This is a genomic window from Deinococcus soli (ex Cha et al. 2016), from assembly GCF_001007995.1.
GTDB lineage: Bacteria > Deinococcota > Deinococci > Deinococcales > Deinococcaceae > Deinococcus > Deinococcus soli.
Genome location: NZ_CP011389.1, coordinates 396048 through 449120 on the forward strand (window position 1 = coordinate 396048; position 53073 = coordinate 449120).

Here is a 53073-nt window from a genome sequence, read left to right on the forward strand (position 1 = left end):
GCAGCGACCTGCCGGAGGGCGCGGTGCTGGCCCTGGCCCGCGCGCCGGAAGGCGACATCCGCCTGCACGTGGCGAGCGCGGAGGGGATTCCCGCGTCGGTGCTGGACGCCCTGCTGAGCGACCCGGACGCGAGTGTGCGGACGGTGCTGGCGGTGCGCCCGGACCTGGCCGAGGCGCAGCTGGAGGTGCTGGCGGGCGACCCGAACCCGGAAGTGCGCCGCGCTGTGGCGTACGCGACCGCCACCCCGGGCGGGACGCTGGCGGGGCTGGCCCGCGACCCGAATGCCGGGGTGCGCCGCGCGGCGGCCCTGCACCCGAACCTCGACCCGGCGGAACTGGCCGTCCTGGCCGGGGACACGGACGAGGGCGTGCGGCTGGCTGTCGCCGGGCGCGCCGACCTCTCCCCCACGGTGCGGGACGCACTGCGGGCCGATCCGGAGGCGAGCGTGCGCGAGGAGGCCGCGCGGGCCGGCGCGTGACGGACATCCGACTGCCGCTGGGAGGCGTGAAGTTCAGCGTGCGGGCCGTGATCCTCTGCACGCGCGGGGACACGCTCCTGACGAACTGCGGGCCCGGCGAGCACGGCAGCGGCTTTCATTTCCTGCCGGGCGGGGCGCTCAGGGCGGACGAGGATGCCGCGCAGGCCGCCGCGCGCGAGTGGCACGAGGAGACCGGCCTGACCGTATCAGGATTGCGGCTGGTGGGGGTCGTCGAGAGCTTCTTCGGCCAGCCGGGACGGCGCGAGCACGAGATCGGCTTCTACTACCACCTGCCCGCCCCACCTGACCTGCCGGACGGGACGTTCACCGTGCAGGACAACCCGGACGTGCAGTGCCAGTGGGTACCCTTCGACCGGATTGAGGCGACCCCGGTGTACCCACTGGTCGTCCGGGACCTGCTGCGCGTCCCGCCGGGCGAGGTGCGGCATATCCTGAATCGGGAGGCGTGACCCGCCGCACCCTCATTTCGCCATGCAGAACACCTGCCCCAGAATTGTGCGGATGCACCCATCGCCCGCTTTCGGGCTGGGCGGCGGCTCATCACTGGCCAGGGCAGGAGCACTGAGCAGCAGGACGGTGGCGGCGGCGGTGATCAGACGTTTCAGGTTCGACATGTGGCCTCCTTGACTCCCGCCTGAGCGGGGTACGTACAGTCCACCGCAAGCGGCGTGCGGATGCACCTCTTGCTTCCGTCAATCAGATATGCCGTGCCCCCGCCAGGAGATCCGGCGGGGGCACGGGGGGGCTGTCGTCACAGAAACTGGATCCAGACGTGAGGGGCGTCCTGCTGGCCCCCCCAGTACAGCTGTCAGATGGCGAGGCCCTGGGCGTGGGCGCTGACGTCCTTGCTCTCGTACTGGCCGGGCGGCAGGCCGATCGAAGGGGTGTTCGCCTCGAACTCGTCGCTCCAGCCGACTTCCTCCAGGGCTTTCTTCCACGCGCCGATGCTCTCGTTTCGGTAGATCTGGTAGGCGGCCATGCCGACCTCGGGGCCGCCGCGCGCGATGACCGATTCCACCCAGGCCCACTTGGCGGACACGTTGCGGAGCTCGGCGGTGGTGCGCAGTTCCTTCTGGATGCGTTTCATGCGCTTCTCGATGGTCTGCACGCCCGCGAAAGGGTCCGCGAAGTGCGGCGTGTGGCGTTTGGGCACGAAGGGGCTGATGCCCAGCGCGATGCGGTTGATCTTCGCGAGGTCCTTCGTGAACTCGATCAGTTCGGTGATGTCGTCGTCGTTTTCGGGCCCGAGGCCGATCATCATGTACACCTTGACGCCCTTGAAGCCCAGGTCGCGGCTGATGTGCGCGGTCTTGGTCAGGTCCTCGGTGGTGATGCCCTTCTTCAGCCAGCGGCGCAGGCGTTCGCTGGGCGCGTCGCTGGCGACGGTGAAGGTGCGCAGGCCACCCGCCTTGAGGATCTCGGCCAGTTCGGCGTCGACGGTGTCGGCGCGGATGGAGCTGACGCCCAGTTTGATGCCGCGGTCGGTCAGGGTGCGGCCCACGAACTTGGTGTGCGGGAAGTCGCTGAGGGCCGCGCCGACCAAGCCGACCTTCTCGACCCAGTCGGGGATGGTGTCCAGCAGTTCCTGCGCCTGGTTGTTGCGGTTCGGGCCGTACATGGTCCGCGCCAGGCAGAAGGTGCAGGGGCGGGGGCAGCCGCGCTGGGCTTCCACGAGGAACATGTTGCTCAGTTCGCTGTGCGGCGTGACGATCTGGCTGTACGCGGGGAGCAGTTCCTTGGGCGCGGTGGCCCACTTGGGTTCGTGGGCGTGCCGCGCGGGCAGGAAGATGCCGGGCATCCCGTCGATCAGGTCGTAGAAGTCCTCGCGGCTCGTCGCTTCGCGCAGCGCCTCGCTGATGACGGGTACGATCTGCTCGCCGTCGCCGATTACGATGATGTCCGCGAAGGGCGTCAGAGGGTAGGGGTTGCTGCTCGTGAACGGCCCGCCGATCATGACCAGCGCGTCGCTGTCGCCCCGTTCCTCACGCAGGGGACGCAGGCCCGCCACGTCCAGCGTGCGGATGATGTTCGTCAGGTCCAGTTCGAACGACACGCTCAGGGCGAAGAGGTTGCAGTCCCCGGCGTCACGCCCGGTCTCCACGGTGGGCAGCGCCTGACCGGTGCGTTCGAACGCGTCCACGTCGTCGGGCAGGAAGGCGCGTTCGCAGGCGACGCCCTCCTCCTGGTTGAACATGCGGTAGATGACCTGATAGCCCAGCGAGGCCATGCCCACCGAGTAGCGGTTCGGGAAGGCCAGGGTCACGCGGACGGGGGCCTGCTTGTGGATGGTGCCGGTCTCGTCGTCCAGCAGGGGTTTGATGGTCGTGCGCCAGTAGCTCAAGGGTCCTCCGGGGGCGCGCGGCTGGAGGGGGTGTTCCTCCGGGCTCCTCACCGGGTCCGCCAGAGGGGCGGCGCGCGTCACAATCGGCGATTCTAGCGGACGCACGCAGGTGCAAGTGGGGGGCGCGTCACGTGCCGCCGCGCGCACGTGCCCACGGTGGGGGCATGAGAGGCGCCCCGTGCGTGCGGGGTGCATGGCGTAGAATGCCGCGCATGAAGAGTGATCCCGTGGATCTGACCCTGTTCCTGGCGCAGAGCGTGGTGGACCAGCCGTCGCTGGTGCGCGTCACCCGGCGCGGCCCGACCGTCATGGTGCGCGTCGGCCCCGGCGAGGAGGGCCGCCTGATCGGCCGTCAGGGCCGCGTGATCCAGGCGATCCGCACGCTCGTGCGCGCCGCCTCCGACCCGCGCGAACGGCTGAACGTCGATCTGGACGCGCCCCGCAAAGCGTGACTGGCGGGGTGACGGGCGGGCAGGACCGGACGCGGCTCGGGTACTTCCTCGGGCCGCATGGCGTGAAGGGCGGCGTGAAGGTGTTCGTGCTGGGTGACCAGGAGCAGTTCCGCGCGCTGAAACGGGTGTTCGTGGAGGGGCGCGGCTGGCTGCGCGTCGCGCGGCTGGAGATGCTCGCACCGGGCGTGGCGCTGCACCTGGCGGGCGTGGGGTCGCGTGAAGCGGCGGAGGAACTGCGCGGCCTGAACGTGTTCGCGGCGGACGACGAACTGCCCGAGCCGGAGGAGGGCGTGTACTACTACCACGAGCTGCGCGGCCTGATCCTGCACGGCGCCGGCGGCGAGGTGCTGGGCGAGGTCGTGGACGTGGAGGACGCCGGGCATCAGGACCTGCTGGTCGTGCGGCACGAGGGTGGAGAGTCGTTCGTGCCGCTTCAGGCGCCGTACGTACTGGTGAACCTGAACGACCGCAGGCGCCCGGCGTCGCTGGCGCTCTCGGCGGACGCCCCGGCGGGACTGCTTGAGGCGGATGCCCCTGAGGTCGGCGGCGATGACGCCTGAGCCCACCCCGGACGGTCCGCTGACCTTCTCGTTCCTGACGCTGTTCCCCGAGCTGCTGGTGCCCTTCGCGTCCGAGGCGATCCTCGGGAAGGCGCGCGAGCGGCGGCTGGTGGACGTGAACCTCGTGAACATGCGGGACTTCTCGCAGAACAAACACCTGAAGGTGGACGACACGCCCTACGGGGGCGGGGCGGGCATGGTGATCCGCGTGGACGTCGCCGAGCGGGCGCTGGCGAGCCTGCCGCCCGCCGACGAGGTGATCCTGTTCAGTCCGGCCGGGCAGCCGTTCACGCAGGCGGTCGCGGAGGAACTGGCCGGGAAGGCGCACCTCGTGTTCCTGTGCGGCCGCTACGAGGGCTTCGACGCCCGCGTGGAGGGGCTGGTCACGCGCGAACTGAGCGTCGGCGATTTCGTGATGATGGGCGGTGAGGCCGCCGCCGCGTGCGTGCTGGAGGCCGTGGCCCGTCTGCGGCCCGGCGTGCTGGGCGACGCGGACTCGCACCGGGCGGACTCGTTCAGTTCGGGCCTGCTGGATTACCCCGAGTACACGCGGCCCCTGGAGTGGCAGGCGCAGGAGGTGCCGGAGGTGCTGCGCGGCGGGAACCACGCCGCCATCGGCGCGTGGCGGCGCGAGCAGGCGCTGAAGCGCACGCTGGCCCGCCGCCCGGACCTCCTCGCGTCCGCCCCGCTGACCCCACAGGACAGCGCCACGCTGCTGACCCTGGGCGCCACCCCGGACGACCTGAAGGGCTGGGGCGCGCCCCCTCCCCCACCACCGAAAAAACCGAAACGGAAGAAGACACCGGACGCCACGCCATCCGGGACGTGAGAATCCAGGCAAAACTTCTTTTCTTCTGTGGGATGCGCTCAAGTCGCGCGGGGCGGAACGCGCCAGCATGACAGCCTATGCGCGTTCCGCTGTTTCCCCTGCCGAATCTGGTGCTGTTCCCGGGCGTGGTCCTGCCACTCTACGTGTTCGAGCCCCGGTACCGCACGCTGCTGGCCGACGTGCAGGCCAGCGGGCAGCCGTTCGGAATCGTGCGGATCCTCCAGACGTCCAAGGAGTCGGACCTGCCGTTCCAGGACCGGGTGTCGCGCGTGGGGACCCTGGCGCACCTGCGGCACGCCGATCCGCACGAGGACGGCACGAGCACGATCATCATCGCGGGCGGCGACCGTTTCCAGGTGCAGGACTTCCACACGGACCACCCGTACCTGAGTGCCGACGTGACCCTGTGGCCGCTGGAGGCCGAAGGCGACCTGAGCCCCGCCGAGGCCGAGGGGGCGGCGCAGGCCACCGCGCGTGAACTGCTGTCAGCCCTGCTGCGCCTGAACCCGGAGAACACCGAGGCCCTGCGCGCCGCCGCCCCGGAGGACCCCCTGTTGATCGCCAGTTTCGCCGCGAGTGTCCTGCCGCTGAGCCCCGAGGCCCGCGAGGATGCCCTGCGCGCCCGGACGCTGCTGGACCGGCTGGATCACCTGCTGGGACAGGTGCCTACGACGGCAAAAACGCTGAACTGACGGGCAAGGTCCGAGGGTCCAAGGGTCTGAGGCTGTTCCCCTTATTGATAACGATGTAAATACGAGCTGGTATGCTGGAGGTGTGGCCGAATGGCATCCATCCAAATACTCCCGGGCGCAGCTGGAGGAACGTCGACTGGCGGCGACCCCCTGGCTTCAAGGGGGCCAGCATTCACAGCAGGCGATTGCCGATCACTTCGGCGTGTCCGTACACACCGTCAGTAACTGGAAGAAACGTCTGAAGCGCACCGGCAGTCTCCAGGCAACGGTGACGACAGGACGCCCCTCGCGACTCACCGCCGCCCAGCTTGAACAGGTCCGCACCCTCCTGCGGGAGGGTGCGCTGCACCATGGCTTCCCTGACCCGACCTGGAGCACCAGACGAGTCGCAGACCTGATCGGGCGGCACTTCGACGTGTGGTACCACCCCGATCACGTCCGGAGAATGCTTCGGCAGCTGGGGTTTACGCCCCAGATGCCGGATGGACGGGCAGCAGAACGCAATGAACTCCGGATCGCGTCCTGGAAAGAACAGGTGGCTCCGGAGTTGGGAAAAAAAGGTCGCGCAGGGCGCCACCCTGGTGTACCTGGATGAGGTTGGCTTCTCGCTGAAAGGCGTGCGAAGACGAACGTGGTCGACCAGGGGCGTGACGCCCCTGGTCATACTCCCGGCCAACTGGGAAAAACTCTCGACGATCGGGGCGATCACTTCGGACGGTCGATTCTTCCAGCACACGAAGCCTGGGGCGATCCGGAGTGGGGACGTCACCCGGTTCTTCCAGCATCTGTTGCGCCATGTGCAGGGGAAGATCGTGGTGGTGCTGGACAACGCGGGCATTCACCGAGCGAAGGCAACCCAGGCGTTCGTGGAGCGCCACGAACGCCTGTCGCTGGTGTTTTTGCCGCCGTACGCTCCGGAATTGAATCCGATCGAGCTGGTGTGGGCGTACGTGAAGCGGAATGTGCTGGGGAACTTCTGTGCCCGCTCAGTGGGCATGCTGAAAGCGAAGCTGACGACGGCTTGGCAACGGGTTCGGTACATCGACCTGCCTCAGCATTTGATGGACTCAAACTTATGCCGTTATCAATAGACCCTCGGACCTTCAACTCTTTGGCAGACCACGATTCTGCCCCGCACATAATCCAGTCCACTCTGGTAGGCTGTCTGTCCGATGGCGACGGTGGCGGAATTACGGGAGAAACTGCGGCGACCCCTGGCGGCGGAGCTGGCGTCCGGCTGCCAGAACCGTGTGGTGGCGGGCGGCGTGGAGAAACTGCTGGCCTCACCGCTGGGGAACCCCTTCCCGAAGGTGCGTGAGGCCCTGGCCGGGTACGCGGCCCTGGACGCACAGGGGCGCGAGGTGGCCCTGCGCGCGGCCCTGGACCTGCTGACCGAACCCGATAGCCAGAAGGCCGCGACCCGTGCCGCACCGGTCGCCAAACGGGTCGCCGTGCCCACCGCCGCACCCGGCGAGCGTCTGCCACCGGACGCGCCGGTCGAGCGGCTCGACAGCGGCCCCGGCGGCGCACGCAAGCTGCACACGCTGGGCCTTCACCTGCTGCGCGACGTGCTGCACGCCTACCCCCACCGGCACGAGGACCGCCGCGCCCTGCCCGACCTGTCCGAGGTCGAGGAAGGGCAGAAGGTCACCGTGGAGGGCCGCGTGGTCGCCAAATCCCGCCGCAGCCCCAAGCCCGGCATGCAGATCCTGGACGTGACGCTGGAGACGCCGTCCGGCGGGCGCGTGAAGGCCACGTGGTTCAACCAGCCCTGGGTGGAGAAGCAGCTGCGCGAGGGGGCCCGGCTGGTCCTCACGGGCCGCGTGAAACGCTTCGGGCGCAGCGTGCAGCTGGGTGTGGAGCACCTGGAAACCGTGGACGGCGCGCAGGATTCCCTTTCGACCGGGCGGATCGTGGGCGTGTACGACGCGAAGGACGGCATCTCGCAGGAGTTCCTGCGCCGCGCCGCGTTCCGCACGTTGCAGGCCGTACCACTGGACGATTACCTGCCCGCGCACTGGCGGCGGCAGTACGGCGTGACCGACCTGGGCGACGCGCTGTGGGGCATCCACTTCCCGGCGGACGAGGCGCACCTGAGCCGCGCGAACCACCGCCTGCGCTTCGACGAGTACCTGTTCCTGGAACTGCGCATGCTCCTCCAGGGTGAGGACGCCGTGCTACAGGGCAAACGCTTCAACGCGAAGGGCGACGATATCCACACCTTCGAGGGCGCCCTGCCGTTCCGCTTCACGAACGCGCAGCGGCGCGTCCTGCTGGAAATCACGGACGACATGCGCAGCGACCGCCAGATGGCCCGCCTCGTGCAGGGGGACGTGGGCAGCGGCAAGACCGCCGTGGCCGCCTGCGCGCTGTACCTCGCCGTACGGGACGGCTACCAGGGTGCGCTGATGGCCCCCACCGAGATCCTCGCGCGGCAGCACTACGCGAACCTCGTCGGGTACCTCGGGCAGCTCGACATCCGCGTGGGCCTCCTGATCGGCGCGATGACCCCGAAATCGAAACTGGAAATGCAGACCCGCATCGCGGAGGGGGAGGTGGACGTCGTCGTGGGCACCCAGGCGCTCATTCAGGAGAACGTCCGCTTCGACAACCTCGGGCTGGCCGTCGTGGACGAGGAACACCGCTTCGGCGTGCAGCAGCGCCGCAAACTCCTCGCGGGCCGCCCCGATGTACTCGTCATGAGCGCCACGCCCATCCCCCGTTCGCTGGCGCTCACCGCGTACGGCGACCTGGAACTCAGCATCATCGACGAACTCCCCCCAGGCCGCACGCCCATCGAAACCAAACTCATTCAGGACACCGCTCGGCAGCAGGCCTACGGGTTCGTCATGCGCCAGATCCGCGAAGGACGGCAGGCGTTCGTCGTCACGGCCCTCATCGAGGAAAGCGACACCCTCGAACTCCTCGCCGCCACGCAACTCGCCGACGACCTGAAAACCATCCTCCCCGAAGCGCGCATCGACCTGCTGCACGGCAAGATGAGCGCCGCCGAGAAAGACCACGTGATGGACCGCTTCCGCGCGCACGACTTCGACATCCTCGTGTCCACCACCGTCATCGAGGTCGGCGTGGACGTCCCCAACGCCACCGTCATGGTCATCGAGAACGCCGAACGCTTCGGCCTCGCCCAGCTGCACCAGCTGCGCGGCCGCGTCGGCCGAGGCAGCGCCCAGAGCTACTGCGTCCTGATCGCCGGGGAACACAGCAAGAAGACCCGCCAGCGCCTCAAGATCATCGAGGGCAGCACCGACGGGTTCGTCATCGCCGAGGCCGACCTGAAACTCCGCGGCCCCGGCGAGATCCGCGGCACCCGCCAGAGCGGCATCCCCGACCTGCGCCTCGCGGACCTCGCCAACGACACGCAGATCATCGAACAGGCCCGCGAACTCGCCAAGCACATCCTCGCGCACGACCCAAAACTGGAACACCCCCGCCTCCAGTACCTGCGCAGCGAACTTCAGAACCGCAGCCAGAGCGTCGCCTACCGAGAAGTGATCTGACATGAGTACCACAAGGCATGTGCCCCCGATTCAGAGCGCAGAGGAATTCTTCCGGCTCCGTACGAGTGACTTTCCTGATGAGCAGCTCAGGGCGACGCATGGTGGCGCGCCAGTCGAAGTCTGGTTCGAGGTGATTGCCGAGCATCCTGACATGCGCTTCTGGGTGGCTCACAACAGGACGGTTCCCGATGAGGTGCTGGTGCTCCTCGCCCGCGATCCTGACCCCCGCGTGAGATGGCGGGTGGCTGATCGCCGCTCGTGCCCACCGTCGGTCATGGAGGAGCTCTGCACGGACCCGGACGAAGGCGTGAGGGAACGCCTCTCCTTCAATGCCAGGACGCCTCGCTCCATTCTGGAACGCCTTGAACGGGACCGGGTGGCCCGGATTGCCAAACAGGCCAGGAAGCGCCTCCGCGCTCTAGACACCTCGTGACCCCTCCTCCGCTTGTGGTGTACGTGGATGTGGATGAGACGCTGGTGCGGAACGTGGGGCGGTCACGGGTGCCGATTCCCGGCGCGATCGCGCATGTGCGGGAGCTGGCGGACCAGGGCGCAGAGCTGTACTGCTGGAGTTCCGGTGGGGCCGAGTACGCGCGGAGTAGTGCGCGCGAGGTGGGGCTGGAGGGCGTGTTTACGGCGTTCCTGCCCAAACCGCAGGTCCTGCTGGACGACCAGCGGGTCGAGTCGTGGCGGCGGCTGGTGCAGGTGCATCCGCTGTCCTGTCCGGGTGAGTCGGTGGCGTCGTACCAGTCGGCGCTGGACAACACCCGCCGGTCGGAGCGGTGAGGCCCTGACCGGCGGGTGGGAACGGTTCTGTTGAACCGCTAGGGCTTACTTGATGTTGCCGTTCAGGCCGTTGGGGTAGAAGCCGCCCTTCCTGGCGCCGGGGGCGAGGTAGACGATGTTCAGCACTTCGCGGGTGCTGCGGGGGAACGCGACGCCGTTCGCGTCGGCCGGGGCGATGACGGCGCGGCCGGCGTTGTCGGTGAGGCCCTGATCTTTCATGCCGCCGACCTTGCCACGCAGGTTGCTGATGGCCTGCACGACCTGCCCGACGTACAGTCCGGCGGCGGCGCTGACCTGACGCTGCTGGAAGAGCATGCTGCGGATGGCGCCGCCGTGGTACGCCTCGACGGCGAGGATGCCGGCGGCCGCCTGCAGATACGCGGGGTTGGTGATGAGGGTCGCGGCGCCGTTGTAGGCGGTGACGCCCACGTCCTCGAAGATGAACGCGCCGTGCAGGAAGAACAGGTCGTTGGCGAAGGGGTTGAAGCCGTCGATCTTCCCGCCGCTCGCGGCCTGCCCGGCGGCGCGGAAGGCGCCGTTCAGGTCGATGACGGGGCGGGGTGCGGCGGCCTTGCCGAGCGCGCCGTGCAGGAACTTGACGTGCGCGAGTTCGTCCTCGGCGATGTCACGGGCGAGGGCCTGGACGTTGCCGTCCTTGAACTGCATGCCGCGGTCCTGGTCGAGGCTGGCGGGGAGGATGATGTCGGCGCCGCCGCCGATCTTGCGCAGTTCGTTCACGCGGCCCACGGCGGCGAGGTAGAAGGCCGCTTCGAGGTATTCGAGGTTCAGGGCGAAGTTCAGGACGTCGCCGTCAATGTTCTTGGCGGGGGCGGCGCTGGCGGTGCTGCCCGCGGCGAGGCCCATGGCGGCGGCGCCCAGGCCGAGCTTGCCCAGGAAGCCCATGGCGGCGCGGCGATTCATGGCGGTTTCGTTGGTGGCGTCGGTGATGATCTGCTGTTCGGTGTCGTGGCTCATGGTGGTGCTCCTGGGTGTGGTCGCCCCTGGACGCCGCCTGTCGGGGGGTCCGGTGTGGGGGTGGAGAGGTTGGGGGGTGATGAACCGTCGCCGGGTGGCGGGGTTCGTTCTTGACATCCAGCCATATGCGGGGCGGGGCGGGGTTGGATCACTGCCCGGGTGAACGTGAACGCCACATGAAGGCGAGTGGGGTCGCTAGAGTGGGCGGCATGAGCGATCAGCCCACCCTGTTCGAGCGGATCATCGCGCGGGAGATTCCCAGTGACATCGTGTTCGAGGACGAAAACTACATCGCGATCCGGGATATCGCACCGAAGGCTCCCATTCACCTGCTGGTGATTCCCAAGCGGATGACGCCCCGCGTGGACGCCATCAAGGACGCGGCCGAGATGGGCGACCTGTGGCTGACGGCCGTGAAGGTGGCGCGGCAGCACGCCGAGGACTACCGGCTGGTCGTGAACTGCGGGACCGGGGGCGGCCAGGTCATCTTCCACACGCACGTTCACGTCCTGGCGGGCTGGGAGCACGGCCCGGACAGCGACACCTGATGCCACCGTTCGAGGGGGTGCTGTTCGATCTGGACGGCGTGCTGGTGGACAGCGAGCACCTGGCGGAGGGCGTGTGGGTGCGGACGCTGGCCGAGCACGGCCTGCCCATCGCCGCGAACGAGTTCTCGCATCTGGCGGTCGGGCAGACCTTCCCGAACGTGCTGCTGCGCCTTCAGGAGCTGCACGGCTGGACGGCCACCGACGCGTTCCTGCCGGTGCTGGAGGAAAGGTTCAATCAGGCATTCCATGACCTCCCGGCCATTCAGGGCGCCCAGGACACGCTGCTGGCCCTGCGTGCGGCGGGCATTCCGTTCGCGGTGGCCAGCAACAGTGAACGGGGTCGCCTCCACCTGAAGCTCCGCGCGTCGGGACTGGCGGAACTGGTCGGGACGCACGCCTACGATCCGTCGTGGGTGGGTGGGCGGGGCAAGCCGCACCCCGAGCTGTACGTGTTCGCGGCTGCTCAGCTGGGCGTGGACGTCACGCGCTGCGTGGTCGTCGAGGATTCCGTGCCGGGCGGCACCGCCGGGGTGGCAGCGGGCGCGACCCTGTTCGCGCTGCTCGCCGCCGGGCACATCCACCCGGACAGTTCCGCGCAGATGCAGGCCATCGGGGCCGCGCGGGTACTGCGCTCACACCGGGAGTTGCAGGAGGCGCTGGGCGTCACCACCTCCGCCTGAGCACACGCGGTGATCTCATGGGGGGTGAGGGGGCGTTCATGTGCGCTTCTGACGGCGTTCACACGGTGCTGACGGCTGCATTCTACGCTCCGGCGGGATGGAAGGCTCCGGGCATGACTCAACAGACGTCCACCCAGCCAACCTCCGAGAACATCAAGAAACTGGCCGATCTGATCAAGGGCGTGAAGTTCGCCATGCTGACCGTCCAGACGGCCGAAGGGCACCTGCACGCGCACCCTATGACCACCCAGGAAGTGGAGTTTGACGGGGACATCTGGTTCATTGGCGGGAAGGACACCGAACAGGTCGCCGCGATGCGCGCCCACCCGCAGGTGAACGTCAGCTACGCCCGCCCCGACAAGGGCGTGTACGTCAGCGTGAACGGTAAAGCGAACCTGATCGAGGACCGCGCCAAGCTGGACGAACTCTGGAGCGACATGTACAAGGCGTACTTCCCGCAGGGGAAGGAAGACCCGAACATCCAGCTGATCCACATCGCCGCGAACGGCGCGGAATACTGGGAGAGCGACGGGAAGGTCCGCAACCTCATCCAGATCGCTAAGGGGCTCGTGACCGGCGAGCACGCCCACCAGGGCGAGAACGAGACCGTCAAGCTCTGATCCTGCGGGCACGCACAGTCGAAGAGGGGGAGCCGGTGACCGGTCTCCCCCTCTTCTGCTGCTCACTGATGTGCGTGTCCGGTTACTTGACTTCCTTCAGCACGGCCTGCGTGAGGTCCACGGCGGTGTTCGCGTGGACGATCAGGTTCGTGGCGTTGGCGACGTTCGCGTCCAGCACGATGCTGTACCCGTTGGTCTTCGCGACCTTGGCGACCGCCGTGTTGACCTTGGTGGCCAGCGGTTTGAAGGCCGCCTCGATCTGCTTGACGTACCCGTCGCGGACCTTGGCGTAGTCCTGCTGGGCCTTGGTGAGCGCGGCCTTGTCGGCGGCGCTACCACGGGCGGCCTTGGTGGCCAGGGTCTGCAGGGTGGCCTGACGGGCCTTGAGGTCGGCGCTGGACTTGGTGTTCAGGTCCAGGTACGTCTTGCTGCCACTCATGTTCTTGATGACGTTCTGGACGTTCACGACACCCACGCGGTTCCTGCTCTGCTGCGCGTGGGGGACGGTGGCGAGGAGCGCCAGGGGCGCGAGGATCAGGAAGCGGTTCATGCGAACCTCCTTGCAAGGCGCAGCGCCGGTCGGGCCTGCGGGCAGGCGGCGACCGGCGCTGGGTGGGTTACTTGATGTTCTTGGCGACGGCGGCGGTCAGGTCGGTGTTGTCGTCGGCGTAGATTACGAGGCCGCTCTTGGCGGCGACGGACTTGTCCATGACGATGCTGTAGCCGTTGCTCTTGGCGACGGTGTTCACGGCCTTGTCGACCGCCTGCTCGATCTCGGTGATCTTGGGATCGATCTGCTTGTCGTAGTCCGCGGCCTTGGCCTGGATGGTCTTCACGAGCTGCTCGCGGGTCTGCTTCTCGGCGGCGGTGGCGCTGGCGCCCTTGGCGTCGATGGCCTTGATCTGCTTGTCGATCGCGCCGAGTTCCGCTTCGGCCTTCGCCTGGATGTCCTTGATGCTCTTGTCGTTGGGGTGGGCGGCCAGGAGCTTGCTGACGTCCACGAACGCGACCTTCTGGGGCGTGGTCTGCGCGTGGGGGGCGACCATGCCGAGGCCGAATGCGGCGGCGAGGGCCACGGGGGCCACGAGTTTCGCGCTGATCTTCATGCCTGGAAACGTAGCACGCGGCATTCTGAGCCGAATGAAGGGCACCTGACGCGCGTCACATGCGCTTCCCATCCGTCAGGGCGGGACGTTCTGGCCGCCCCCGCGCGCCCGGGCTGGGTACACTGCGGGCATGCTCGTTCGCGACTGGATGACCCGCAACCCGGTGACCGTCACCCCCGACACACCCGTGATGGACGCCCTGAAAATCCTCAAGGAGGGCGGATTCCGCCGCCTGCCGGTCCTGGACGGGCACGGGCGGCTGGTGGGCATCACGACCCGCAAGGACCTGAAGGACGCCATGCCCAGCAAGGCCACGACCCTCAGCGTGTGGGAACTGAACTACCTGCTGAGCAAGCTGACGGTGGACGAGATGATGGCCCGCCCGGTCATCACCGCCGCCGAGGGCGAGTACATGGAGGACGCCGCGCTGCGGATGCAGGAGCATCACGTGGGCGGCCTGCCGGTCCTGAACGACGCGGGGCAGCTGAGCGGCATCATCACGACCATGGACATCCTGCGGGCGTTCACGGGCATCCTGGGCATGCGCGAGGGCGGGCAGCGCCTGACGCTGGACATGCCGGACGTGCCGGGCAGCCTGGAAAAGGCCACGCACGCGATCCTGCCGAGCAACATCATCAGCGTCGCGACATTCGGCGGGGAGAACGGCCGCCGCCGCTTCGTGATGCGCGTCAGTGGCGAGGGCGTGCGGGACGTCCGCGACCGCGTGCGCGCGGCGGGCATCGACGTGCTGGACTGAACACAGGACAGAGGGAGGCCCGGTGTGTAACGCACCGGGCCTCCTCTGCTTGCCGCCTACAGCAGGCTGAACGCGTACTCGCCCATCAGGCGCGGAATGTTCACGCCGGTCGTGGCGACCGAGTTCTTGAACTCCATGGTGTGGTTGATCTCGATGATCTTCAGGCCGCCCCACTCGTTCTGCGCGCCGGGGTCCTCGACGAGGTCGATGGCGACGATCTGCCCCTGCACAGCGGCGGCGGCCTTCTGGGCGAGGTCGGCGATCTCGGGCGTGACGGGGCAGTTGCTGGCCTTCGCGCCGCGCGCGGTGTTCGTGATCCAGTGTTCGCTGGTGCGGTAGATCGCGCCGATGCACGTTCCGCCCACCACGAACGCACGGATGTCCCGGCCGGGCTTGTTGATGAGTTCCTGCACGTAGAAGATCCCGTGCTGCGGCCCACCCAGGACTTCCTTGTGCTCAATGACGGCCTCGGCGGCGGCGCGGTCGTTCAGGCGGCTGACCATGCGGCCCCAGGAGCCCACGGTGGGTTTCAGGACGACCGGGTAGCCCATGTCCTCAATGAGTTGCAGGGCGGTGTCGCCATCGAAGGCCACGCCGGTGCGGGGCGTGGGCAGGCCGTGGGCGTGCAGGGCAGCGTTCGTGGCGAGCTTGTCGCCGCACAGTTCGATGACGTGCGCGGGGTTGATGACCTTCACCCCGAAGCCCTCCAGCGCGCGGGTCACGCCGTGGCCGCGGCTCTGGCTGACGCAGCGTTCGATGGCGACCTTCCAGGGCACGCCCGCGCGGCCCTGCTCGTCGAAGGTGACCTTCAATTGCGGGGTGTAGACCTTGTCGTAGGGAACGCCGAGGTCGTCGAGGGCCTCGAAGAGCATCTTCTCGTCGGGGCGGATGCGGTCGTACAGGACGGCGAGGTCGGCCATGCTGGTCTCCTGGGGGAAAGCGGGCGGGCGGTCAGGCGTCGCGGCACCGGGGTGCCTGGGCCTGACCGCCCGCTGTGTCCGCTTTACTCGCCCCAGTCCTCCGCTTCCTGAGGGGCGGCTTCGAGGCGGGGCGGGTCGATGGAGACGACCTCGTATTCCACGCCGGTCTCGTCGTCGATGACGAGTTCGCCCAGTTCGGGGTTGGTCAGTTCGATGGTCGCGCCGGTATCGGGGTTTTCAAATTGAATGGTAGCCATAATCACTCCTTGCGTTTGATAGGCTAAACGATATCTCTCTTATCGTTTGTTATTGTCTAGGGGACTCAACTTTCCTCGTCCGCCAGTTCCAGCTCGAACTTTGCACGGCAGTGCGGACAGGTCATGAGTGCGACCTCCACGCCGTCCTGCGCGCGGGTCATCGGGGCCGCCTGAAGCATCTCGGCCGTCACCTCGAACTCCTCGTCGCAGTTCGGGCAGGTCGTCATGGCGCCCAGCAGTTCCAGTTCGAAGTCCTCGCCACCGTCGTTGCGGGTCACCTCCATTTCCGAATGACAGGAGGAACACACGATCACGTCCCCCACCTGAAGCTCCGCGCGGTCCTGGTCGGTCAGTTCCAGCACCTCGGCACAGATGGGGCAGTCAATCTCAAGAGTCGCCATGCGCCCAGTGTAGGGCCCCCGCTTCAGGCAGGCTCGCCCGGGAAGCGCCCGTGCTTCTTGAAGAACGCCAGGATGCTCCCCTCGGCCAGCGCCTCACGCAGGAACTCCGGCGGGGGCGGCAGCTGCACCGTCCCGCCCGCGTACGTCAGGACGCCCGTGGGCACGTCCAGGGACACCTCGTCCCCGTCCTCCAGCAGCCCGGTCAGGTCGTACTCGAACGCCGGGATGCCAAGGTTCAGGAGGTTGCGGTAATGGATACGCGCGAAACTCGGCGCGACGATCCCGCCCACCTGCAACTTCTTCAGCGCCTGCGGGGCGTACTCGCGGCTGCTGCCCAGCCCCCAGTTGCGGCCCCCGATCAGCACGTCACCGGGCTGCACCTGCGCCGCGAACTCCGGGCGGATGTAATGGAACGCGAACGTCTGGAACACGTCCTCGCCCGCCATGAACGGCGCGAATTTGCCCGGCAGGATGTCGTCGGTATTCACGCTGTCGCCAAATTTCCAGATTCTCGGCATGCTGGGTTACTCCTGGCCCGAACGGCCTGAATGGTCAAGGGGGATAGAGGTCGGGCGGGGCAACACCACGCAGCCGAACGAGTCCGGCCAGGACAGGAACGCCTGCACCGCCTGCATCTGCTCGGGCGTGCAGCCGAGCAGCAGTTTGAGTTCCGTGTCGCGTTTGCGGACGTCCACGGTGGCGACCACGCCCGTCACAGTGCGCGCACCGGAGTGACCTAGGAACACGTCGATCTCCGCGCCGTCGCCGGAGGTCGTGCCGCGCAGCGACCCGTAGTCGAGCGGGTAGCGAGTGTCCGAGAAGCGTGGGTGGGCCGACCCGGCGGGACGCTCCACGACTACCTCGGCACCCACCATGAGAGTGTCGAGCACTGCCCAGAAGTTCGGGTCGGTCACGCACTCACCTTGGTGTTCAGGACGTCCTCGGGCAGCGCGACGCGGCCCATGACGGCGGTCGCGGCGGCCACGGCGGGCGACGCGAGGTAGATGCGGGCGTCCTTGTCGCCCATCCGCCCGATGAAGTTGCGGTTACTGGTGCTGACGCAGACCTCGCCGGGCGCCAGGACGCCCTGGTGGCGGCCCATGCACGGCCCGCAGCCGGGGGTGCCCAGGACTGCCCCGGCGCGTTGCAGGGTCAGGAGGGTCCCGTCGGCCATGGCGTCCTCCATGACCTGACTGCTGGCCGGGATGACCAGCAGGCGGGTGCCGGGGGCGACGCGCCGTCCGCGCAACACGTCGGCGGCGGCGTGCAGGTCCTCGATGCGCCCGTTCGTGCAGGTGCCGATGAACACCTGATCCACGTGCACGTCGCGGAGGTCCTCACGCAGCTGGGCGACGTCGAACACGTTGTCCACCTCGCTGGGGGCACTCATGCGGGGGTTCAGGGTGCCCAGGTCGATCTCGATGCTCTGCACGTACGTGGCGCCCTCGTCCGGGTAGACCCATTCGGGGATGTCGTAGCCGTACGCGGTGAGGATCTCGCCGCCGGGGACGACCAGTCCGGCCTTCGCGCCGGCCTCCACGCAGAGGTTCGCTAGGGTCATGCGTTCGCCGCGCGTGAAGCGGTCCCCGGCGTGCATCTCGATGCTCTGGTACGTGGCGCCGTCCGCGCCGAGGCGGCGGATCATCTCCAGCGCGACGTCCTTGGCGGTCACGCCGGGCCGCAGGTCGCCCGTGAAGGTGACCTTGACGCTGTCAGGGACTTTCAGCCACGTCTTGCCGCTCGCGGCGGCCAGGGCGATGTCGGTGGCGCCCATGCCGCTGCCGAACGCGGCGACCGCCCCGTATGTCGTGGAGTGGCTGTCGCTGCCCAGCACGATCCAGCCGGGGCGGGCGAGGCCTTCCTCCATCAGGACCTGGTGGCAGATGCCGCGGCCCACGTCGAAGAGGCGCACGCCTGTCTGGGCGGCGTACTCGCGCGCTTCCTTCTGCGCCTGCGCAACGCTGACGGTGCTGGCGGGGGCGACGTGATCGATCACGATGCTGACCCGCTCGGGGTATTTAGGTGTGGCGCCGAGGTCCTGCTGCATGCGCTGGATGAAGCTCTGGGCGATGGAGTCCACGACCATGACCTGATCGACCTCGACGACCGCGAGGTCACCGGCGTACACGGTGTGCGTGCCGCGCCGGGAGAGGATCTTTTCCGCCATGGTCTGCGGGCGGGGGGTAGGGTTCGTCATGCGTCCCATGATGCCGTATTCCGCAGCGGGCGGCGTGAGATTGACTGGATTTTCGGGATAAAACTTTTCAATCGCCAATCCTTCCGGGCAGCTGGATTCGGCGACCGTATGGGGCGGAACGCCACGCCGCGCGTCCCACACTGCCCGAATCCATTCTTCTGAACCCGGGTCAAGACAGCGGGTCAGCCGGGTGTCACCATGCTCGCGTACCCACAATTCACCCGGCGCCCGGCCCCCACACGCCGCCCCCGACCCGGGCGGAGCGTGGCCGCCTGGGTCGCCACCCAGGAGACCGTATGACCGCACCCCGACTTCCCCTCACACTGCTCCTTGCCGTCACCAGCCTCCTGTCCGCGTGCCGCAGCGACCCCGCCGCGCCCACCCCGGCCCAGGCGGGCACCCGCCTGAGCGTCGCCGCGACCCCCACCCCGACCGAGGCGACCGCCACGCCGAAACTCACTGACCTGACCGCCACGTACCCCGGCGGCACGCAATCGCGCACGCTGGCGCTGGACAAGAGCGTCCCGCTGATCCTCGTGCACGGGCTGGGCGGCTGGGGCCGCGACGAGGGCCTGGGCCTGCGCTACTGGGGCGGACTGCTGGACGTGCAGGCGGACCTGCGCGCCCAGGGGTACACCGTGTACACCGCCAGCCTGGGGCCGGTCAGCAGCAACTGGGACCGCGCGGCGGAACTGTACGCGCAGATCAGGGGCGGCTGCGTGGACTACGGCGCGGCGCACGCCCAGACGCAGGGGCACGCCCGCACCGACCCGAAGAAATGCTACGCCGGGTTCTACCCCGGCTGGGACGCCACGCGCCCCGTGAACCTACTGGGGCACTCCATGGGCGGGCAGACCGCGCGGCTGCTCGTGAAACTGCTGGACGACGGGGACGCCGCGAACCGCGCCAGTGGCGGCCTGTTCACCGGGGGCCGCGCCGGGTGGGTGCGCAATGTCATGACGGTCAGCTCCCCGAACAGCGGCTCTCCGGCGGCCGACACGTTGCAGGACTCGATTCCCATGTTCAAGAACCTGATCCTGGCCTTCGCGTCCAGCGTGGGTGGCCTGGACCCCGAAAATTTCGTGTACGACTTCGACCTGGGCCACTGGGGACTGAGCCGCGCGGCCGGTGAGACCTTTACCTCGTACAACACGCGCGTGTTCAACTCCGGCATCTGGACGTCCCGCGATCAGGCCGCGTACGACCTGAGCGTGGACGGCTCGGCGGCGCTGAACACGTACGTGGGCCGCAGCCGCACCACGAAGTACTTCTCCTGGGAAACGAACGCCACCAGCAGAGGCCTCGTCTCGGGCTGGCACTACCCGAACCTGACCATGAACGCCGTCCTCTCCCCCATCGCGTACCCGTACGCGTGGCCGCTCAAGCCGGGCCTGGGCAACATCAGCGGCCGCAGCCCGGGCGGGATCGGGTACGACAGCTCGTGGTGGGCGAACGACGGGATCGTCCCGAACCGCTCCATGAACGCCCCGCTGGGCCAGACCAGCGCCGCGTACACCGGGCAGATCACGGCCCCAGGAAGCTGGTACCGCCTGGGCCGCGTGGACGGGTACGACCACATCGACATCACGGGGAACCTGTCCTTCCGGGACGTGAAGGCCTTCTACCGCAATCAGGCGGCGTTCCTGGCCGGGCAGTAGCCCTCAGGATTCCAGAAGCGGAGGGCGGCCCCGGGTGTGGGCCGCCTTCCGTTTCTGGTCCTGGGCTACGGGCAGAGCTGGCCGCTGCACAGCGCGTGGTACCGGCGGGACATCTCCTGCGCGGGCGTGCCGCAGCGGTCCTCCTCGACCCACCACCACGTCAGGGCCAGCAGGCCCCCGCTGAGGTAATGCGCGGCGTACCCGACCGCCGTGTCGTTCGTGGGGACGCGGCCCGGCATGACGAGGTCCTGCATGATCACCGCGAACTGCCGCTCGTAGCGCGACAGGATCGCGTGCGGGCCGCCGTCCAGACTCAGGGACCCCAGGATCGGGGCGATGTGCGCGATGTGCGCGAAGTACACGGTCCAGCGGGTGTCGTCCGAGCCGGTCCAGGCGCGCAGGGCGTCGTGGACCCGGCCGATCATCTGCAGGAGGTAACTGCTGAGCACCTCGTCCTTGTTCTCGAAGTGCAGGTAGAAAGTCGAGCGGCTGATGTTCGCGCGGTCGCAGATGGCCTGCACCGTGACGGACTGAAGGTTCTTCTGTTCCAGCAGGAGGTCCACCAGTGCGGACTGGAGCGCCGCCTTGGTTCGCCTGACACTGCGATTTCGGGGCACCATACCCACCCATTTTATGAGACCTTCATCTTCAGGGCCTGACTGAACGCGTCTTCCTCTGGACAATGCCGCGACAGCTGTCCACTTCTGCACGATCCGGCGCGCCGTGCCCGGCCATGCCCCGCAGATCGGCGCGCGCCGCCGCCCGCCACGTGGCAGAGTGACAGCACCCCACCATGACCCGTTCCACCCTTCCCGACGTCACCACACGGTCACCCCTGATCGTCGTCCTGGACGACGACCCGCACGAATGCACCCTGCTGGGCACCCTGATCCAGGACACCTGGCCGCGCTGCGCGGTGCAGGCCGGACCACCCACCGCCGCGCTGCTGCGCGACCTGACCCGACCGGACGGCCTGCGCCCCGACCTGCTGATCGTCGAGCAGGACATGCCCGGCTGCATGGGCCTGGACATCCTGCGGACCGTGCGGGCCTCGCCGGGCGGGCAGACCCTGCCAGTCGTGATCCTCAGCGCCGACGAGGACCCGCGCGGCGCGGCCGCCGCCCACCACGCCGGCGCCAGCGCGTACCATGTGCGCCCCACCGCGCCCGCCGCGTACCGCGCGCTGCTGGCCGACCTGCTGCGGACCTTCCTGCCCGACCGGGCCGACTGACAGCAGAATTCAGGAGTATTGAAGGTGCCCTTCAATACTCCTGAACGAGCGGAGCGAGCACCTGACATCACCAGCGGTTGGAAGTGGAATTGAAGGGCGTGGTGTTGGCCCTTCAATGGAACTGGAAACCGCTGTGATTCGGATTCCGCTTGTTTCGTGGACAGATCGGAAGACCACCGATCCGTCCACGCCACGTCCGGCACCCGCTTCACTCCTCCTCGCATCCGCTCGGGCTGAAAGCTGTTGCACACCTGTCGACCGGTGTCCGTATGACGTCAGTCCAGGCGGCCCAGGAACGCCTGAGTCTGGTACGCCAGGGTGACCTCTCCTTCCTGCGCGTGCCGGTCGAAGGCGCCGTCCAGCGCGCGCTCCAGCGCCGGGTAGGTCTCGTCCCCGCGGTTCGGCAGGTAGCTGACGCTGGTCGCCAGGGCGCGTAGGCCCTCGCGCGTCAGGGGGTGCCCGTGCGTGAAGGCGTGCCGCGTGAACCCGCCGGGGAGATGCTGGGGCAGTTCGTCCTTCAGCACGCAGGTCCGCAGCGGGTCGTCCCCGGTGAAGGCCCGGACGACCTCGCCGTACGCACGGTTGAAGGGACTGTCCGCCGCGCGCCAGTCGTTCCAGACGAGCAGCACGCGCCCGCCGGGCCGCAGCACCCGCCGGAACTCCGGGACGGTGCGGGCCGGGTCGAACCAGTGCGCGGCCTGCGCCGCCGTGATCAGCCCGGCGCTGGCGTCCGGCAGCCCGGTGGACGCCGACGTGCCCGCGTGGACGCTCAACTGTCCGGCGCGGACGGCACCCTCCAGGCTGGTTTCGAGGTGCGCGCGCATCTCCGGGTTGGGTTCCACCGCCGCCACGCGCGCCCCGCCCGAGAGCAGCAGCGCCGTGAACCGCCCGGTGCCCGCCCCGATATCCGCCACGCCGCCCGACAGCAGCCCGGCCTCCTCCAGCCACGTGCCCAGGGCAGCGGGGTAACCGGGCCGGGCGACCGCGTACGCGTCGGCGCGGCCCAGGAAGCGCGCGGGGTGATCGGTCGGCGGGATGGTCATGCCCGCAGGATACGGTCCGGTCGGCGGTTCAGTCGCCGGACCTGACCGGCCCGCTCGCGGCGGCCTCTGTCCCGGCCGCCGTGGTCGGCGCAGGCCCAGTCTGGACAGGCTCGGTCGGGGTACGCTCAGGTGTCGTCGGTGCAGCAGGCGCCGGTATCACGGGCGCGGCACTGCTGGGCACCGTGCCGGCCGGGACCGGAGGGACCGGCGCGAGACCGGTCCGATTCCCACGGCGGCCCCGCTTCGTTCCGTCGGAAGCCGGTCGGGGCGTCGCGGGCCGAGCCTTGAACGGACGGACCGGGGCGCGCACGCTGGGCCGCCACGCGCTGGCCACGAAGTACACCACGCCCGCCAGGACGCCGGTGATCAGCAGGAACCACAGCAGGCGGCCCAGCACCCCGGCTGCGCCCACAATGAACAGGCCCAGGCCGGTCAGGAGCTGCCCGAGCAGCCACACGGCGGCCAGGGCCGTCACAGCCAGCAGCACCACGCCCGCCAGGGCCAGCAGGAGACGCGTCATCAGGGCGCAGTGTAGCAAGGGGCGCGTGCAGATGGACGGCGAACAGACCGGGCGGGGCTGGCGTACCCTGGGCGGCGTGAAGATGCTGGAAACGGAGCTGCTCGTGGTGGGCGGCGGGGTGGCCGGGGCGTACGCGACCCTCACGGCGCGCAGTTACGGGGCGGACGTCCTGCTGGCCTGCAAGACGCCCCTCGTGGGCGGTTCGACCCGCTGGGCGCAGGGCGGCATCGCCGCGCCGCTGGCGGAGGGCGACGAGGACGCGCACGCGCAGGACACCGTGAAGGCCGGGCGGGGCCTGTGCGAGCCGGAAGCGGTGCAGGCCTTCGTGCGCGACGCCCGCTCGCACGTGGAGACCCTGCGGGACCTGGGCGTGACGTTCAGTCCGCACGCCACGCTGGAGGGCGGGCACAGCCGGGCGCGCATCCGGCATCAGGGGGACGCGACCGGGCACGCGATCAGCGTGGCGCTCGCCGAGGCCCTGCAGGCGGGGCGCAGTCCGGCGCTGCGGCTGATGGAGCACGCGTTCGTACGCAACCTGCGCGTGTCGGGCGGCGCGGTGGTGGGCGCGGACCTGCTCACGCCGGACGGCCCGGTACGGGTGCGGGCGGGGGCGGTGCTGCTCGCCACGGGGGGTTTCGGGCGGCTGTACCCGGTGACGACCGCGCCGCCCGAGGGCACCGGGGACGGGCTGGGGCTGGCGTGGCAGGCGGGCGCGGCGCTGCGGGACCTGGAGTTCGTGCAGTTCCACCCGACCGCCGTGGTGCGGGACGGCGCGGCGCACCTGGTCACCGAGGCCGCGCGGGGTGAGGGGGGCCGCTTATTGAACGCGCGCGGTGAGCGCTTCATGGAGCGCTACGACCCGGCGCTGGAACTCGCGCCGAGGGACGTGGTGGCGCGCGCGATCGCCGCGGAGATCGCCGCGACGGGCCGCGTGGATCTGGACCTGCGGCACCTGGGCGCGGCGTTCGTGCGCTCGCGCTTCCCGACGGTGACGGCGTCCCTGGCCCCGCTGGGCCTGGACCTGGGCGCGGACCTGATCCCGGTACAGCCCGCCGTGCACTACACGATGGGCGGCGTGCAGACGGACGTGCAGGGCCGCTCGAGCGTGCCGGGCCTGTACGCGGCGGGCGAGGTAGCGTCCAGTGGCCTGCACGGCGCGAACCGCCTGGCGAGCAACAGCCTGTCGGAGGGGCTGGTGTTCGGCGCGCGGGCGGCCCGCGCGGCCCTGGCCGCCCTGAAGGCCGTGCCCGCCCGCTCGGAGGCACTGGACGCGCCGCTGGTGGACCCGGCCTGCCTGCCCGATCTGCGCGCGGTGGTGGCGGGCGCGGCGGGCCTGCGCCGGGACGCGGCGGGCCTGCGCGCGGCGCTGGACGGCTGGCAGTGGCCGGGCACGACCACCGAGTCCCGTGAGAGTCTGGAGGCGGGGCACCTCGCCCTGATCGGCGGGCGGCTGCTGCGCGCCGCCCTGGCCCGCGAGGAGTCGCGCGGCGGGCATCACCGCACGGACTTCCCGCGTGAGGCGGCGTCGGCCGTGCACTCGGTGCAGTCGCGGGCGCTGGGGGATGGGGTGGCCCGCGTGCCGGTCGGCGTGCCCGAGGCGCGCGCGGCTGTGCTAGGGTCTTCCGCGTGAATTCCCGCACAACGCTGACCGTGGGGGCCGCCCCGTGCTGAGTCTGGATGAGCGCCTGCGCGCCGCCCTGGCCGAGGACATCGGCCGCGGCGACGCCACGACCCTCGCCACCATTCCCGCCGCGCAGCAGGCCCGCGCGGAGTTCCTGCTCAAGGAGGCCGGGGTGCTCAGCGGCCTGGCGGTCGCCACGCGCGTGTTCGCGCTGGTGGACCCGACCGTGACCGTCACCTGGACCGCGCAGGATGGCGAGGCACGCACCCGCGGCCCGGTCGGCACGGTGCAGGGCGCGGCCCGCAGCCTCCTGACCGGCGAGCGGCTGGCCCTGAACCTCATGCAGCGCCTGTCGGGCGTGGCGACCCAGACGCGCCGTCACGTGGACGCCCTGGGCGAGTCGCGCACGCGCTTGCTCGACACCCGCAAGACCACGCCGCTGTGGCGCGACTTGGAAAAACAGGCCGTGCGGCACGGGGGCGGCTTCAACCACCGCGCGGGCCTGGACGACGGCATCCTGATCAAGGACAACCACGTCGCCGCCGCCGGGAGCATCACCGAGGCGATCCGCCGCGCGCGGGACGCCGCGTACCTGCTGAAAGTCGAGTGCGAGGTGCCCGACCTCGCCGGGCTGGAGGAAGCCCTGCGCGCCGGGGCCGACCGGGTGCTGCTGGACAACATGAGTGACGACCTGCTGGCCCAGGCGGTGGCGGTGCGGGACCGGCTGGCGCCGCACGTCACGCTGGAGGCCAGCGGCAACATGACGCCCGCGCGCCTGCCTGCCGTGGCGGCCAGCGGCGTGGATTTCGTGAGCGCCGGGGGCCTGACCCACTCCGCGCCCGCGCTGGACATCAGCCTGAACTTCATTCCCCTTCCCGAGACTGCACTGCCCGAGGACCCCAAATGACCGACTCTGCTCCTGAAGCCGTGAATCCCGTCGTCCCCCGCCCCCAGACCCCGCACCGCGACCTGCTGCAACTGGAGGTCCTGCCCGACGAGGCGCAGATCCGCGCGGACATCGAACGCCTCCGGAAGGAGCGCAACGCGGTGATCATCGCGCACAACTACCAGCGGCCCGAGGTGCAGGGAATCGCGGACTTCGTCGGGGACTCGCTGGGCCTCTCTCGGCAGGCGGCGAAAACCGACGCGGACGTGATCGTGTTCGCCGGGGTGCATTTCATGGCGGAAACCGCCGCGATCCTCAACCCGGAAAAGACCGTGCTGCTGCCCGACCTGCGCGCCGGGTGCTCCCTGGCCGACACCGTGACCGCGCAGGGCATCCGCGACTGGAAGACGCAGAACCCTGGCGGGCTGGTCGTCACGTATGTGAACACCACGGCCGACGTGAAGGCCGAGAGCGACTACTGCGTCACCAGCGGCAACGCCGTGCAGGTCGTGCAGAGCCTCCCGGAGGGCGTGCCGGTCCTGTTCGCCCCCGACCGGTTCCTGGCGGCGCACGTGATCCGCGAGACGGGCCGCGCCATGGACGTCTGGGACGGCGCGTGCCACGTGCACGAGGCGATCCGCCCCGAGGACGTGCAGGGCCAGCAGGCGGCGTACCCGGACGCGGAACTCCTCATCCACCCCGAGTGCGGCTGCTCCAGCCGGATCCTCGGCGCCATTCCCGAGTTGCAGCTGTACTCCACCGAGGGCATGATCCACCGCGCCAAGGCCAGCCCCGCGCAGGCATTCATCGTCGTCACCGAGACCGGCATGGTCACCCGCCTGGAACACGACGTGCCCGACAAGACCTTCATTCCCGTCAGCCGCACCGCCTGCTGCGAGTACATGAAGATGATCACCCTGGACAACATCCGCGACGCCCTGGTGAACCTCGAACCCCGCGTGACCGTCCCGGCGGACATCCGCGCGCTGGCCCTGAAACCCATCGAACGCATGCTCGCCATCGGGTAACGACAAGGCCCAGGGGGCGCGGACTGATCGAACGTCCGCGCCCCCTCGCGTTATGGTCAGTCCCGGGCGTCGTCCAGGTGCTCCTGCACGTCCTGGCGCATTCGGACGGCGAGCGGCCAGCGCAGGTAGCCTTCCAGGGTGGCGGCGTCGGGCTTGGCGCCGAACCACAGGTCGAACAGCTCACCGATGGTCGGGGCGCCGTCCTCGGCGGGCGTGAATGTCACCCGGTCACCCGCGCCCACTGTGCCAGGCTGGAGGACACGCAGGTACGCGCCGGGGCGGCGGGCCCGCGCGAACGTCTTCGCGAAGGTGCCGTCCCCCATGTGCGCCGCGAGGGTCGCGCAGGGAATGCGGGGCGCGGTGACCTCAAACACCACGTCACCCTCGGGGGCATGCACGGTCAGGCGGTCCCCCACCCGGAGCTGCGCGGACTCCAGCCCGCTCAGGACGAGATTCTCACCCAGGGTGCCGGGCCGCAGCGGCTCGCCCAGCACCTCGGTCCAGTGGTCGTAATCGGGCGCGGTGTACAGGTACGCCGCCTGATCGGGTCCACCGTGGTGCTTCCTGTTGTCGATGTGGTCGCCGTCCAGTCGTTCCACGCCGACGGTCACGCGGCCCGGTACCGGGTGCTTGTCGATCCCGCTGATGTCGTCGCGTTTCCCGACGCGCAGGGCGGTCGGCTGCCCGACGCACACGGCGTCCAGCTTGAGGGTGGGGGTCATGCCCGCCAGCGTAGCGTGCCGGGCGCGGGGTGTGGCCGACAGGAGCGCAGGGCGTGGTGACCGCTGTCCTCGTCAGGAACGCGGGCGTGTGATGGAATGCGGGGCGTGAGTGTTCCGCCCCCCGCGTCCCCCTTCGATCCCGCCCTGGCCGAGGCGGGGCGAGTCCCGACCCTGGCCGTGCTGATCGCCCTGTTCGGCCTGACCGTCCTGCCGTTCCTGGCGGGCCTGATCCAGGGGCAGACCGAGGGCGTCCTGCGGCAACTGATCTACGCGGCGGGCACGGCGTTCCTGCTGAGCATGGTGTGGCGCGGCAGCGTGTGGGCGTGGCGCCTGACCCTGAGTTTCGGGATGCTGGCGGGCTTTCTGGTGTTCATCGTGGGCATGCTGGCGGGCAGCGCGTCCTGGCGCGGCTGGGTCGTCAGCCTGGCGGGGCTGGGCTACCTGCTGCTGTGCACGGCGCTGGTGGGGACGCCCAGCATCCGAGCGTTCCTCGATTCCCGCTGGGCGCAGCGGTCCGGGCGGCGGGCGTGAGCGGCGAGCGGCGCTTCACGGTGCAGGGCACGAACAACTCGTTCACCTGCGCCAACTGCGGGTCCGAGGTGCATCCCCTGCAGAACGGGTCGGTGCGCAACCACTGCCCGGCGTGCCTGCACAGCCTGCACGTGGACGTCATGCCCGGCGACCGCGCCTGCGACTGCCACGGCGTGATGGAACCCGTGGACGTGGACCAGAGCGGGAAGAAGGGCTGGGTGATCGTGCACCGCTGCCGCAGGTGCGGATTCACGGGCCGCAACCGCGCCGCGCTGGACGACCCGGGGCAGCCGGACAGCTGGGACGCGCTGATCGCGATCAGCAGCCGCAGGCGCGACTGATCGGGTAGGGCGGCGCGGCGGCGCTGGCAGGGGGTCGGGGTATCCTGCGCGTCATGGCACTCTGGCTTGTGTTCGGTTTCATCCTCCTCAGCGCGACCCTGATCCTGGCGATGACGTTCGGCCCGCTGCGCGCGGCGGCGAACGTGCGGGTCATCCGGATGATCGCGTACGTGCAGTACGCGGCGGCGCTGCTGCTCTTGGGCGCGCGCCTGACCGGGAAGGCATGACAGTCCACACGCTCGACCTGAACTTCCAGAACACGCCGGGGGTGATCGCGTCCAGCGTGTTCGACACCGGGGACGGGCTGGCGGTCGTGGATACCGGGCCGGGCAGCACCCTGGGCGCGCTGGCGACCGGGCTGGGCGGGCTGGGCGCATCGCTGGCGGACGTGCGGCACGTGCTGCTCACGCACATTCACTTCGACCACGCGGGCGCGGCGGGCACGGTGCTGGACCGGGTGCCGCAGGCCCGCGCGTACGTGCACGAACGCGGCGCGGCGCACCTGTCGCGCCCGGAGCGGCTGCTGGCGAGCGCCACGCAGATCTACGGCGAGCACATGGACACCCTGTGGGGCCCCATGCAGCCCATCGATCCCGGGCGCCTGACCGTCCTGAAGGGTGGCGAGGCGTTGACGATGGGCCGAGTGCCCGTGCAGGTGCACTACACGCCGGGTCACGCCGTGCACCACGTCTCGTACCACGCCGGGGACGCCCTGTTCCTGGGGGACGTGGGGGGCATCCGGCTGGACGTTGCCCAGACACCCCGCGCGCCCACGCCCCCGCCGGACATCAATCTGGAGGCGTGGCGGGACAGTCTCTCCGTGCTGGAGACGCTGGACGCCCGGACGCTGCACCTCGCGCATTTCGGGGCGTACCCGAACACGCCCGCCCACTGGGCCGGGCTGCGCGCGACCATGACCGCCGACGCCGAGCGCGTCCGCGCGGGCCTGACGGCCGGACTGGACTCGCAGGCCATCACGACCGCCTTCACCGAGGAGCTTATGCACGACCTGTCCCTGGAAGACCCGACTCTGCCCGCCCGTTACGATTTCGCGTGCCCGCCGTGGATGAGCGTACAGGGCCTGCTGCGCTACTGGGCGCGGCAGGCGGCGCGGGGGACGGCCTGATGCGCGTCCTGGTGATCGGCGGCGGCGGGCGTGAGCACGCGATCGTGCACGCCTGCGTCCGCGCGGGGCACGAGGTGCTGTGCACGCCCGGCAACCCCGGCATCGGGGGGATGGCCCGCGTGATCGGCAGCGCGCAGGACGCCGCGAGCCTCGCGCAGCTGGCCCGCACCGAGGCGGCAGACGTGGTGATCGTGGGGCCGGAGGCGTACCTCGCGGCGGGCGTCGTGGACGAGTGCGAGGCACTGGGCATCCCGGCGTTCGGCCCGTCGCGCGCCGCGAGCCGCCTGGAGGGCGACAAGGCCTGGAGCAAGGCGTTCATGCACCGCCACGGCATCCCGACCGCCGCGCACCACACCTTCAGTGACCTGGGCGCGGCCGGGGCGCACGTGGCGGCCCTGACGCCGCCCATCGTGGTGAAGGACGCGGGCCTGAAGGCCGGGAAGGGCGTCACCATCGCCCACACCGCCGAGGAGGCGCACGCGGCGCTGCGGGACATCTTCACGCAGCCGGGCGCCCAGGCGGTCATCGAGGACTTCATGACCGGGCAGGAGGTCACGGTGCTGGCCCTTACCGACGGCAGCGCCTATGCCCTGACGCCACCCAGCCAGGACCACAAGACCATCCACGACGGCGACACCGGCCCCATGACCGGCGGGATGGGCGTCATCTGCCCCTTCTCCATCAGCGCCGAGACGCTGGAGGTCGTACGGCGCGACATCATCGAACCTACCCTGGCGGGCATGCGCGCGGACGGGCACCCGTTCCGGGGCGTGCTGTACGCCGGGCTGATGCTCACGCCGCAGGGCCCGAAGGTCGTGGAGTTCAACGCCCGCTTCGGCGACCCCGAGGCGGAAGCGGTGCTGCCTCTGCTGGAGAGTGACCTCGCGCGGCACGCCCTGGACGCCGCGCGCGGCCAGCTTCAGCCGGAGGACGTACGCTTCCGCGACGCTGCGAGTGCCACCATCATCCTCGCCGCGCCCGGCTACCCCGGCGAACCGCAGAAAGGCATTCCCCTCACCCTCCCCGAACCCGGGCCCGACGAGGTCATCTACCACGCGGGCACCACGGGCAGCGCCGCCGAGCTGATCAGCAGCGGGGGCCGCGTGCTGGCCGTCACCGCTGTCGCGGACACCCTGAACGGCGCGCTGGGCCGCGCGTACGCCCTCGCGGACCGCGTGGATTTCCCCGGCGCGCAACTGCGACGCGACATCGGCGCCCGCATCGGCGCGGCCCCTGACCCCACGCCCGTTTGACCAGCCCGCGCGCACGCGCTACCATTCCCCACGCACCGGCCGGTGTGGCGGAATGGTAGACGCACTCGACTCAAAATCGAGCGGGAAACCGTAGGGGTTCGAGTCCCCTCACCGGCACCAAGGTATGCAGATGCCCTCGCTCCCAGCGGGGGTATTTGCATCTGCTCCGTCCGGGGACCGGGTTAACCGGGCCTGAACAACCTGTGCGAGAGCACGAAGTGACCGTTCTCCAGATGCACCCCCAGAAACAGTGCACTGAACCCCTGGCAGGGGTTTCCAGTTCCATTGAAGGGCCAACACCACGCCCTTCAGTTCCACTTCCAACCGCTGGTGTTGTCAGGTGCTCGCTCTGCTCGTTCAGGAGTACGGAAGGTACCTTCCATACTCCTGAATTCTGCTGTGAGATCGGGATCTCCACCTTCAGATTTCCCAGGCTCGGACGGCGGCAGGGAACGTCGTGTCCAAGTTCAAGACATTCGGGGCAGGCGTTGCCTCCCCCGAACTCCTCTTTTCACGACTGCGCCAGCAGTTTCCAACAGTCGCGTAGCACCCTGGCGTGAACGGTCTTCGGTTTACTCCGGACAACGGTCAGGTGGTCCGGGTGCCGCGCGCGTACGGAGCGGGCAGCGTGTGCTCTGCACCGAGATTGCGGGCCGCGGCCTGCACCCAGTGTGGGTCGCCCAGTACGGGGCGGGCCAGGGCGATCAGGTCGGCGTCCCCGTTGCGCAAGATGGCCTCGGCACGCTCTGGAGTGTCGATCATGCCGACGGTCATGACGGTCAGGTCCGGCACAGCCGCCTTGACCTGCGCCGCGAAGGGAGTCTGGTAGCCGGGCGCGGGCGTGATCTGCTGCTCGGGCGTCAGGCCGCCGCTGCTGAGGTCCAGCACGTCCACGCCCTCGCGGGCGAGCAGGCCTGCCAGCACGACGGTCTGTGATTCGTCCCAGCCGCCGGGCGCCCAGTCGGTGGCGCTCAGGCGCACGAACAGCGGCTTGTGGTGCGGCCAGACCTCCCGCACGGCGCGTGTGACCTCCAGCACGAGGCGGGTGCGGTTCTCAAAGCTCCCCCCATACTCATCAGTCCGGCTGTTCGCCAGTGGCGAGAGGAACTGGTGCAGCAGGTAGCCGTGCGCAGCGTGGATCTCGACCACGTCGAACCCCGCAATCTCGGCGCGGCGGGCGGCCTGCCGGAACGCCCCGACGATGCCGGCGATATCTTCCGTCGTCATGGCGTGCGGTTGGGGGAACGACTCGTTGTAGGCGCTGGCGTCCGGACCGATCACGTCCCAGCCGCCCCGCTCGGGTGGCACCGCGCCGCGCCCGCGCCACGGGGCGTAGGTGCTCGCCTTGCGGCCTGCGTGGGCCAGCTGCACGCCGATCAGCCCGCCCTGCGCGTGCACGAAATCCGTCACGCGACCCAGCGGGATGATCTGTCGGTCCTCCCACAGGCCCAGATCCTCGGGGCTGATGCGGCCCTCGGGACTCACGGCGGTTGCCTCGGCGATGATCAGGCCCGTCCCGGCCAGCGCGTACTGTCCCAGGTGCACCAGATGGAAGTCGTTCGCCAGTCCGCCCTGCGCGGAGTACATGCACATGGGGGACACGACCACGCGGTTGGGCAGCGTCACGTCGCGGAGTTTCAGCGGCTGGAACAGCAGGGGACCTTCAGTCATGCGCCGAATCTAGGCCCGCACGCCCCTCCCCTGCCAGTCCCGTCGCGTTCACGCGACCCTGAGACCTGACTTCAGCGGCGGGCCTGCCAGCGCGCGTGCGCCTGCGCCGCCTGCGTCCCGGCGAGCGTCCAGAACATGGTCTCGAGGTCGTGCAGAGCGGCGGCGTCCGCACCCGCGCGGGTCGGTTGCCGGTAGGGGGTCGCTTCCAGCCGCACCAGCAACGTCCGGTGAGCCCCGAGGGTGAGGCTGCGCTCGGCGGCGAGCAGGACCGCCGGCTCGGGCGCGCTACGGGCCGCTGTCACGAGCGCCGCGTACGCGCCGGACAATTCCTGCAAGGCCCGGATATCCGGGGCATACACCCAGGGACCGTGCTCGCCCAGCAGGGCCAGGAAGCCCGTCCACTCGGCGCGCAGCACTGCCGGGACGACCTCCCGCGCGCCCACGTCCGGCGTCAGCCAGGGGCGCACACCCAGCAGGTCTGCCCTGAACCAGCGTTCCCCGGCGAACTCCGCCCCGGCCCGCGCGGCCTCGCTGGGACCGCCGATGTCGCGCAGTTCCGCCAGATGCGCCAGCCGCGCCCGCGCGCCCTCCGGCAGAGGCTGCGAGCGGGGGCGCAGTAGGCCCAGCGCCGCCCAGCGGGCCGGCAGGTCCGCCATCAGCTGCTCGCGCTCGTGTAGCTCGCCACCGCGTACCGCCAGAACCAGCGCGTACCCAGGAACAGGGCCGCCGCGATGAGCGGAGACGCCAGCGCCAATCCCCCACCCAGCGCGCCCGTCAGCGCCTGCGCGGGCACGGTCGTGATGAACGCCACCGGCAGCACGAACGTCAGCACGAACCGCACCGGCACCGGGAACGCCGCCACCGGGAACCGCGCCGCGCCGAACACGCCGCTGAACAGTTCCGTGACGTTCTGCGTCTTCACGAACCAGAACGCCGTCGTGCTCAGGCCCAGGTAGATGCAGTACACGATCACCACCGCCGACCCGTACAGCATCGCCGCCGCCAGCGCCCCGCCCGGTGTGACATCCAGCCCGGACGCCGCGTACCCGATCAGACCCAGCCCGATCAGCAGGTCCGGGAAGCGCAGCACGTTCAGGTTCCGGGTACTCACGTTGAACTGCGCGTCGATGGGCTTCAGCAGCGTGAAATCCATGTTCCCCGTCCGCACGGCCTCCGCGATCTTCGACATGTTCGGCTGGATGAACACGCTGATCACGCCCTCGGTCAGCATGAAAAAGCCCGTCACGAGCAGCGCCTCCCGGAACGACCAGCCGCCCACCTGCGTCACGCCCGGCTGACCGAACAGAATGCTGAGCCCCAGCAGCGTCACCCCCACCTCACCCAGACTCGCCAGCACCGCACCCAGGAAGTTCGCGCGGTACTCCAGCTGCGCCGACAGGGTGGCCCCCACGAAGATGCGCACGAGGCGCAGGTACCGCCTCACGGGGCCCTCCGGGCGGGTTGATAGGTGATGGTTGATGGTTGATGGAACAACATCTGCACGATTCTTTCAACCATCAACATTCGACCTTCAACGGCCCCCCTCATGCGCCCACCGCGCCGTATTTACGCAGGCCGATCCGCCAGACGATCAGGCGCACCACCCAGAACACCGCGAGCCACACGAGAAGTACCAGGGCGCCGCGCCCGGCCTGAGCCAGGGTGGCCTTTCCGGCCAGGAGTTGCGCGGGGAGGCCCAGCATGTACGGGAACGGCGTCCAGACGGCGACGCACTGCACCCAATCGGGGTAGAAGGCCAGGGGTGCGAACATGCCACCCAGCGCGGCGTACACCAGCCACACGACCTCCTGAAAGGACGCGCTGCTCTCGGTCCAGAAGGCCAGCAGGCCGATGGCGTACTCATACAGGAACCGCACGCTGAAGCCCAGCGCGGCCAGTCCCAGGGCCGCCGGGTACGCCCACCACTCGCGGGTGAAGGACGCGCCGGACAGCCACGTGAACACCCCCACCAGTGCCAGCAGCGGCACGATCCGCACCAGCCGCTCGGCGACGTGCGACGCGACGTGCAGCCACATGGGGTCCACCGGGCGCAGCAGCTGCGGCGACAGCGTCCCCTGACGGATCTGGAAGTCCAGCTCGTGCGACACCCACACGACCAGCAGCTGCGACACCAGCCACGTGGACAGGAAGTAGGTGGCGAACTCCGGCGCGCTGTACCCGCGGATCTGCCCACCGGGCGCGGCGGCGGCCTGCGCCATCCACACGAGCATCATGACCAGGGACAGCGTGCCCGACAGCATCCAGATCACGACCTCGGCGCGGTACTCGGCCATCTCCGCGAAGCGCGTAGCGAACAGCACCCGCGCCTTGAACGCCAGCGCCCTCACACAGGCTCCGGGGTGCGTTCCGGCTGACCAGCCTGACCGGCCCGCGCGCCGAACAGGGACGCCATCACGCTCTCGATACTGGGGTCCTCCACCGTCAGGTCCGCCACGTCCAGCTCCGCCAACAGCGCCGCCGCCCGCTCACTGACCAGCGCGCGCGGCACCGTCAGCTCGGCGCTCAGGCCGTCCACGCGCACCTCCGACCCGAAGCGGCCCAGCTCGTCTGCCGTCGCTGGGCGGCGCAATTGCAGCCGCACGGTCTTCCCCCCGCCGCCCTGCTCGGCCAGGCGCGCCAGGTCCCCGTCGAACACCACCTCGCCCCGGTCGATCACCAGGATGCGGCGCGCCAGGGCCGTCACGTCCGCCATGTAATGGCTCGTGAGCATCACCGTCGCCCCGTACCGCGCGTTGTAGTCCTGCACGAACGCCCGCACCGACTCCTGCATGTTCACGTCCAGCCCGATCGTCGGCTCATCCAGGAACAGCACCTTCGGGCGGTGCAGCAGCGCCGCCGCCAGCTCGCACTTCATCCGTTCGCCCAGCGACAGCTTGCGCACCTGCTTCTTCAGGATGCCCTCCAGGCCCAGCACCTCCGTGAACTCGGCCATCGTCGCCCGGAACTGCGCGTCCGGGATCTCGTAGATCGCCTGATTCACCAGGAACGAATCCAGCGCCGGGAGGTCCCAGATGAGCTGCTGCTTCTGCCCCATCACCAGCGTGATCTGCCGCAGGAACGCGTTCTCCCGCCGCCCCGGCTCGAAGCCCGCCACGCGCACCTCACCGCCCGACGGGTGCAGCAGGCCCGACAGCATCTTCAGGGTCGTGGTCTTCCCCGCCCCGTTCGGGCCCAGGAACCCCACCACCTCACCCGGCGCCAGGTCGAACGACACGCCCCGCACCGCCTCCACCACCCGCGACCTGCGGCTCACGAACGACCGCAGGCTCCCCAGGAACCCCGGCTCCTTCTCGTGCACCACGTACCCCTTGCGCAGGTCACGCACCCGCACCGCCGCGTCCTCCGCCCCACCCCGATCACCCGTCATGATCACCCAGGGTACGCCAGCACCCAAAACGCCGCCACCCGCTACGCCAGAACGCGTAACGGGCGGTCAGGATGGTTTTTACCCAAGTGGGTCACACGCCCCCTCACCCTTCCAGCGCTGACGCGCCTCTGCTGCGCAGCTCTGCGAGTCCCTCCCTCTCTGCTCCGCAGCTCGCTGAGTCCCACAGGGGGAGAGGGAACAAGGGAACGGTTCAGCGGGGCGTCAGTTCGGTCACGCCGTCCGGGGCCGCCACGAAGGCCCGCTCGGCCATGCCCAGGAACAGCCCCGTGTCCACGACGCCCAGCGTGCCCTTCAGCTGGCGTTCCAGCGCGGCGATATCCGTCCCGGCAGGAATCTGCGCGTCGAAAATGTAATTCCCGTTGTCCGTCACGTACGGCTGCGCGCCCGACTGCCGCAACCGCCCCGACGGGAGGATGACGCGCAGGCGCTCGATGGTGCTCAGGAACCCGAACCGGGCGATCTCGATGGGCAGCGCGGACTTCTCGCCGATGTGCTCCACCAGTTTCGTGTGATCGGCGATCACGATGAACCGCCGCGCCTGCACCTCTGTCAGTTTCTCGCGCAGCAGCGCCCCGCCCAGACCCTTGATCAGGTCGAGGTTCGGCGCGATCTCGTCCGCACCGTCAATTGCGATATCCAGCGGACGCGGGTCGAGCGGCTCCACGGGAATGCCCACCTGCCGGGCCAGCGTGTCACTCGCCTCGCTGGTTGCCACGCCCACCACGCCCGTCAGTTCACCCGCCGCGAGTTTCCGGCCGATCTCCTCGATGGCGTACTTCGCGGTGCTGCCCGTCCCCAGGCCCACCCGGTCCCCACTCTTCACCAGGGCAACGGCACGCAGGGCCGCCTCGCGCTTCAACGCCTCCAGATCCATCAGTTCCCACCCTTCGCCGCGCGGTCCTTCTCGATGGCCGCCGCCACGTGGTCCGCGTGCCCGTCCACCTTCACCGCCAGCCACGACTTCACCAGCCGGCCATCCGGGCCGATCAGGAAGGTCTGACGCTTGATGCCCTCCGTGACCTTCCCGTACATGTTCTTCGTCCCGAACGACCCGATGGACCGCAGGAACACCGCGCCCGGATCACTCAGCAGCGGGAACGGCAGGCTGAACTTCTCCGCGAACCGCGCGTGACTGTCCGCGTCATCCGCGCTCACGCCCAGAATCGCCGCGCCACGCTCGCGCAGCAGCACGTTGTCCCGGAAATCACACGCCTCCCGCGTGCACCCCGGCGTGTCGTCCTTCGGGTACACGTACAGCACCACGTACCGCCCCACGAAATCAGGCAGCGAATGCGCCTGCCCCGCCGCGTCCATCAACGTGAACGCCGGGAACGCCTCCCCCACCACCGGAACCTGCACCGAATCACTCATGCGCCCAGCCTAGCGCGCCCCAGCAGGAGCCTGTCCAGCCCGCGCGGGTGTCACGAGGCTGGCGACACAAAGGCCTGGATGGCCGGAAGCAGCGGGAACGTGTTGCGGGCCAGTTGATGTTCCACCTCCCGCGCCGTGGCCCAGGCCAGTGCGTGCTGCTCCGGGGTGATCTCGCCACTGTGCAGGGCGGTGTCGAGTTCGTCCGCGTCGATGATTTCCGGAACGCCGGGCGTCCAGTCGGCGCTCAGGGTGGCGCGCACGTCGAGGTACAGGTCGTCCAGCCACGGTATCCCGTCCTCGCCCAGTCCGGTGGCGGCGCACACGTCCGCGTAGGCGAACACGGGCGTTTCTCCGTTCAGGATGACCAGCAGCGCCGCGTGTCCCTGTGGGGGCACCAGCGTCAGCCAGCGCGCTCCGACCGCCAGGGTGGGCACCGTGACCCCCTGCACGGTCACCGCGTGCGGCTCTGGAACGTGCGTGAAGGTCACGTCCACCAGCCAGCCCTCAGGCAGCGTCACGACGCGCTGCGTGCCCTGCACACCGGGAAAGAACTGGAGGTACCGGCCATCCTTGCGCTTCACGCCCGCAGGGTAGGGCAAGGGTGAAGCGCTGCACCCCGCAGGTGCCGTAAGAACGGCGGTTCACGGTAGATGCCGTGACTTCGTGCAGGACACCGCACAGACGAATGGTCGCACGACGACGGACTCGAATCAACGGTGGTGATCGAGCCTGCAATGCATGACTGACTCCCGCTCACAGGTCGCATGTGCGACGCCGCTGGCGTGCTCTCGACCATAAGCTGAGCTGGTGAAGTCGTTCCGCGCTGCACTCGCTTTCCTGATCTTTGCCTCATGCGCTCCTACGCAGACCACCCACGGCTCCCTGTATGACGCCATTTTCAGCGCTGCTAAAAACGAGCCCCTCACGTCCTCCATCAAGGCCAGTCAACTCACCGCGCGATTCCGGAGGGCCAAGGCATGATCCCAAGAAACCCAGAGGACGTTCACGCGCCGTTGACCAGTTACGTACACCAGATCGAGGTGCCCAGCCCAGCACGCTGGCTGGTACTGTCGGGGCAGCTGGGCCAGCACCCGGACGGGAGCGTACCCGAAGACCCGATTGCGCAGGTCGAGGTGGCGCTGGAGAACCTGAATCGCAACCTCGCTGCGGCCAGCATGACCGTCAGTGACATCGTGAAGCTCACCATCTATCTCGTCAGTGAGGTCGACGCGGCCGCGCGCCGCGCCGTCTTCGCCCGCTGGCTGGACGGACATCTCCCGTGCATGACCTTGCTGTATGTCACCGCCCTCGCGGCGCCACAGTACAAGGTGGAACTCGACGCCTGGGCCTGCCGCGCCACGCCTGAGAGGACGGACACCTGAACGGAACCCTGATCAGCCACGTACAACGTAACCGCCAGAAATAAATCTCACGTCAGGTGTACGGGTCTTCCAGGTAGCGCTTGAGGACGTGCACGGGTGGGTAGGTACCCGCCTGGAGTTGCGTTTCGACATGCCGCGCGTGTGTCCAGGTGGCGTCGGCCTGGGCGGGTGTGACGAGGCCCTGGGTGACGGCGTCGTCGAGTTCGTCCCCGTCGATGATGCCGGTCGCGTCGATCACCCAGGGGTCGTGTTCGGCGGGGTGGCCGATCACGTCGAGGTACAGGTCGTCGTGCCAGGGGTACCCGCTGTCGTGCCAGCCCTCGCCGCCGTGCAGGTCGATGTAGTACTGCACGGGTCGCCCGGCGGCGTCGAGCTGCATGGTCAGGGCGCTGCCGGGCGCGCCGTGCCCGCTGGTGGGGTGGGCGCGCACCCAGCGGTACCCGCTGCCCAGGATGCGGCGCAGGCCGTCCCGTCCGGGGATGGGCACGTCGAGGGGCCGGATGACGTCGTGCGCGACGAAGTCCACGATCACGTGTCCGGGGACGTGCAGGACGGTCTGGGTGTGGCGGGTGACGCGCGCCCAGCCGCTCAGGTCGAAGACTTTCCGTTTCATGCCCCTCCCCCATCAGCTTCCTGAAATGGTGTTGCCTGTCTTCCTGCTCGACTGCTTTCCGTTGTCCCCTCTCCCCCTGTGGGACTCAGCGAGCTGCGGAGCAGAGAGGGAGGGACTCGCAGAGCTGCGCAGCAGTGGCGCGGAGCGCCGGAAGGGTGAGGGGGCGAGGTGAAGGCTCCGGTGTCCTTACCCGAGGCTCCGGACGGCGCGCAGCATGAGGTCGCCCTCGGTGGCCTGCACGCGGGCCTTGAGGTTGGCGAGGTCGTCGCCTGGGTGGACGGGCACGCGGGCCTGCGCGAGGATGGGGCCTTCGTCGATGCCGGCGGTGACGAGGTGGACGGTGGCGCCGCTCTCTAGGTCGCCGCTGGCGAGGACGCTCTCGTGGACGCGGTCGCCGTACATGCCGCGTCCGCCGTGGCGGGGCAGGAGGCTGGGGTGGATGTTCACGAGGCGGCCCGCGAAGTGCGCCAGGACGCGGGGGCCGATCTCGCGCATGTAGCCGCTGAGGACGAGTGTGTCCGCGCCCGCGCCGACGAGGACGTCCAGGATGGCGGCGTCCAGGTCGTCCGGGTCGGGGTAGTTCGCGCTGCTGAGGTGTGCGACTGCTAGGCCCGCGTCGCGTGCCCAGGCGAGGGCCGGGGAGCGGCTGTTGTTGCTGACCAGGGCGACCGGGGTGGCGTTCAGCTCGCCCGCGCGGCAGGCCTCGACGAGGTGCCGCGCGGCGCTGCCGCCGTGCGAGGCGAGAAAGCCGAGGTTCATTCGGCGGTGTCGGGTGCGCCGAGTTCCTGAAGCAGGTAGGCGCTGGTGAGAATGCCGTTGTGGTAGTCGGTGACGGCGAAGCTCTCGTTGGGGCTGTGGGGGGCGTCCTCGTTCAGGCCGAGGTCCACGAACAGGACGGGGGCGTGCAGGATGTCGTTGAAGGCCGCGACGATCGGGATGCTGCCGCCGGTGCGGGCGAACACGGCTTCACGGCCGAAGACGCGCTTGAGGGCGCGGTTCGCGGCGAGGTTGTAGGGGCTGTTCAGGTCGAACTTGAAGGGGCGGCCGCCGTGGTGCGGGTGGACGACGGCGGTGGTCCCTGCGGGCGCGAGGGTGGGCACGTACTCGCTGATGAGCCGCGTGATGCGCTCGGGATCCTGTCCGGGCACGAGGCGCATGCTGACCTTCGCGCCGGCCTTGGCGGCGATGACGGTCTTGCTGCCTTCGCCCTGGTAGCCGCCCCAGATGCCGTTCACGTCGAGGGTAGGGCGGCCCCACAGGCGTTCGAGGGTGGTGTACCCGGCCTCGCCGGGCAGGGCGGGCACGCCGATGCTCGCGGCGAACGCAGCGTCGTCGTGGGGGAGGTCGGCCCACATCTGGCGTTCGGTGTCGGTCAGGTCGTCGATGCCGTCGTAGAAGCCGGGGATGGTGACGCGGCCCTGGTCGTCCTTGAGGCGCGTGATGATCTCGGCCAGCGCGTTGATGGGGTTGGGGGCAGCGCCGCCGTAGCTGCCGCTGTGCAGGTCGCGGTTGGCGCCCTGGACGTGAATCTCGACGTAGCTCAGGCCGCGCACGCCGTAGGTGATGGTGGGCACGTCGGGCGCGAAGCGGCTCCCGTCGCTGATGACGATCACGTCGGCCTTGAGTTCCCCGGCGTGGTCGCGTAGGTACGGTTCGAGGTTGGGGCTGCCGATCTCCTCCTCGCCTTCGAGCAGGAATTTCACGTTCACGGGCAGTTCGCCCTGCGAGAGCAGCAGTTCCACGCCCTTGACGTGCGCGTACGCCTGTCCCTTGTCGTCGGTGCTGCCGCGCGCGTAGATGCGCCCGTCGCGGACGGTGGGTTCGAAGGGCGGCGTGACCCATTCCTCCAGCGGCGCCTCGGGCTGCACGTCATAGTGGCCGTAGATCAGGACGGTGGGTTGACCGGGGGCGTTCAGGCGCTCGGCGTACACGACGGGGTGCCCGGCGGTCGGGTCGATGCGGGCTGTGAAGCCCAGGTCCGCCAGTTTGGCGCGCAGGAACTCGGCGGTGGCGGCCATGTCCGCCGTGCGGGTGGGGTCGGCGCTGACGGAGGGGATGCGCAGCAGGTCGAACAGCTCCGCCTCAGCGCGGTCACGGTCGAGCAGGACACTCAGATCAGGCGTGGTCATGGGGGGATGATACGGGCTGACGGGCGCGGGGCGTCCGGGATGGACGGCTGCGGGTGCGGGGCAGGCGGCCTGGGGGCTCACGCCTCCTGCCTCGCGCGGCCCAGAACCTCTTCGCGGCACGGTCTCAGAAACACTGCTTCCCGTATACTCAAGGGAAGGTATGCCCAGCGACGCGAAAAACCGGCCCGTGTACGTGATCTCCGTGGCGGCGGAACTGGTGGACATGCATCCCCAGACGCTGCGCCTGTACGAACGCAAGGGCCTGATCCGCCCGGGGCGCAGCAGCGGCAAGACGCGGCTGTACAGCGAGCGCGACATCGAGCATCTGCGCGAGATCCGCCGCCTGACGCAGGAACTCGGCGTGAACCTAGCGGGTGTCGAGGAGGTCATGCGTCTTCAGCACGAGCTGGATGACATGCAGGGCGAGTTCGAGGCGGAGATCGAGCGCATCGAGAGTGAACTGCGCGAGCAGGCGCAGCGGCCCGAGGCGCTGCCGGGCGTGGACGGCCGCATCGATCCGCGTGACCGGCCGGTGTACGTGATCAGCATCGCGGCGGAACTGGTGGACATGCACCCGCAGACGCTGCGCCTGTACGAGCGTAAGCAGCTGATCCGCCCGGGGCGCAGCAGCGGCAAGACGCGGCTGTACAGCGAGCGGGACATCGAGCATCTGCGTGAGATTCGCCGCCTGACGCAGGAACTCGGCGTGAACCTTGCGGGCGTCGAGGAGATCATGCGCCTGCGCCACAAGCTGGACGCGACACGGTCGGGTCTGGAGAGCAACGTCCGCCGCATTCAGGAGGACATCACGGAGCGCATGACGAAGTGGCGCACCCTGGCGGAAGGGGATGAACCGGGCGGTGTGGACCGGGAGTGATTCACGCATTCCTCAGCGGTCCGGTCATCCGTCCGTGCAGGATGACCGGGCGCGCCGTATGCTGCGGGGCGTGCTGTCTGCCTGCCGTCCGGTTCCTGCGCCATGCCCGGTGACTTCATGAGGCCCCTGTGGGTGGTGGGGGACATTCACGGGGCGTACGACAAGCTGCGCGCGCTTCTGCTGCGCGCGGGCCTGATCGACTTTGACGGCTCGTGGACCGCCGGGGACACGCACCTGGTGTTTCTCGGAGATTACGTGGACCGCGGGCCGAACGGCCTGGAGGTCATCCGCCTGATCCGCAGCCTGGAGGTGCAGGCGACGGAGGTGGGGGGGCAGGTGACGGCGCTGCTGGGGAATCACGAGGTGATGTTCCTGGCGTCGCTGGTGTTCCGTCACGTGGACCCGCACGACCGGATGGGGTTCCGGGAGTACTGGCTGGAGAACGGCGGTCAGCCGCGTGACGTGGACCTGCTGGAACCGAGTGATCTGGGGTGGCTGTCGAACCGTCCGGCGATAACCGTGTCACACGGGTGGTTGATGGTGCATGCCGACAGCCTGATGTACCTGCGGCTGGGCGACTCGGTGAAGGACGTGAATGCGGAGGTCGCACGCATCCTGGCCAATCCGGACCCGGACGAGTGGGGCCTGTTCCTGAACTGGTTCACGGAGCGTATGGCGTTCGCGCTGGGTGAGGGGGAAGCCAAGGCCCGCCGGGCCCTGTCGGTGTTTGGTGGGGACCGGATCGTGCATGGGCACACGCCGGTGTATGTCCTGCTGGATGAGGCGCTGCATGGCCCGACGGTGGGCGCGGGCGCCCCGATTCCGTACGCGGGGCGGCTGTGCGTGGCGATGGACAGCGGCATGGCGTACCGGGAGGACGCGGGGTTTATCGCGCGGCTGAATCCGCAGGGCATTGCGGAGGTCGTGGCGTTTCCAAGTGGGAGCTCTCTGTACTGATCGCCAGGCTGTCCTGTGTGGGTGTGGGCGCGCGCGGCCGGGCAGCGGTCCGGTAGGCTGTCGGCACGCCGGTTAAAGGTTCCGTGAAGGAACCGGCTGGGCAGGGGCCCGCCCCGGTGAAAGGATGGACTGTGGACCGAACCCAATCTTCTGCCGGGCCGCCCGCGTTGCGGCTGAGTGGCATCACGAAACGTTTCCCGGGTGTGGTCGCGAACGACGCGGTGGACCTGACCGTCCACGCGGGCGAGGTGCTGGCGCTGCTGGGTGAGAACGGCGCGGGCAAGAGCACGCTGATCTCGATCCTGTACGGCCTGTACCAGCCCGACGAGGGCGCGGTGGAACTGGCAGGCCAGCCGGTGCGGATCGGCAGTCCGGCGCATGCGCGGCGGCTCGGGATCGGGCTGGTGCCGCAGCATCCGCTGCTGGTGTCGCGGCACTCGGTCGCGGAGAATCTGGCGCTGGGCCGCGTGGGCGGGCTGTTCCCGGCGCGGCGCGTGGCGGGGCAGGTGCGTGAGCTGTCCGCGCGGTACGGGCTGGAGGTGAACCCGGACGCGCGCGTGTCGGACCTCTCGCCGGGCGAGAAGCAGCGCGTGGAGATCGTGCGGGCCCTGCTGGGCGGCGCGCGGGTGCTGATTCTCGACGAGCCCACCAGCGTGCTGACGCCGCAGGAGGCCGAGGGCCTGTTCCGCGTGATGCGCGAACTGAAGGCGGACGGGCGCAGCCTGATCTTCATCTCGCACAAGCTGGACGAGGTGCTGGCCGTCGCGGACCGCGTGACGGTGCTGCGGCGCGGGAAGGTCGTGGGCGGCGTGCCCACGCAGGGCGCGACCCGCGAGAGCCTCGCGGAGCTGATGGTGGGCCGCAGCGTGGACTTCACCCGCAAGCGCGCGGGCGGTCCCGGTGCGGACGCGGGCGCGCTGCTGAGCGTGCGGGACCTGAGTGCGCAGGGCGCGCGCGGCCTGCCCGCGCTGCGCGGCGTGAGTTTCGAGCTGCGCCGGGGCGAGGTGCTGGGCGTGGCCGGGATCGCCGGGAATGGCCAGAGCGAACTGGTCGAGGTCCTGGCGGGGTTGCACGCGGCGACCGGGTCGGTCACGCTGGACGGTCAGGCGCTGACCGGGGACGCGGCGTCGCGTTTCCGGTCGGGCGTGGCGCACATTCCTGAGGACCGCATTCACAGCGGCACGGTGCCCAGCATGACGGTCGCGGAGAACCTCGCCCTGAGGGACTTCGGGCGGCCGCCGCTGGCGCGCGGCCTGGCGCGCGACCTGACCGCCACCGACGAGCGGGCGCGCCGCGAGGTGGAAGCCTACGCGGTCGCCACGCCGGGCATTCACACGCCCACGCGGCTGCTGTCGGGCGGGAACATCCAGAAGCTGATCCTGGCGCGGGAACTGGCCGGGCAGCCGAAACTGATCCTGGCGGTGCACCCCACGTACGGGCTGGACATCGGCGCGACCGATCAGGTGCACCGGGTGCTGCTGGACCGCACGCAGGAGGGCGCGGGCGTGCTGCTGGTCAGTGAGGATCTGGACGAACTGCTGAGCCTGTCGGACCGCGTGACGGTCATGGTGGGCGGCGCGCTGCTGGGGCCGTTCCCGGTGGCCGAGGTGACACGGGAGTCGCTGGGCCTGCTGATGGGCGGCGCACACCCGCACAGCCTGCCCGGAGCCACACAGGGGGTGGGCGCATGAGGTTCGTGGCTCTTCAGGCCCCCTCGGCGGCCCGCACGGCGCTCGTCACGGTGGCGTCGGTGGTGGTGGCCCTGCTGATCTGCGCGCTGGTGTTCGTGCTGGCGGGGCAGTCCCCGGCGGAGGTGTACGGCACGATGCTGCGCGGCACGCTGGGCGACCCGACCGGCCTGGCCGAGGTGGGGCGGCGCACCATTCCGCTGCTCTTGATCGGGGCGGGGCTGGCGCTGGCGTTCCGCGCGCAGTTCTTCAACATCGGCGCGGAGGGGCAGCTGCTGCTGGGCGCAGTGTTCGCGGCGGGCACAGCGCTGTTCCTGCCCGTTCCCGGCGCGCTGCTCATCCCGGCGGTGTTCGTGGCGGGCTTCGTCGGCGGGGGCCTGTGGGCGCTCGTGGCGGCGGCGCTGCGGCGCGTGAACGTGAACGAGATCCTCTCCACCCTGATGCTGAACTACATCGCGGTGGCGCTCGTCACCTACCTGATCGCCGGGCCGTGGAAGGGCAAGGACGTGCGCGGGTACATCTACACCGACACCTTCCCGCAGGGCACGTGGCTGCCCACCCTGAGCGGCACGCAGGTGCACTGGCCCACGCTGCTGCTGGGCGCCGCGCTGGCCCTGGGCCTCCAGTGGCTCCTGACCCGCTCGACGTTCGGGTACGCGCTTCGTGTCGTCGGCGAGAACCCCGGCGCGGCGCACTACGCGGGCCTCAGCTCCGCGCGGGTCGCCACGCTCGTCGCCCTCCTCACCGGGGGACTGGCCGGGCTGGCCGGTGCGGGCGAGGTGGCGGGCATCCACCACCGCCTCCTGGAGGCCAGCCAGATCAGCCTGGGGTACGGCTTCACCGCCGTGATCGTCGCGTGGCTGGCGCGCGGGAACCCGGCGCTGTGCCTGATCACCGCGCCGCTGATGGGCGTGATCCTGGCGGGCGGGGACCTGCTGAAGATCGACCTGAACCTCCCGTTCCGCGTGGTGGACATCTTCAGCGGCGTGATCCTGCTGTGCCTGATCGCCTCGGAAGTGTTCATCCGCCACCGTGTCCAGTGGGGCCGCGCGTGAGCTGCCCCCTCTCCCCCACCGAGGTCCTGCATGGATAGCATTGTCATCGAGGCGCTCGTGCGCGCCCTGGCGGTCGGGACGCCGCTGCTGCTCGCGTGCCTGGGCGCGATCCTGAACGAACGCGCCGGGGTCGTGAATCTGGGCGTGGAGGGCCTGATGGCCGTCGGTGCGCTCGCCGCGTTCGCGGTCGCCTCCAGGAGCCCGGACGCGAGCCTGTGGGCGGCGGTCGGCGCGGCCATGCTGGCAGGCGCGGCGCTGTCGGGGCTGCACGCCGTGGCGACCGTCACGCTGCGCGCCAACCAGTTCGTCAGCGGCCTCGCCCTGGCCCTGATCGGGACGGGCGCGGCAGGCCTGCTGGGCAAGAAGTTCGAGGGCCTGCCCCTCTTCAACAAGGTTCAGGACTGGACGCTGGGAAGCTTCACGATCAGTCCGTTCACGGTCGCCGCGCTGATCCTGGCGGGACTGCTGGCCTTCTGGCTGACCGCCACCCGCAGCGGCCTGACCCTGCGCTCGGTCGGGGAGAACCCGGCGGCGGCGGACGTGCTGGGCGTGAACGTCGGCCTCACCCGCGTGCTGGCCGTGCTGGGCGGCGGCGCGCTGGCCGGACTGGCGGGCGCGTTCCTGGCCCTGTCGTACCGCTCCTCATGGGCGGACAACATGACGAACGGTCTGGGCTGGATCGCCGTGGCGCTGGTGATCTTCGTCGGCTGGCGGCCCCTGCGCGCCATTGCCGGGGCGCTGTTCTTCGGCTTCCTGTATTACCTGCAGTTCCGCCTGCAGGGCAACAGCAACGTGCCCACCGAGGTGTTCAGCGCCATGCCGTTCATCCTCGTGCTCGTGGTGCTGGCCTTGGCGGGTCTGCGCGGGCAGGCCGGGGACGCGCCGGCCGCGCTGGGCCGCCCCTACGTGCGCGGCGAACGCTAGACGCGAAGGCAGGAGGCCCGGCGACTGCACCGCCGGGCTTCCACCGTCCGGTCCAGGCCGGTTCAGTCGCCGCGGGCTGGCCGTGACCGCCCGGCGCCGCGCGCCGGTGGGCGTTTCAGCAGGCGCACGGCGAACAGCACGGCGATCACAGCGGCGTAGATCAGCGGCTGGGTGTGGTCCTTCTTCACGCCCCAGTAATAGTGCAGGGCCCCCAGGCTGACCGCCACGTACGCCAGCTGGTGCAGGCGCGTCCAGCGCTGGAAGCCCAGGCGTTTCACGGCGCGGGGCGTGCTGGTCAGGGCCAGCGGCACGAGCAGCAGCAGTCCCGTGAACCCGGCCGTGATGAATGGGCGCTCCAGGACGTCCTCGGTCATCAGGGTCAGGTCGAAGGAGTGGTCCAGCAGGTAGATCAGGAAATGCAGCGCAGCGTACCCGAACGCCAGCAGACCCAGTGTCTTGCGGATGCGGGCGGGCCAGGTCCAGCCGGTCAGCAGGCGCAGGGGCGTGCAGGCCAGCGACAGCACGAGCAGCGCCAGGGTCAGCAGGCCGGTCTGGAGTGTGGCCCGCTGGATGGGGTTCGCGCCCAGCTGCCCGGTCAGGGCGTCGGCGATCAGGACGGCGGCCGGGATCAGGCCGCCCACCGTGACCGCCGGAACCAGCCAGCCCAGAGGCGCGCGGCGGCGGGGTGCCCTTGAGGTCGTCAGAAGAACCGCCGCAGGTCCATGCCCCTGTACAGGCCCGCGACCTGCTCGGCGTACCCGTTGAACGGCAGGGTCTTGCGGCGGCCCAGTTCACCGATGCGCCGCTCGGTCGCCTGACTCCAGCGGGGGTGCGGCACGGCCGGGTTCACGTTCGCGTAGAAGCCGTACTCCTGCGGGGCCGCCAGCGCCCAGGTGGTCTGGGGCTGCTTCTCGGTCAGGGTGATCCGCACGACGCTCTTGATGCTCTTGAACCCGTACTTCCACGGCACGGCCAGCCGCAGCGGCGCGCCGTTCTGCCCAGGCAGCACACGACCGTCCAGACCGACCGCCATGAACGCCAGGGGATGCAGCGCCTCGTCCAGGCGCAGGCCCTCCACGTACGGCCAGTTCAGGACCGGCTGGCGCTGCCCGGGAAACTGTTTGGGGTCCAGCAGCGCCGTGAACTGCACGTACTTCGCCTTACTCGTGGGTTCCATGCGGCGGATCAGCGCGGCCAGCGGGAAGCCCAGCCAGGGCATGACCATGCTCCAGCCCTCCACGCAGCGCATGCGGTACACGCGGTCCTCCAGCGGGAACCAGCCCTGCAGCGTGTCGATATCCACGGTCATGGGCTTGCGGACCTCACCGTCGATCCGCACGGTCCAGGGGCGGGTCTTGAGGCTGCCGGCCATCCGGGCGGGGTCGCTCTTGTCGGTGCCGAATTCGTAGAAGTTGTTGTACGAGGTGGCCTGCGCGTACGGCGTGACGGCCTCGCTGGTGTCGTACGGCCCGAGCGGCCGGGCCGGGCGGGTGAAGGCGGCGCCCTGCGCCTCGGCGCTGCCGGGTCCGCCCGGGCGGCGCGTGAGGAGTTCCAGACCGCCGCCCAGCGCGCCCGCGGTGGCGGTGAAGAGGGCGGCGCTGCGCAGGAATTCCCGGCGGGGGTTGGGGCTGCCCGGGGACAGGATGCGGCGCTCGCCGGACTCCGGGTCGGCGTGGTCGGGCGGGATGGGGTGATCGCTCATGGGTGGACCTCCTGAACAGATGTACGCAGCCTGAGCGGTTTCGGTTCAGTGCACTGTCACGCGACGCACGGTAAATCCAGTCGGCGCGACAAAATGCACGCCCAGGCCAGTGAGGTGGTGGGCATGCAGTGCCGTCTGGTCATCCTGTCTCTATCCTTCGCGACAGAATGAAGGCACAATAAAGCCAGGTTCCGCCCTTTTCCCCGGAGGTTCATCATGAAGAAAGCACTCCTCGCTGCCCTGCCCCTGTCCCTGGCACTCCTGAGCACCGCCGCCAGCCCCGCCGCGCAGGCCCAGCAGACCGGCAAACTCAAGGCCTGCTTCATCTACGTCGGCCCGGTCGGCGACATCGGCTGGAGCTACGCCCACGACGAGGCCCGCAAGAAGACCGAGAAGGCCCTCCCCTGGCTGGAAACCAAGTACGTGGAAAGCGTGCCCGAGGGACAGGCCACGCCCGTCATCGACCGGCTGGTCAGGGATAACTGCAAGGTGATCTTCACGACCTCCTTCGGGTTCATGGACCAGACGCTGGACGCCGCCAAGAAGTACCCGAACGTGATCTTCGCGCACGCCAGCGGCTTCAAACGCGCCCCGAACATGGCGACGTACATGGCGGACTTCTACCAGATCTATTATCTGAACGGCATGATGGCCGCCGCCGTCAGCAAGAGCGACAAGCTCGGGTACGTCGCCGCGTTCCCCGTGCCGGAACTCAAGCGGCACATCAGCGCCTTCGCGATGGGCGCCCGCGCCGTGAACCCCAAGGCGACCGTCAGCGTCAAGTGGATCAACGCGTGGTTCGACCCCAACAAGGCCCGCGAGGCCGCCGAGGCCCTGATCAGCGAAGGTGCGGGCGCCCTGGCCTTCACGGAGGACACCGCGACCGTCGTGCAGACCGCCGCCGCGCGCAAGATCCCGTCCTTCGCGCACTACTCCCCCATGTACAAGTTCGCGCCCGATTACGTGGTCAGCGGGCAGCTCGTGCACTGGGAGAAGATCTACATCGACTTCCTGACCAAGGTCCGCAATGGCACGTACACCGCCAAGAACCTCCAGAACGTCGACTACTGGAACCTGCTGCGCGGCGGCAGCGTCGAACTCGGCGCGCAGGACGGCATGGCCATCAACCCCAAATGGGTGCCCGCCCTGAAAGCCAAGACCATCACCGTCGCCGGGAAGAAGACCACCGTCTACGACCGAGTCATGACCCTGAAAGCCGACATGGAGAAGGGCGGCAAGTTCGACCCGTTCACCGGCCCGCTGAAAGACCGCAACGGCATCCTGCGCGTCCCCGCCGGGAAGGTCGCCAGCATCGCCGACCTGAACAACATGTCCTGGGTCGCCCCCGGCGTCACCGGACAAGTTGCGGACGAACCCAAGAAGTAAAGCTGTAGTAGGTTGACAGTCGATGGTTGATGGAGGGCGCAATCCCTTCCGTCAACCATCAACTCGTTCAGCCCGGATGCGGATCTGCTCTGGCGTGAGACAGCCGCCGTGCCCGGGCCAGACCTCACGCAGGTCAAGGTCCAGCAGGCCCCGCAGCGTGCTCAGGGCCTGCGCGTGGTCGTGGTTGTACGCCGCGCGGGGCAGGTGCGCGCCATCCGCGCCGCCCACCACGGCGTCCCCGGCGATCAGTACCCCGTCCCGCAGCAGCCCGATCTGCCCAGGCGTGTGCCCCGGCAGCGGCACGACCTGCCAGCCCAGCACGTCCTGCCCCGGCTGCGCGGCCTGCACGGAGCGGAGCTTCGGGTGGATGCGGGAAATCACGCGGCCCAGGCCTGGGAAGCCCGCCGGGTACGGCAGGTCATGCGACTGCCCCAGCAGCGCCGCGTGTTCCAGCGCATGCGCCAGCACCGGCACGCCCGCCCGCTGCGCCAGGAACGCATTCCCCGCGTGATCCACGTGCGCGTGCGTGAGCAGCAGTGCGTCCGGCCGGAACTCCCGCAGCAGCTGCACAAACCGTGGCGCATGACTCAGCGCGCCACTGTCCACCAGCAGTCGCCCCGCCGGGGTGCTCAGCAGGAACACGTTCGCGTACAGGGGACGGACTTCCACATTCACTCGCCCGATGATGCCACGCGACGTACGCTGAAGACCCCATGAACCGAATCTCCTGGCTGGCCGTCCCCGACGACACGACCGCGCCCGAAGGCGTGCAGAAGCTCCACGCGAAAGCCCGGGCGAACCTCGGGTTCGTGCCTAACGTGTTCCGCGCGCAGGCCCTGAACCCCGACACGTTCCTGGCGTGGTGGACCGACTTCAACACCCTCGTGAACCGCGAAGGCCACCTGAGCACGACCGACCGCGAACTGCTGGCCGTGGTCGTCAGTGGCCTGAACCGCTGCGTGTACTGCGCCGTCTCCCACGGCGCCGCCCTGCGCGAGTACAGCGGCGACGCCACCTTTGCCGACACGGTCGCCGTGAACTGGCGCCACGCCCCCCTGTCACCGCAGCAGGCGGCGCTGTGCGCCTACGCGGAGAAACTCACCCTCACCCCCGCCCACATGGCCGAGGGCGACCTGCACGACCTCCGCGCAGCGGGCCTGAACGACCACGCCATCCTGGAAGCCACGCAGGTCATCGGGATGTTCAACATGACCAACCGCGTCAGCAGCGCCCTGGGCTTCATCCCGAATGAGGAATACCACCGCCGGGGCCGCTAACTGGGTTCAACCGCGCGAGTAGCCGGTCGCGCTCCAGCCGCAGCCGGAACGGACCAGATTCACTGTTCCCGGGTATGTGTCGGTGGTGCGCTGCCCGGACGCACGGCTCGTGAGACTGATCGTCACGCTTCCACTGACCGTCGCGCTGTTGCCACTGATGGAGACGCTGCCGACATTCACCTCATATGAAAATGAACTGAAACCGGCCGAGTACGAGCTGGCCACCGCGGACAGCGCCTCCCTTGCCGCCGCGACCGTGGCGGCACTGGCCGCTGCCGCGTCCTCCTGCGGGGTGAGGTTGCACTGCTCGGGCGCTCCCACCGGCGCCCCCCCACCAGCCACGCCCGCAGCTTCGGGAACCGGCCCGGCGTACCGGCTCAGGTCACCGACGTTCACGCGGTACGTCACACCGACCGTCAGGCGCGGACCGTAGATGGGTTGCAGGACGGTGTTCACGCGCTGGACTCCGGCCTCCACGAACCCCTCGACCGGGACGAGGTCCAGGCCGGCACGCGCACCCACCCCGGCGAACAGCACCGTGGAGTTGCCCTGCACCCCCCCACCGGCCAGCACGTACCCGCTGACCAGACCAGCGTCGAACACGTCGAACGTCAGGCCCGCTCCGAACGCACCCCGACCCGACTCGCCCTGTACGTTGCTGGTGCAGTAGGCCCCCTCGATGAATCCGCCGAAACGACCCTCCTGAAGCCCGGCCCGGCCCCCGGCGATCTGGCAGGTCAGCCCGACGCTGCTGGTGGCACTCAGGCGCAGGTCGGCGGCCTGGGCGGGCGTGGCGAGGGACGTCAGGGCAGCGGCGGCGGTCAGGGCGGTCAGCCAGCGGGTTTTACGCATGCTGCGTTCTAACACGAAAGCGGGGTGCCCCTGCACACGCACCCCGCGTCCCTCAAGCTGACTTCAGGGTCAGAAGGCCATTTCAGTACGTGTAGAAGCCCTGCCCGCTCTTACGGCCGAGCAGGCCCGCCTGCACCATCTTGCGCAGGAGTGGGCTGGGGCGGTACTTGTCATCCCCCAGCCCCTTGTGCAGCACTTCCATGATGGCAAGGCAGGTGTCCAGCCCGATGAAGTCCGCCAGGGTCAGCGGGCCCATGGGATGGTTCATGCCGAGTTTCATGATCCCGTCGATCGCCTCGGGTTCCGCGACGCCTTCCATGACGCACTGGATGGCCTCGTTCAGCATGGGCATCAGGATGCGGTTGCTGACGAAACCCGGGAAGTCGTTACAGGCCAGGGGGGTCTTGCCCATCCGCTCGGCGGTCTGCGTGACGAACTGCGCGGTCTCGTCGCTGGTGCTGTAGCCCCGGATGACCTCCACGAGTTGCATCAGCGGCACCGGGTTCATGAAGTGCATCCCGATGAACTTATCGGGGCGGCCCGACGCGCTCGCCAGCGCCGTGATCGGAATGCTGCTCGTGTTGCTCGCCAGCACGCCCTCCGGCTTCACGATCTGCCCCAGCTGCCGGAACAGGTCAGCTTTCACCCCCTCGTTCTCCACGATGGCCTCCACGACCAGATCGCAGTCCGCGAACGCGTTCAGGTCCGTCGTGAACACCATGCGGCCCAGGATCACGTCCGGCGTGTCCGTCAGGCGGCCCTTCTCATGCAGTTTCGCGACAGATTTCTCGATCACGGCGCGGCCCCGGTCCAGGAACTCCTGTTTCACGTCCTGCACGACCACATCGAATCCACTCTGCGCGGCGACCTGCGCGATGCCGCCGCCCATCTGTCCAGCTCCAATCACTCCGAATTTCATGGGAACTCCTGTTCAGTCCGGTCTGCCCCGGACGGGAAAACGTTCAAGAATGGTGTCCAGCTGCCGGATGATTCCGGGCAGGTGCGTCTGGTCGAGTTGCAATTCGAAGGTATGAGTCTGGGTCAGGATGTCCGGTGTCAGCTTAAGGTGCGCGGCAATACTGCCAGTGGAGCTGCCAGCCAGTCGCAGGATGAAAGCAGGGCCGAACGAACCGAGTTCGGCCATCCGGCCGGCCTGCTGATGTAGCTGCCGCAGCTCGTCCAGAAAACTGGCGATATCGCGCATTGTTAGAAATGACCCAGCCACGCGTACCCAGGACTGCCCGGCAAGGTCGATCTCAGCCACGACGTGCAGATGGTCCTCATCCCAGGATTCGTCCGACCATGGGGACTGACCATCATGCACCGTCAGCGTGAGGGGTTCTATCTGAACATCAATCCCGGATAGACTCATTCGACGAGCGGGATACCCTCGATCTGCACGGCCCGGCCGCGTTTGACGGGGTTGAAGGCGGTGTACTTGTAGCGCGAGCAGCCCGACTGGACGAAGGGGTCGTGGTCGAAGAGGTCCACGAGGTCCTGCAGGGTGTCGGCCTGCGCGACGATCACGCCGCCGGTGTTGTCGACCTTGCGGCCGCTGGTGAGGAACACGCCGCTCTTGTAGTGCTGGTCGAGCCATTCGCGGTGGGCGGGGGTGACCTGGGCGATCTCGTCGGTGGGTTTGAGGTAGGTGCTCTCGATGATCCACAGGGTCGTCATG

65 protein-coding genes and 1 tRNA gene (1 of these 66 cut by a window edge) are annotated in these 53073 nt (G+C 69.3%); 33 read left to right on the forward strand and 33 right to left on the reverse strand.

Annotation, left to right across the window (positions count from 1 at the left end; genetic code table 11):
- Together SY84_RS01940 and SY84_RS01945 are read left to right on the forward strand one after the other, a co-directional pair.
- On the forward strand, window positions 1-479 hold the final stretch of the coding sequence (locus SY84_RS01940) for a hypothetical protein (RefSeq protein WP_046842588.1). It extends 922 nt beyond the left edge of the window; only the last 479 of its 1401 coding nucleotides appear in the window; its start codon lies off the left edge, out of view; its stop codon occupies window positions 477-479.
- On the forward strand, window positions 476-949 hold the full coding sequence (locus tag SY84_RS01945; protein ID WP_052751006.1) for an NUDIX domain-containing protein: 474 nt from the start codon (window positions 476-478) through the stop codon (window positions 947-949). The genes SY84_RS01940 and SY84_RS01945 overlap by 4 nt, the downstream gene beginning before the upstream one ends.
- A 12-nt stretch (window positions 950-961) precedes the next feature.
- Here SY84_RS01945 and SY84_RS16395 read toward each other — a convergent pair whose 3' ends face one another.
- Complete coding sequence (locus tag SY84_RS16395) at window positions 962-1114, reverse strand: hypothetical protein (protein WP_157882861.1); 153 nt, start codon at window positions 1112-1114, stop codon at window positions 962-964.
- A gap of 194 nt (window positions 1115-1308) precedes the next feature.
- Entirely contained in the window at window positions 1309-2841 is a 1533-nt protein-coding gene (locus tag SY84_RS01950; RefSeq protein ID WP_046844859.1) for a B12-binding domain-containing radical SAM protein, read from the reverse strand.
- A 212-nt stretch (window positions 2842-3053) separates the two neighbouring features.
- On the opposite strand from SY84_RS01950, the gene SY84_RS01955 reads away from it, so the two are divergent.
- The 8 genes from SY84_RS01955 to SY84_RS01990 all read left to right on the forward strand — a co-directional run bounded on the left by SY84_RS01955 (window position 3054) and on the right by SY84_RS01990 (window position 9681).
- Window positions 3054-3293: a KH domain-containing protein gene (locus SY84_RS01955; RefSeq protein WP_046842589.1), complete on the forward strand. Its 240-nt coding sequence runs from the start codon at window positions 3054-3056 to the stop codon at window positions 3291-3293.
- Window positions 3290-3853 carry a ribosome maturation factor RimM gene (rimM, locus tag SY84_RS01960; protein WP_409013682.1) on the forward strand — a complete coding sequence of 188 codons (564 nt, stop codon included), beginning with the start codon at window positions 3290-3292 and terminating at the stop codon, window positions 3851-3853. The genes SY84_RS01955 and rimM overlap by 4 nt, the downstream gene beginning before the upstream one ends.
- On the forward strand, window positions 3843-4682 hold the full coding sequence (gene trmD / locus SY84_RS01965; protein ID WP_046842591.1) for a tRNA (guanosine(37)-N1)-methyltransferase TrmD: 840 nt from the start codon (window positions 3843-3845) through the stop codon (window positions 4680-4682). Before rimM ends, trmD begins: the two co-directional genes overlap by 11 nt.
- A 77-nt stretch (window positions 4683-4759) precedes the next feature.
- A complete protein-coding gene (locus SY84_RS01970; RefSeq protein ID WP_046842592.1) occupies window positions 4760-5374 on the forward strand; it encodes an LON peptidase substrate-binding domain-containing protein in 615 nt (204 codons plus the stop codon).
- A gap of 82 nt (window positions 5375-5456) precedes the next feature.
- Window positions 5457-6465, forward strand: a protein-coding gene (locus SY84_RS16765; protein ID WP_211117122.1) for an IS630 family transposase whose coding sequence is annotated in 2 segments (ribosomal slippage) — window positions 5457-5924 and window positions 5926-6465 — 1008 coding nt in all. Because the reading frame shifts where the segments join, the coding sequence is not laid out codon by codon here.
- A gap of 81 nt (window positions 6466-6546) precedes the next feature.
- Window positions 6547-8895 carry an ATP-dependent DNA helicase RecG gene (recG, locus tag SY84_RS01980; RefSeq protein ID WP_046842593.1) on the forward strand — a complete coding sequence of 783 codons (2349 nt, stop codon included), beginning with the start codon at window positions 6547-6549 and terminating at the stop codon, window positions 8893-8895.
- Window positions 8896-8914: 19 nt separating this feature from the next.
- Window positions 8915-9328: a hypothetical protein gene (locus SY84_RS01985; protein WP_052751007.1), complete on the forward strand. Its 414-nt coding sequence runs from the start codon at window positions 8915-8917 to the stop codon at window positions 9326-9328.
- Window positions 9325-9681 (forward strand): DUF705 domain-containing protein, encoded by a 357-nt coding sequence (locus SY84_RS01990; protein WP_046842595.1) that lies wholly within the window; start codon window positions 9325-9327, stop codon window positions 9679-9681. Before SY84_RS01985 ends, SY84_RS01990 begins: the two co-directional genes overlap by 4 nt.
- 45 nt (window positions 9682-9726) lie before the next feature.
- Here SY84_RS01990 and SY84_RS01995 read toward each other — a convergent pair whose 3' ends face one another.
- Window positions 9727-10656 carry a ferritin-like domain-containing protein gene (locus SY84_RS01995; RefSeq protein ID WP_046842596.1) on the reverse strand — a complete coding sequence of 310 codons (930 nt, stop codon included), beginning with the start codon at window positions 10654-10656 and terminating at the stop codon, window positions 9727-9729.
- A 209-nt stretch (window positions 10657-10865) separates the two neighbouring features.
- Here SY84_RS01995 and SY84_RS02000 point away from each other — a divergent pair, with 209 nt between their 5' ends.
- From SY84_RS02000 to SY84_RS02010, 3 genes are all read left to right on the forward strand, one after another.
- Window positions 10866-11204, forward strand: coding sequence for a histidine triad nucleotide-binding protein (locus SY84_RS02000; protein ID WP_046842597.1), 339 nt, complete (start codon window positions 10866-10868; stop codon window positions 11202-11204).
- Window positions 11204-11884, forward strand: a complete 681-nt coding sequence (locus tag SY84_RS02005; protein WP_046842598.1) for an HAD family hydrolase — start codon at window positions 11204-11206, stop codon at window positions 11882-11884. Before SY84_RS02000 ends, SY84_RS02005 begins: the two co-directional genes overlap by 1 nt.
- A gap of 113 nt (window positions 11885-11997) precedes the next feature.
- Entirely contained in the window at window positions 11998-12504 is a 507-nt protein-coding gene (locus tag SY84_RS02010; protein WP_046842599.1) for a pyridoxamine 5'-phosphate oxidase family protein, read from the forward strand.
- Window positions 12505-12586: 82 nt separating this feature from the next.
- On the opposite strand, the gene SY84_RS02015 is transcribed toward SY84_RS02010, so the two are convergent.
- Both SY84_RS02015 and SY84_RS02020 read right to left on the reverse strand, forming a co-directional pair.
- Window positions 12587-13054, reverse strand: coding sequence for an OmpH family outer membrane protein (locus tag SY84_RS02015; protein WP_046842600.1), 468 nt, complete (start codon window positions 13052-13054; stop codon window positions 12587-12589).
- Window positions 13055-13121: 67 nt separating this feature from the next.
- Window positions 13122-13610: an OmpH family outer membrane protein gene (locus tag SY84_RS02020; protein ID WP_052751008.1), complete on the reverse strand. Its 489-nt coding sequence runs from the start codon at window positions 13608-13610 to the stop codon at window positions 13122-13124.
- A 130-nt stretch (window positions 13611-13740) separates the two neighbouring features.
- Between SY84_RS02020 and SY84_RS02025 the strand changes: the two genes are divergently transcribed.
- A complete protein-coding gene (locus SY84_RS02025; protein ID WP_046842601.1) occupies window positions 13741-14367 on the forward strand; it encodes a CBS and ACT domain-containing protein in 627 nt (208 codons plus the stop codon).
- Between the two features lie 56 nt (window positions 14368-14423).
- Here the strand turns inward: SY84_RS02025 and lysX are convergent, their stop codons facing one another.
- The 6 genes from lysX to SY84_RS02055 form a co-directional block, all read right to left on the reverse strand.
- Window positions 14424-15287: a lysine biosynthesis protein LysX gene (gene lysX / locus SY84_RS02030; protein WP_046842602.1), complete on the reverse strand. Its 864-nt coding sequence runs from the start codon at window positions 15285-15287 to the stop codon at window positions 14424-14426.
- An 83-nt stretch (window positions 15288-15370) separates the two neighbouring features.
- Window positions 15371-15544: a lysine biosynthesis protein LysW gene (lysW, locus tag SY84_RS02035; RefSeq protein WP_046842603.1), complete on the reverse strand. Its 174-nt coding sequence runs from the start codon at window positions 15542-15544 to the stop codon at window positions 15371-15373.
- Window positions 15545-15609: 65 nt separating this feature from the next.
- Window positions 15610-15945, reverse strand: coding sequence for a hypothetical protein (locus SY84_RS02040; RefSeq protein ID WP_046842604.1), 336 nt, complete (start codon window positions 15943-15945; stop codon window positions 15610-15612).
- Between the two features lie 23 nt (window positions 15946-15968).
- Window positions 15969-16463: a homoaconitate hydratase gene (locus SY84_RS02045; RefSeq protein ID WP_046842605.1), complete on the reverse strand. Its 495-nt coding sequence runs from the start codon at window positions 16461-16463 to the stop codon at window positions 15969-15971.
- A gap of 6 nt (window positions 16464-16469) precedes the next feature.
- Window positions 16470-16799: an inorganic pyrophosphatase gene (locus SY84_RS02050; RefSeq protein ID WP_245621378.1), complete on the reverse strand. Its 330-nt coding sequence runs from the start codon at window positions 16797-16799 to the stop codon at window positions 16470-16472.
- A gap of 56 nt (window positions 16800-16855) precedes the next feature.
- Window positions 16856-18142, reverse strand: a complete 1287-nt coding sequence (locus SY84_RS02055) for a 3-isopropylmalate dehydratase large subunit (RefSeq protein ID WP_046842606.1) — start codon at window positions 18140-18142, stop codon at window positions 16856-16858.
- Window positions 18143-18438: 296 nt separating this feature from the next.
- Here SY84_RS02055 and SY84_RS02060 point away from each other — a divergent pair, with 296 nt between their 5' ends.
- Window positions 18439-19800, forward strand: coding sequence for an esterase/lipase family protein (locus tag SY84_RS02060; RefSeq protein ID WP_052751009.1), 1362 nt, complete (start codon window positions 18439-18441; stop codon window positions 19798-19800).
- Window positions 19801-19865: 65 nt separating this feature from the next.
- On the opposite strand, the gene SY84_RS15720 is transcribed toward SY84_RS02060, so the two are convergent.
- Window positions 19866-20420 carry a TetR/AcrR family transcriptional regulator gene (locus SY84_RS15720; protein ID WP_052751010.1) on the reverse strand — a complete coding sequence of 185 codons (555 nt, stop codon included), beginning with the start codon at window positions 20418-20420 and terminating at the stop codon, window positions 19866-19868.
- A gap of 173 nt (window positions 20421-20593) precedes the next feature.
- On the opposite strand from SY84_RS15720, the gene SY84_RS02070 reads away from it, so the two are divergent.
- Entirely contained in the window at window positions 20594-21031 is a 438-nt protein-coding gene (locus SY84_RS02070; RefSeq protein ID WP_046842607.1) for a response regulator, read from the forward strand.
- A 275-nt stretch (window positions 21032-21306) separates the two neighbouring features.
- Here SY84_RS02070 and SY84_RS02075 read toward each other — a convergent pair whose 3' ends face one another.
- Window positions 21307-22074, reverse strand: coding sequence for a class I SAM-dependent methyltransferase (locus tag SY84_RS02075; protein ID WP_046842608.1), 768 nt, complete (start codon window positions 22072-22074; stop codon window positions 21307-21309).
- A gap of 28 nt (window positions 22075-22102) precedes the next feature.
- Complete coding sequence (locus SY84_RS16825) at window positions 22103-22594, reverse strand: hypothetical protein (protein WP_229755935.1); 492 nt, start codon at window positions 22592-22594, stop codon at window positions 22103-22105.
- Between the two features lie 31 nt (window positions 22595-22625).
- On the opposite strand from SY84_RS16825, the gene nadB reads away from it, so the two are divergent.
- The 3 genes from nadB to nadA are packed head-to-tail and all read left to right on the forward strand — an operon-like array spanning window position 22626 to window position 26129.
- Window positions 22626-24224 (forward strand): L-aspartate oxidase, encoded by a 1599-nt coding sequence (gene nadB / locus SY84_RS02085; protein ID WP_245621379.1) that lies wholly within the window; start codon window positions 22626-22628, stop codon window positions 24222-24224.
- Between the two features lie 34 nt (window positions 24225-24258).
- Window positions 24259-25122 (forward strand): carboxylating nicotinate-nucleotide diphosphorylase, encoded by an 864-nt coding sequence (gene nadC / locus SY84_RS02090; RefSeq protein WP_046842609.1) that lies wholly within the window; start codon window positions 24259-24261, stop codon window positions 25120-25122.
- Window positions 25119-26129 (forward strand): quinolinate synthase NadA, encoded by a 1011-nt coding sequence (nadA, locus tag SY84_RS02095; protein WP_046842610.1) that lies wholly within the window; start codon window positions 25119-25121, stop codon window positions 26127-26129. Before nadC ends, nadA begins: the two co-directional genes overlap by 4 nt.
- A gap of 56 nt (window positions 26130-26185) precedes the next feature.
- Here the strand turns inward: nadA and SY84_RS02100 are convergent, their stop codons facing one another.
- On the reverse strand, window positions 26186-26851 hold the full coding sequence (locus SY84_RS02100) for an MOSC domain-containing protein (protein ID WP_046842611.1): 666 nt from the start codon (window positions 26849-26851) through the stop codon (window positions 26186-26188).
- Between the two features lie 96 nt (window positions 26852-26947).
- Between SY84_RS02100 and SY84_RS02105 the strand changes: the two genes are divergently transcribed.
- The 6 genes from SY84_RS02105 to SY84_RS02125 all read left to right on the forward strand — a co-directional run bounded on the left by SY84_RS02105 (window position 26948) and on the right by SY84_RS02125 (window position 30222).
- A complete protein-coding gene (locus tag SY84_RS02105) occupies window positions 26948-27382 on the forward strand; it encodes a hypothetical protein (RefSeq protein WP_046842612.1) in 435 nt (144 codons plus the stop codon).
- Window positions 27379-27723, forward strand: a complete 345-nt coding sequence (locus SY84_RS02110; protein WP_046842613.1) for an RNHCP domain-containing protein — start codon at window positions 27379-27381, stop codon at window positions 27721-27723. Before SY84_RS02105 ends, SY84_RS02110 begins: the two co-directional genes overlap by 4 nt.
- A 53-nt stretch (window positions 27724-27776) precedes the next feature.
- Window positions 27777-27950 (forward strand): hypothetical protein, encoded by a 174-nt coding sequence (locus SY84_RS16695; RefSeq protein ID WP_168927148.1) that lies wholly within the window; start codon window positions 27777-27779, stop codon window positions 27948-27950.
- Window positions 27947-28849, forward strand: coding sequence for an MBL fold metallo-hydrolase (locus SY84_RS02115; RefSeq protein ID WP_046842614.1), 903 nt, complete (start codon window positions 27947-27949; stop codon window positions 28847-28849). The genes SY84_RS16695 and SY84_RS02115 overlap by 4 nt, the downstream gene beginning before the upstream one ends.
- Window positions 28849-30102, forward strand: coding sequence for a phosphoribosylamine--glycine ligase (gene purD, locus SY84_RS02120; RefSeq protein WP_046844866.1), 1254 nt, complete (start codon window positions 28849-28851; stop codon window positions 30100-30102). The genes SY84_RS02115 and purD overlap by 1 nt, the downstream gene beginning before the upstream one ends.
- Before the next feature lie 38 nt (window positions 30103-30140).
- A tRNA-Leu gene (locus SY84_RS02125) sits at window positions 30141-30222 on the forward strand.
- A gap of 468 nt (window positions 30223-30690) precedes the next feature.
- Here SY84_RS02125 and SY84_RS02130 read toward each other — a convergent pair.
- The 8 genes from SY84_RS02130 to SY84_RS15725 form a co-directional block, all read right to left on the reverse strand.
- On the reverse strand, window positions 30691-31773 hold the full coding sequence (locus SY84_RS02130; RefSeq protein WP_046842615.1) for an NADH:flavin oxidoreductase/NADH oxidase: 1083 nt from the start codon (window positions 31771-31773) through the stop codon (window positions 30691-30693).
- 71 nt (window positions 31774-31844) lie between these two features.
- Window positions 31845-32429: a hypothetical protein gene (locus tag SY84_RS02135; RefSeq protein ID WP_046842616.1), complete on the reverse strand. Its 585-nt coding sequence runs from the start codon at window positions 32427-32429 to the stop codon at window positions 31845-31847.
- Entirely contained in the window at window positions 32429-33217 is a 789-nt protein-coding gene (locus SY84_RS02140) for an ABC transporter permease (protein WP_046842617.1), read from the reverse strand. Before SY84_RS02140 ends, SY84_RS02135 begins: the two co-directional genes overlap by 1 nt.
- A 100-nt stretch (window positions 33218-33317) precedes the next feature.
- Window positions 33318-34067, reverse strand: a complete 750-nt coding sequence (locus tag SY84_RS02145) for an ABC transporter permease (protein ID WP_046844867.1) — start codon at window positions 34065-34067, stop codon at window positions 33318-33320.
- A gap of 50 nt (window positions 34068-34117) precedes the next feature.
- Complete coding sequence (locus SY84_RS02150) at window positions 34118-35161, reverse strand: ABC transporter ATP-binding protein (protein ID WP_046842618.1); 1044 nt, start codon at window positions 35159-35161, stop codon at window positions 34118-34120.
- A 211-nt stretch (window positions 35162-35372) separates the two neighbouring features.
- Entirely contained in the window at window positions 35373-36056 is a 684-nt protein-coding gene (gene rpiA / locus SY84_RS02155; RefSeq protein WP_046842619.1) for a ribose 5-phosphate isomerase A, read from the reverse strand.
- Window positions 36056-36553, reverse strand: a complete 498-nt coding sequence (locus SY84_RS02160) for a peroxiredoxin (RefSeq protein ID WP_046842620.1) — start codon at window positions 36551-36553, stop codon at window positions 36056-36058. Before SY84_RS02160 ends, rpiA begins: the two co-directional genes overlap by 1 nt.
- A 50-nt stretch (window positions 36554-36603) precedes the next feature.
- Window positions 36604-37134 carry a DUF402 domain-containing protein gene (locus SY84_RS15725; protein WP_052751011.1) on the reverse strand — a complete coding sequence of 177 codons (531 nt, stop codon included), beginning with the start codon at window positions 37132-37134 and terminating at the stop codon, window positions 36604-36606.
- Window positions 37135-37530: 396 nt separating this feature from the next.
- Between SY84_RS15725 and SY84_RS02170 the strand changes: the two genes are divergently transcribed.
- Window positions 37531-37935 carry a RidA family protein gene (locus tag SY84_RS02170; RefSeq protein WP_046842621.1) on the forward strand — a complete coding sequence of 135 codons (405 nt, stop codon included), beginning with the start codon at window positions 37531-37533 and terminating at the stop codon, window positions 37933-37935.
- Window positions 37936-37987: 52 nt separating this feature from the next.
- On the opposite strand, the gene SY84_RS02175 is transcribed toward SY84_RS02170, so the two are convergent.
- The 3 genes from SY84_RS02175 to SY84_RS02185 form a co-directional block, all read right to left on the reverse strand.
- A complete protein-coding gene (locus tag SY84_RS02175) occupies window positions 37988-38548 on the reverse strand; it encodes a DUF402 domain-containing protein (RefSeq protein ID WP_046842622.1) in 561 nt (186 codons plus the stop codon).
- Window positions 38549-38734: 186 nt separating this feature from the next.
- Window positions 38735-39307, reverse strand: a complete 573-nt coding sequence (locus tag SY84_RS02180) for a phosphoribosylglycinamide formyltransferase (RefSeq protein WP_046842623.1) — start codon at window positions 39305-39307, stop codon at window positions 38735-38737.
- Entirely contained in the window at window positions 39304-40677 is a 1374-nt protein-coding gene (locus tag SY84_RS02185; RefSeq protein WP_046842624.1) for a dipeptidase, read from the reverse strand. The genes SY84_RS02180 and SY84_RS02185 overlap by 4 nt, the downstream gene beginning before the upstream one ends.
- A gap of 160 nt (window positions 40678-40837) precedes the next feature.
- On the opposite strand from SY84_RS02185, the gene hspR reads away from it, so the two are divergent.
- The 5 genes from hspR (at window position 40838) to SY84_RS02210 (ending at window position 46178) form a co-directional block, all read left to right on the forward strand.
- Window positions 40838-41554, forward strand: coding sequence for a heat shock protein transcriptional repressor HspR, fused homodimer type (gene hspR / locus SY84_RS02190; protein ID WP_046842625.1), 717 nt, complete (start codon window positions 40838-40840; stop codon window positions 41552-41554).
- Between the two features lie 117 nt (window positions 41555-41671).
- Window positions 41672-42511, forward strand: a complete 840-nt coding sequence (locus SY84_RS02195) for a metallophosphoesterase (protein WP_046844869.1) — start codon at window positions 41672-41674, stop codon at window positions 42509-42511.
- 131 nt (window positions 42512-42642) lie between these two features.
- Window positions 42643-44202, forward strand: a complete 1560-nt coding sequence (locus SY84_RS02200) for an ABC transporter ATP-binding protein (RefSeq protein ID WP_245621381.1) — start codon at window positions 42643-42645, stop codon at window positions 44200-44202.
- Window positions 44199-45254, forward strand: a complete 1056-nt coding sequence (locus SY84_RS02205; RefSeq protein ID WP_046842627.1) for an ABC transporter permease — start codon at window positions 44199-44201, stop codon at window positions 45252-45254. The genes SY84_RS02200 and SY84_RS02205 overlap by 4 nt, the downstream gene beginning before the upstream one ends.
- 30 nt (window positions 45255-45284) lie before the next feature.
- Window positions 45285-46178, forward strand: a complete 894-nt coding sequence (locus SY84_RS02210) for an ABC transporter permease (RefSeq protein ID WP_046842628.1) — start codon at window positions 45285-45287, stop codon at window positions 46176-46178.
- A 62-nt stretch (window positions 46179-46240) separates the two neighbouring features.
- Here SY84_RS02210 and SY84_RS02215 read toward each other — a convergent pair whose 3' ends face one another.
- Both SY84_RS02215 and msrP read right to left on the reverse strand, forming a co-directional pair.
- Window positions 46241-46819 (reverse strand): sulfite oxidase heme-binding subunit YedZ, encoded by a 579-nt coding sequence (locus SY84_RS02215; protein WP_046842629.1) that lies wholly within the window; start codon window positions 46817-46819, stop codon window positions 46241-46243.
- Between the two features lie 59 nt (window positions 46820-46878).
- On the reverse strand, window positions 46879-47880 hold the full coding sequence (gene msrP / locus SY84_RS02220) for a protein-methionine-sulfoxide reductase catalytic subunit MsrP (RefSeq protein WP_046842630.1): 1002 nt from the start codon (window positions 47878-47880) through the stop codon (window positions 46879-46881).
- 216 nt (window positions 47881-48096) lie between these two features.
- Here msrP and SY84_RS02225 point away from each other — a divergent pair, with 216 nt between their 5' ends.
- Window positions 48097-49266, forward strand: a complete 1170-nt coding sequence (locus SY84_RS02225) for a BMP family ABC transporter substrate-binding protein (RefSeq protein WP_081424485.1) — start codon at window positions 48097-48099, stop codon at window positions 49264-49266.
- Window positions 49267-49317: 51 nt separating this feature from the next.
- Here SY84_RS02225 and SY84_RS02230 read toward each other — a convergent pair whose 3' ends face one another.
- The gene (locus tag SY84_RS02230; RefSeq protein ID WP_046844871.1) at window positions 49318-49935 is read right to left on the reverse strand and encodes an MBL fold metallo-hydrolase; all 618 of its coding nucleotides are present in this window, start codon (window positions 49933-49935) and stop codon (window positions 49318-49320) included.
- Window positions 49936-49979: 44 nt separating this feature from the next.
- On the opposite strand from SY84_RS02230, the gene SY84_RS02235 reads away from it, so the two are divergent.
- On the forward strand, window positions 49980-50543 hold the full coding sequence (locus tag SY84_RS02235) for a peroxidase-related enzyme (RefSeq protein ID WP_046842631.1): 564 nt from the start codon (window positions 49980-49982) through the stop codon (window positions 50541-50543).
- Between the two features lie 6 nt (window positions 50544-50549).
- Here SY84_RS02235 and SY84_RS02240 read toward each other — a convergent pair whose 3' ends face one another.
- The 4 genes from SY84_RS02240 to SY84_RS02255 all read right to left on the reverse strand — a co-directional run bounded on the left by SY84_RS02240 (window position 50550) and on the right by SY84_RS02255 (window position 53072).
- Complete coding sequence (locus SY84_RS02240; protein ID WP_046842632.1) at window positions 50550-51395, reverse strand: hypothetical protein; 846 nt, start codon at window positions 51393-51395, stop codon at window positions 50550-50552.
- A gap of 82 nt (window positions 51396-51477) precedes the next feature.
- The gene (locus tag SY84_RS02245; RefSeq protein ID WP_046842633.1) at window positions 51478-52314 is read right to left on the reverse strand and encodes a 3-hydroxyacyl-CoA dehydrogenase family protein; all 837 of its coding nucleotides are present in this window, start codon (window positions 52312-52314) and stop codon (window positions 51478-51480) included.
- A 12-nt stretch (window positions 52315-52326) separates the two neighbouring features.
- On the reverse strand, window positions 52327-52767 hold the full coding sequence (locus tag SY84_RS02250; protein WP_046842634.1) for a hypothetical protein: 441 nt from the start codon (window positions 52765-52767) through the stop codon (window positions 52327-52329).
- A complete protein-coding gene (locus SY84_RS02255; protein WP_157882865.1) occupies window positions 52764-53072 on the reverse strand; it encodes a YciI family protein in 309 nt (102 codons plus the stop codon). The genes SY84_RS02250 and SY84_RS02255 overlap by 4 nt, the downstream gene beginning before the upstream one ends.
- Window position 53073: the final 1 nt, after the last annotated feature.

Bases quoted from the DNA above. Each gene is read 5' to 3' on its own strand.
- SY84_RS16395 (WP_157882861.1), bottom strand. From the start codon at position 1,114: ATGTCGAACCTGAAACGTCTGATCACCGCCGCCGCCACCGTCCTGCTG.
- SY84_RS01955 (WP_046842589.1), top strand. From the start codon at position 3,054: ATGAAGAGTGATCCCGTGGATCTGACCCTGTTCCTGGCGCAGAGCGTG.
- trmD (WP_046842591.1), top strand. From the start codon at position 3,843: ATGACGCCTGAGCCCACCCCGGACGGTCCGCTGACCTTCTCGTTCCTG.
- SY84_RS01970 (WP_046842592.1), top strand. From the start codon at position 4,760: ATGCGCGTTCCGCTGTTTCCCCTGCCGAATCTGGTGCTGTTCCCGGGC.
- recG (WP_046842593.1), top strand. From the start codon at position 6,547: ATGGCGACGGTGGCGGAATTACGGGAGAAACTGCGGCGACCCCTGGCG.
- SY84_RS01995 (WP_046842596.1), bottom strand. From the start codon at position 10,656: ATGAGCCACGACACCGAACAGCAGATCATCACCGACGCCACCAACGAA.
- SY84_RS02000 (WP_046842597.1), top strand. From the start codon at position 10,866: ATGAGCGATCAGCCCACCCTGTTCGAGCGGATCATCGCGCGGGAGATT.
- SY84_RS02005 (WP_046842598.1), top strand. From the start codon at position 11,204: ATGCCACCGTTCGAGGGGGTGCTGTTCGATCTGGACGGCGTGCTGGTG.
- SY84_RS02010 (WP_046842599.1), top strand. From the start codon at position 11,998: ATGACTCAACAGACGTCCACCCAGCCAACCTCCGAGAACATCAAGAAA.
- SY84_RS02015 (WP_046842600.1), bottom strand. From the start codon at position 13,054: ATGAACCGCTTCCTGATCCTCGCGCCCCTGGCGCTCCTCGCCACCGTC.
- SY84_RS02020 (WP_052751008.1), bottom strand. From the start codon at position 13,610: ATGAAGATCAGCGCGAAACTCGTGGCCCCCGTGGCCCTCGCCGCCGCA.
- SY84_RS02025 (WP_046842601.1), top strand. From the start codon at position 13,741: ATGCTCGTTCGCGACTGGATGACCCGCAACCCGGTGACCGTCACCCCC.
- lysX (WP_046842602.1), bottom strand. From the start codon at position 15,287: ATGGCCGACCTCGCCGTCCTGTACGACCGCATCCGCCCCGACGAGAAG.
- lysW (WP_046842603.1), bottom strand. From the start codon at position 15,544: ATGGCTACCATTCAATTTGAAAACCCCGATACCGGCGCGACCATCGAA.
- SY84_RS02040 (WP_046842604.1), bottom strand. From the start codon at position 15,945: ATGGCGACTCTTGAGATTGACTGCCCCATCTGTGCCGAGGTGCTGGAA.
- SY84_RS02045 (WP_046842605.1), bottom strand. From the start codon at position 16,463: ATGCCGAGAATCTGGAAATTTGGCGACAGCGTGAATACCGACGACATC.
- SY84_RS02055 (WP_046842606.1), bottom strand. From the start codon at position 18,142: ATGACGAACCCTACCCCCCGCCCGCAGACCATGGCGGAAAAGATCCTC.
- SY84_RS02060 (WP_052751009.1), top strand. From the start codon at position 18,439: ATGACCGCACCCCGACTTCCCCTCACACTGCTCCTTGCCGTCACCAGC.
- SY84_RS15720 (WP_052751010.1), bottom strand. From the start codon at position 20,420: ATGGTGCCCCGAAATCGCAGTGTCAGGCGAACCAAGGCGGCGCTCCAG.
- SY84_RS02070 (WP_046842607.1), top strand. From the start codon at position 20,594: ATGACCCGTTCCACCCTTCCCGACGTCACCACACGGTCACCCCTGATC.
- SY84_RS02075 (WP_046842608.1), bottom strand. From the start codon at position 22,074: ATGACCATCCCGCCGACCGATCACCCCGCGCGCTTCCTGGGCCGCGCC.
- SY84_RS16825 (WP_229755935.1), bottom strand. From the start codon at position 22,594: ATGACGCGTCTCCTGCTGGCCCTGGCGGGCGTGGTGCTGCTGGCTGTG.
- nadB (WP_245621379.1), top strand. From the start codon at position 22,626: ATGGACGGCGAACAGACCGGGCGGGGCTGGCGTACCCTGGGCGGCGTG.
- nadA (WP_046842610.1), top strand. From the start codon at position 25,119: ATGACCGACTCTGCTCCTGAAGCCGTGAATCCCGTCGTCCCCCGCCCC.
- SY84_RS02100 (WP_046842611.1), bottom strand. From the start codon at position 26,851: ATGACCCCCACCCTCAAGCTGGACGCCGTGTGCGTCGGGCAGCCGACC.
- SY84_RS02105 (WP_046842612.1), top strand. From the start codon at position 26,948: ATGCGGGGCGTGAGTGTTCCGCCCCCCGCGTCCCCCTTCGATCCCGCC.
- SY84_RS16695 (WP_168927148.1), top strand. From the start codon at position 27,777: ATGGCACTCTGGCTTGTGTTCGGTTTCATCCTCCTCAGCGCGACCCTG.
- SY84_RS02115 (WP_046842614.1), top strand. From the start codon at position 27,947: ATGACAGTCCACACGCTCGACCTGAACTTCCAGAACACGCCGGGGGTG.
- purD (WP_046844866.1), top strand. From the start codon at position 28,849: ATGCGCGTCCTGGTGATCGGCGGCGGCGGGCGTGAGCACGCGATCGTG.
- SY84_RS02130 (WP_046842615.1), bottom strand. From the start codon at position 31,773: ATGACTGAAGGTCCCCTGCTGTTCCAGCCGCTGAAACTCCGCGACGTG.
- SY84_RS02135 (WP_046842616.1), bottom strand. From the start codon at position 32,429: ATGGCGGACCTGCCGGCCCGCTGGGCGGCGCTGGGCCTACTGCGCCCC.
- SY84_RS02145 (WP_046844867.1), bottom strand. From the start codon at position 34,067: ATGGCCGAGTACCGCGCCGAGGTCGTGATCTGGATGCTGTCGGGCACG.
- SY84_RS02150 (WP_046842618.1), bottom strand. From the start codon at position 35,161: ATGACGGGTGATCGGGGTGGGGCGGAGGACGCGGCGGTGCGGGTGCGT.
- rpiA (WP_046842619.1), bottom strand. From the start codon at position 36,056: ATGGATCTGGAGGCGTTGAAGCGCGAGGCGGCCCTGCGTGCCGTTGCC.
- SY84_RS02160 (WP_046842620.1), bottom strand. From the start codon at position 36,553: ATGAGTGATTCGGTGCAGGTTCCGGTGGTGGGGGAGGCGTTCCCGGCG.
- SY84_RS02170 (WP_046842621.1), top strand. From the start codon at position 37,531: ATGATCCCAAGAAACCCAGAGGACGTTCACGCGCCGTTGACCAGTTAC.
- SY84_RS02175 (WP_046842622.1), bottom strand. From the start codon at position 38,548: ATGAAACGGAAAGTCTTCGACCTGAGCGGCTGGGCGCGCGTCACCCGC.
- SY84_RS02180 (WP_046842623.1), bottom strand. From the start codon at position 39,307: ATGAACCTCGGCTTTCTCGCCTCGCACGGCGGCAGCGCCGCGCGGCAC.
- SY84_RS02185 (WP_046842624.1), bottom strand. From the start codon at position 40,677: ATGACCACGCCTGATCTGAGTGTCCTGCTCGACCGTGACCGCGCTGAG.
- hspR (WP_046842625.1), top strand. From the start codon at position 40,838: ATGCCCAGCGACGCGAAAAACCGGCCCGTGTACGTGATCTCCGTGGCG.
- SY84_RS02195 (WP_046844869.1), top strand. From the start codon at position 41,672: ATGAGGCCCCTGTGGGTGGTGGGGGACATTCACGGGGCGTACGACAAG.
- SY84_RS02205 (WP_046842627.1), top strand. From the start codon at position 44,199: ATGAGGTTCGTGGCTCTTCAGGCCCCCTCGGCGGCCCGCACGGCGCTC.
- SY84_RS02210 (WP_046842628.1), top strand. From the start codon at position 45,285: ATGGATAGCATTGTCATCGAGGCGCTCGTGCGCGCCCTGGCGGTCGGG.
- msrP (WP_046842630.1), bottom strand. From the start codon at position 47,880: ATGAGCGATCACCCCATCCCGCCCGACCACGCCGACCCGGAGTCCGGC.
- SY84_RS02225 (WP_081424485.1), top strand. From the start codon at position 48,097: ATGAAGAAAGCACTCCTCGCTGCCCTGCCCCTGTCCCTGGCACTCCTG.
- SY84_RS02235 (WP_046842631.1), top strand. From the start codon at position 49,980: ATGAACCGAATCTCCTGGCTGGCCGTCCCCGACGACACGACCGCGCCC.
- SY84_RS02240 (WP_046842632.1), bottom strand. From the start codon at position 51,395: ATGCGTAAAACCCGCTGGCTGACCGCCCTGACCGCCGCCGCTGCCCTG.
- SY84_RS02245 (WP_046842633.1), bottom strand. From the start codon at position 52,314: ATGAAATTCGGAGTGATTGGAGCTGGACAGATGGGCGGCGGCATCGCG.
- SY84_RS02250 (WP_046842634.1), bottom strand. From the start codon at position 52,767: ATGAGTCTATCCGGGATTGATGTTCAGATAGAACCCCTCACGCTGACG.
- SY84_RS02255 (WP_157882865.1), bottom strand. From the start codon at position 53,072: ATGACGACCCTGTGGATCATCGAGAGCACCTACCTCAAACCCACCGAC.